Below are 55,507 nucleotides of genomic sequence, written 5' to 3'. Positions count from 1 at the left end.
GCATCGGCTTGCCGGGGGACGGCTTCCTGACCCTGAGCTTCAACAGCCTGAACAACCGTCCCGACGATATCGGCGACAAGTACATTGCCGATGGCCGCGAGCAGGATCCGCGCTGGGGCGGTGCCGGGCGCAACAAATACAATCTGGTGGCGAATGCCGAGGTCGGCCTGAGCGATCAGTGGCGCCTCTACAGCTTCGCCACCTTTGGCCAGGACACCTCGGTCAACAACACGCCGCCACTGCTGGCGGGCAACCCGAACAACGTGGCGGCGATCTACCCCAACGGCACTATTCCCAAATACCGCTATCGCTATGAAGACGGCGCGCTCACCGTCGGCAGCCGTTACGAGGACGCGAGCCTGGGCCGCTTCGACCTGAGCGCCACCTACGGTCGCGATACCCACGACGAACTGGCCTACAACACGGTCAACCCGAGCTTCGGTGCGAACAGCCCGACCAAGTTCGACGTGGCGACGCTGATCAATGAACAGACCAACCTGAGCCTGGATTACGCCAAGGACCTGGATGTCGACTGGTCGAAGCATCCGCTGACGGTCTCCGCCGGCATCGCCTATCGCAATGAACGTTATCGCCTCGAAGCGGGGGATGCCGACTCCTATTCGTTCGGCGGGATCAACGGGGTCCAGGTCGGCGCGGTGCAGGCTTCGGGCCTGACCCCGGACGATGCCGGGACCTATACACGCAATGTCGGCGGGGTGTATTTCGGCCTGGAAAACCAGCTGACCGACAAGTTCCAGTTCGGCCTCGCCGGACGTACCGAGCACTACTCGGACTTCGGTTCGGCCACCACCGGCAAGGTCTCGGCGCGGTATGACTTCACGCCGCAGGTCGGTCTGCGCGCCACCGTCAACAACGCCTACCGGGCGCCGACCCTGGGTCAGATCGGCACCTCGTGGACCACCACGACCAACGTCGATATCAACGGTAACCCGGTGCTGACCCGTATGCTTCCGGCCGACAACCCGGCTGCCCGGGCCCTGGGCGCACAACCATTGAAACCGGAAAAGTCGACCAACTTCTCCCTGGGCCTGGTGCTGCGGCCGACCGACCAGGCTTCGCTGACTATCGATGCCTACCAGATCAGCATTCGTGATCGCCTGCTCTACAGCGGTGGCATTTCCGGGCCGCGGGCCGAGCAGATTCTCCAGGCCGCCGGTTATGGCCAGTACACCTGGGCGCAATTCATGACCAACGCCGCCGACACCCGCACCCGCGGCGTGGACATCGTCGGCAAGTACAACCTCGACCTGCAGCAGTACGGCGGCCTGACCCTGACCGCGGGCTACACCAAGGCCAAGACCATCATCGAGCGCATCAATTCCAACCCCTACGGCTTCGATGTGCTGACCCGCGAGGCACGCGGCTTCCTCGAACACGGCTACCCGGAAGACAAGCTGGTGTTCGGTGCGACCCATCGCTACGGCCCGTGGACCGTGGCCCTGAACGAGACCCGCTATGGCGAGTACCGCAAATACGCGGCCTCGCAAGCCAATGCCCAGTACGACCAGACTTTCTCCGCCCAGTGGACCACCGACCTGGACGTCAACTACGCGTTCAGCAAGCAATTGCGCCTGTCGGTCGGGGCCAACAACCTGTTCAGCAGCACGCCGGATGACTTTAACAAGCAACTGCGTCAGACGCCGGGCCAGCAATACAGCTACCTGTCGCCGGCCGCACCGGAGGGGGCCTTCTACTACACGCGGTTGAGTTACGACTTCTGACGGCTGAATCCCGGAGGGACACCTCTCTCTGGCAGAGCAAAAAACCTGTAGGAGCCGGCTTGCCGGCGATGTGGCCTCTGAGCCGTGCGCCACCCATGCGGCCGCTATCGCCGGCAAGCCGGCTCCTACAGGGGAGGTGTGTTCCAAGGGGAAATCCCTGTGGAGCGCAAAGATCCAACATGAAAACCAAACCACCACGAGGTGACCATGACATCCATCAAGACCCTGCTCGGCGGCTCGCTACTGGCCCTGGGCCTGTTGGCCCAACAGGCGCCCGCCGCCGATAAGCCGGCACCGATCCATTTCGGTGACATCACCTGGGAAAGCGGCAGCCTGATCACCGAGGTCCTGCGGCTGATCGTCGAGAAAGGCTACGGTTACCCGACCGATACCTTGCCCGGCAGCACTGTGAGCCTGGAAGCCGCCCTGGCCAAGAACGATATCCAGGTGATCGGTGAGGAATGGGCCGGCCGCAGTCCCGCCTGGGTCAAGGCCGAAAGCGAAGGCAAGGTGTTCGGCCTAGGCGATACCGTCAAGGGCGCCACCGAAGGCTGGTGGGTTCCTGAATACGTGATCAAGGGCGACCCGGCACGCGGCATCAAGCCACTGGCACCGGACCTCAAGTCGGTGGCCGACCTGCCACGCTACAAGGATGTCTTCGCCGATCCTGAAGATCCGTCCCGTGGCCGTTTCCTCAACAGCCCCACCGGCTGGACCTCGGAAATCGTCAACAGCCAGAAACTCAAGGCCTATGGCCTGACCGACAGCTTTGTCAACTTCCGCACCGGGTCCGGCGCGGCACTGGACGCCGAAGTCAGCTCCTCGGTCAAACGCGGCAAGCCGGTGCTGTTCTACTACTGGTCGCCCACCCCGCTGCTGGGCCGTTTCAACCTGGTGAAACTGGAAGAGCCGCCGTTCGACGCCGAAGCCTGGAAGACCCTGGCCGATGCCAATAACCCGCACCCGCGTGGTACCCGTTCGATGCCGGCGCACCTGGCGATCGGTGTTTCCGCCGCGTTCAAGCAGCAATACCCGGAACTGGTCGGGGTCTTCGAGAAAGTCGACCTGCCCATCGACCTGCTGAACCGGACCCTGGCTCAGATGAGCGAGAAGCGCCTGGAGCCGCGCCTGGTGGCGCAAGCCTTCCTGCGTGAGCAACCGCAGGTCTGGAGCCAGTGGGTACCGGCCGCGGTGGCCGAACGTGTGAAGGCGAACCTGTGATGATCAGGCATCTCTGGCTGTCAGCGATCCTCGGCCTGGTCGCCGGCCTGGCCCAGGCCGGCGATCCCGCGACCTTGCGGGTCGGTTACCAGAAGAGTTCGGTGAGCATGGTCCTGGCTCGCGAACACAAACTGCTGGAGCAGGCGCTGCCTGGCACACAGGTGCAATGGATCGAGTTTCCCGGCGGGCCGCAAATGATCGAGGCCGTCAACGGCGGTAGCGTCGATGTGGGCAATATCGGTGATATCCCGCCGATCTTTGCCCAGGTCGCCGGTATCGACCTGCTGTATATCGGTGTCGAACCGGCCAACGGCAAGACCGACGCGATCATCGTGCCGGCGGCCAGCACGGTGCACAGCGTGGCCGACTTGAAGGGCAAGCGTGTGGCCCTGCTCAAGGGCTCCAGCGCACACAATCTGTTTCTCAAGAGCCTGATCAAGGCAGGGCTGCAACTGAGCGATGTGAGCCTGGCCTACCTGTCACCGGCGGATGCCCGGGCGGCCTTCGAGCAGGGCAAGCTCGATGCCTGGGTGATCTGGGACCCTTACTACTCGGCGGCACTGCTGGACGGCAGCGCGCGTCTGCTCAGCGACGGCCAGGCCCTCAATCCCAGCGGCACGCTGTATATCGCCAGCGGGGCCTTCGCTCGCCAGCACCCGCAGAGCATCGCGCCGGTGCTCAAGGCTCTCGGCCAGGCCCAGCAGTTGTCTTTCGACCAGCCGCAGCAAAGCATCGACCTGATGACCCAGGCCCTTGGCCTGCAACGGGCGGTGGTCGAGCGCTATTTCGAGCATCGATCGCGGGCGCCGTTGCAGACCATCGACCAGGCCACCATCGACACCCAGCAACGCACCGCCGATCTGTTCTTTGCCAATCACCTGATCCCCAAGGCGATCAAGGTGCAGCAGATTGTCTTCAAGGCCGACTGAGCCACGCAGAGGAAACCACCTTCCATGCAACCTGTTTATATCGACTTTCTCAACGGACTGGATATCGCCGCCCTGGACCTGGGCAACGACGAGATCCTCGCCGCCATCGAGGCCAGCCTGGCCATCCAGGGGCGCGGCGAAGCGGTGATCGAGCCGCGCACGCATCTGATTCCCGGTGGCGGGATCAATGGCCACTTCAACGTCCTGCGCGGTGTGCTGGGCGGTGATATCGGCTATGCCGGGGTCAAAGTGGTCGGCGATTTCGTCGACAACTATCGCCAGGGATTGCCGTCGGAACTGGCGATTCTCAACCTGCTGGACCCGGCCACCGGCCTACCGAAGGCGATTCTCGACGCCTCGGCGATCACCGATATGCGCACCGGCGCGGTGACGGCCATCGGCGCCAAGTACCTGGCCCGACCCGACAGCAAGGTCCTCGGGCATATCGGTGCGCGGGGCACCGCCTACTGGAACGTACGGCTGCTCGATCACCTGTTCGACTTCGACGAAATCCGCGTGCATTCGCGCCGCGAGGAAAGCCGCGAGGCCTTCGCCGAGAAGCTGCGTCGTGACCTGGGCAAGCCGGTCACCGTGACCCGTGACTGGGAGAGCACGGTGCGCGGCGCCGATATCGTGGTCGAGGCCTCGCGCCTGGACCAGCCGCAGCCGTTGCTGCGTACCGAGTGGATCAAGCCTGGGGCCTTTGTCGTGCCTTACGGCACCATGAGCGCGGTGGAACTGTCGCTGACCGATATCATGGGCAAGCTGGTGGTCGACGATTGGGGCCAATGCAAAGGCGGGATGTTCGGCTCGCTACGTGCCCATGTGGAAGCGGGCAAGCTCAGCGAGCAGACCCTGCATGCCGAACTGGGGCAGATCGTCGCCGGCTTGAAGAGCGGTCGGCAGAATCCCGAGGAGCGCATTCTGTTCTGGCATCGCGGCTTGAGCCTGAGTGATATCGCCCTGGGCCACGCCTTGTTGCGCAAGGCCGCGCGCCTGGGGATCGGCCAGCGGCTGCGCTTCGCATGACGGCCGTCGAACTCGACGGCCAGGGGCTGTCCCCGGAGGCGTTGTTGCGGGTTGCGCGGGACGGGGCACCGTTGCGGTTCAGTGCCCAGGCACGGCAACGGATCGCTGCGGCCCACGGCTTGCTGCTGGCCCGCGCCGAGGCCGGGGAGGCGATTTATGGCGTCACCACGGGCCTCGGGGCGGCGGTGGATATCCGTCTGCTGGCGGACGATCCGTCGGTGCAGCAGCGTATTCCCCTGGGGCGCGCGGTCGGTGTCGGGCGCCTGGCCAGTCGTGAGGAGGTGCGAGCGATTGCCTGTGCCCGGCTGGCCGGATTGGCTCAGGGGCGTTCGGGGATTTCCCTGGTGACGGCGGATGCCTTGCTGGCGCTGCTCAATGCCGATATCTGCCCGGAGATTCCCTTGACCGGCTCGCTGGGCGAAAGCGACCTTGCGCCGCTGGCGCACTTGAGCCTGGGCCTGCTGGGCGAAGGGTGGGTGAACTGGCAGGGGCAGCGTTTGCCGGCGGCACAAGCCCTGGCGCGCGGTGGTTTGCCGACACCGCGACTGTCCGGCAAGGACGGCCTGGCGCTGGTCTCGGCCAATGCCGCGAGTGTCGGCCTCGGGGCCTTGCTGCTGGCGCAAGCGGACCGGGCGCTGGACTCGCTGCTGGCGGCGCTGGCGCTGTCCTGTGAAGGTTTTCGGGCCAACCTCAGCCCGTTCCAGCCGTGGGCCGCGCAACTGCATCCGGCCAGTGGGCACGCTCGGCAATCCGCCGCGTTGCTGGCGCTGGTCAAGGGCGGCGAACTGGAGCAGTCGCCATCCGCGAGACGTTTGCAGGACCCCTTGAGCTTTCGTTGTGGCAGCGTGGTCCAGGGCGCCGCCCGGCACGCCTGGGAGCAACTGCGCGAGACACTGTCGATGGAGTTGGCGAGCGGCGCCGACAACCCGGCGTTGATTGTCGAAGAAGGACAGGTGCTGGCCAATGCCAACTTCGACAGCACGCACCTGGCGTTGGCGAGCGAGGGCTTGGGGTTGGCGTTCAGCCGGCTGGCGGTGTGTTCCGCGGAGCGCCTGGCCAAGCTGCTGTCGCCAGGTTCCAGCGAACTGCCGCGCTTCCTCATCGATACGCCGGGGCATGTCGGCCTGGCGGCGTTGCAACGGACCTCGGCGGCCCTGGTGGCGCAGATCGGCCATCTGGCCAATCCGATGCCCGCGGTGTGCGTTCCGGTGGCCGACCGGGTGGAAGACTACGCCGGCCAGGCCCTGGCGGTGATCGAGAAAACCCGCGAGCTGACCCGGTTGCTCCAGACCCAGGCGGCGATCGAATTGATTGCCGCTGCCCAGGCGGTTGATTTGCGTGGAGCACTGCACCTGGGGCAAGGCACTGCCTCGATCTACCAGGCGGTGCGCAGCCAGGTGCCGCGGCTGGATCAGGATCGGCCGGGGGCTTGGGACGTGCAGGCGCTGTTGGCGTTGATCGAGACGCGCGGCTGGCCGGAGATCATTGGGTAGCCAGTTCAACCGCCAGCGCGGCCTTCACCGAGGGCCGCGCACCGATCCGGGCCATGAAGCGGCCCAGCGCCGGCCAGGGCTCCAGGTCGATGCCGAAGAAGCGGTTCCAGCGCATCACGGTAAACAGGTAGATGTCCGCCACGCTGAAACCGTCATCGAGCAGATAGTCCCGCCGTGCCAAGGTGTTCTCCATCAGGGCAAAGCGCTGGAACAGGCGTGTACGGAAGATCGTCTTGACCTCGTCCGGGATCGCCGGATTGAACAGCGGGCCCATGGTCCCGTGCACCTCGCTGCCGAGGAAGTTCAGCCACTCCTGCAAGCGCACCCGCTGCCAACTGCCATTGGCCGGCGCCAGCCCGGCGTCGGGCTTGAGGTCGGCGAGGAATTGCACGATGGCACCGCCTTCGGTCAGCACCTGACCGTTATCCAACTGCAATGCCGCGACATAACCCTTGGGATTGATGGCGAGGAAGTCGTCACCGTGTTCGGTGCGCTTGCTGCGATTGTCGACCCGGACCAGTTCGAACGGCAGGTCGAGCTCGCGTAGCACGATATGGGGCGACAGCGAGCAGGTTTCAGGGGCGTAGTACAACTTCATCAGGGCGGACTCCAGGAGAAACAGGGTTGTGTGCCGGTATTCTCGTACTGGCCCTGGCGCCCGGTATAATTAATACTTCATAAACAAGCCATAAGGGCAGCTACTGGCATGATGAACCTGATGCACTGGCGCCTGTTGGTGGCGGTCCTCGATACCGGCACCATCAGTCGTGCCGCCGAGCAGGTCGGCATGACCCAGTCGGCGGCCAGCCAGGCGCTGGCGGCGATGGAGGAAGGGCTGGGCGCGCAACTGTTTGTGCGTGAGGCGCGCCAGGCCGTGCCGACGGCTGTCGGCCTGCAGGTGTTGGAAGAGGCGCGACTGATGCTCGGTTCGCTGCAGAAAATTCGCCAGCAGATCGACACGGCCAAGGGGCTGTCCAGCGGCACCATCCGCCTGGCGAGTTTCCCCATGGTCCTGAGTACGCTGCTACCGCCGCTGCTGCGGCGCTTTCGCCAGCGCCATCCCGGTATCGAACTGGTCGCGCTGGAGGTCAGTGATCATGAGGTCGAGAGCATGCTCGCCAACGAACTGGTGGATGTCGGCGTGGTGCTCAACCCGGAGCCGGGACGGGCTGCTCGCGAGTTGGGTCGCGACAGCTGGGTCGCGGTGGTTTCCGTTGAACATCATCTGGCGGCCCGTGGCGTCGAAGGTCGTGTCAGCCTGGCGGAACTGGTCGCCGAGCCCTTTGTGCTGGCCACCGGCGGTTGCACGGTGAATGCGCGCAGCATTGCCGCGCAAACCGGCCTGCGCCTCGAAGATATCCAGGTTGAAGTCCGTGAGTGGAACAGCGCCTTTGCCCTGGTGCGGGAGAATCTCGGGGTGAGCCTGGTGCCTGAACTGACCTTGCCGAAAGAGCGCAAGGGGCTGCGCATCCTGCGCCTGGAGACACCGGTCGAGCGTTGTTTCGCATTGGTGGCGTCCGCCGCCGGGGCGCGCTCGGCTGCGGTGGCGGCGTTGTTCGATATGCTGGATTAAATCGCACTCTGTAATGTATCGGTACTCTTGAAAGGTAGCGGCTACTGGCGACTGGCTTGCATCCGGCCAATGGCTGTCTATGCTTTTGAGCAGGATTGTATGAGGAATGCAATCATAAGCGTGCAGGACGTTGTTAAACCCAAGTGTCCTTTGACAGTGCTAAAGGGATTTGAGCCATGTTTGATTCTCATCGAAAGTCCGACCTGCTTGAAATACAACGTTTTTCCTGCGCTCTGTCCGAAGCTAATGCCAAGTTGGCCGCGATTGGTCGCTCCATGGCAATGATCGAGTTCACACCCGATGGCCATATCCTCGATGCCAATGAAAACTTCTGCAAAGTCATGGGCTATTCGGCGGATGATATTCGCGGCAAACATCATCGGATCTTTTGCGAGGAGGACTTTGCCAACAGCGAGGACTACGCCCGCTTCTGGCGCGACCTGGCCCGTGGCGAGGCGCTGAGCGGGACTTTCCTGCGGCTCGACAAGAAAGGCCGGGAAGTCTGGCTGGAGGCCAGCTACATGCCGGTGATCAATGCCGACCGGCAGGTACAGAGTGTGATCAAGGTAGCCTCGGATATTACCGAGCGCATTCACTACGAACATGAGAACCAGAGCATCGTCAATGCGCTGGGGCGTTCCATGGCGTTGATCGAGTTCAGTCCGGACGGTCGGGTGATCACTGCCAACGAGAATTTCCTCAAGACCATGCACTACTCGCTCAACGAGGTCGTGGACCAGCATCACAGCATGTTCTGCCATCGCAGCGAGAGCGAATCCCAGGGCTACAAGGCCTTCTGGGCGTCGCTCAATCGCGGGGAATACCATTCACGGCGTTTCGAGCGCGTCGACAAGCACGGGCACACGGTCTATCTGGAAGCCTCCTATAACCCCATCTTCGATTCCAAGGGCCGCTTGTACAAGGTGGTGAAATTCGCCAGCGATATCACCTCCCAGGTGGCCAGCCTGCAATCGGCGGCCGAGTCGGCGCACACCACGTCCGTACAGAACGATGCCTGTGCCCAGAAAGGTTCCCAGGTGGTGCAGCAGACGGTGGAAATCATCCAGGAGATTTCCCGCAACCTGAACGACGCCGCCGAAAGCATCGATGCGGTGAACCGTCAGTCGGACATCATTGGCACCATTGTCCAGACCATTCGCGGCATTGCCGACCAGACCAACCTGCTGGCGCTCAATGCGGCGATCGAGGCGGCGCGAGCCGGCGAGCACGGGCGCGGTTTCGCCGTGGTGGCGGACGAGGTCCGCAGCCTGGCGGCGCGTACCAGCCAGGCGACGCTGGAGATCGTCGCGGTGGTCAGCAAGAACCATGAACTGTCCCACAGCGCGGTGAGCAGCATGCAGTCGAGCCTGAGTCGAACGGGGCGCGGCGTGGAACTGGCAAACGAGGCGGGGGAGGCGATCCTGGAAATCCAGCAGGGCTCCAAGCATGTGGTGGATGCCATCAGCCAGATCAACGCGACGTTGCAGTTGCCCTGAGTACCCACGGAGGAAGGGGGGCGGTCAGAGGGCTGTGCGGATCATTCCCACGCTCTGCGTGGGAATGCCGCCCAGGACGCTCTGCGTCCACCTTTGTGACGCAGAGCGTCACGAGATGCATTCCCACGCGGAGCGTGGGAACGATCGAGGGGTAAGCCCCGTTGTTACTTGTTGGTCGCCAGGAAAGCGCTGGAGGTCTGCTTGTCGACCGGGTTCGGGCTGTTCTTGTCGGTCTGGGCGCTGAACTGTTCCTTGATGCGTTCGGCAATCTTGTTGTTGATCGCCTGCTGCTGTTCCGGCGGCAGGGCCTGGAAGCTTTCCTCGGTCAGCCCCTGGTCCTTGAGCATCTGTTCGCGCAGGCGCTCGGCCGGCGATTTGCTCATGTAGTCCTTGAAGTCCTTCATCGCGTCACTGTCATTACTGGTGGCAGTGGGCGCGGTGCGGGTGGTCGGCGGGGTGGCGGTCATGGTTGCGGCAGCGGCCACATCCGGCACCTTGGCCTGTAGGTGCACGCGGGTCTTGGCGAACGCGGCATTGACGTTGTCGGCTACCTTATCGGCTGCCTTGTTGGCCGCGTTCTGGGCGGCTGGGGCCGAGGTAAGGCCGGCGGCGGCCTGGGCGCTTTGCACAAAACCGCTGGACAGTGCGTTATTGGCGGCGGTGGTCGGATCCAGGTCGGAACGGTTCGACGGCTGGATCGCATGAGTCTGGTTGCGGGCATTGACCAACATGGGATAAACACCTGGGTTTGAGAATACCCTCGACTACCAGCAATTTGTATGCCGATTGCTACAAAGCCTGGTCTACCGTGCTCTGGCCGATACAGACCTGCAGTCCCTGGCCGCCAAGCGGAAAACCCTTGCCGTCGGGCTTGCCGCTGCGGCACGAGAAAATTTCACTTGCACTGCGACCCGATAGTGATTGGAGTGGGCGGTGTTCTGGCGCCATGACCCCTTGAAGCCGCCATCTGATTTGGCCTTCTGATCTGGGCATCTAATCTGGAGAGTACGATGACAAACGCAAGCTACGTAAACACCCAGCTGTTGATCGACGGCGTGTGGTGTGATGCCCGCAGCGGCAAGACCCTCGATGTGCTGAATCCGGCCACGGGCCTGGTGATCGGCCAGGTCGCCCATGCCGATATCGCCGACCTCGACCTGGCCCTGGCTGCGGCCCAGCGTGGTTTTGACACCTGGCGCTGGGTACCGGCCAACGAGCGGGCGCTGATCATGCGCAAGGCCGCGGCGCTGGTGCGCGAGCGGGCGGAAAGCATCGCGCAGTTGATGACCCAGGAGCAGGGCAAGCCGCTCGCCGAAGCGCGGGTGGAAGTGAACTCCGCCGCGGATATCATCGAATGGTTCGCCGACGAGGGACGCCGGGTCTACGGGCGCGTCGTACCGTCGCGCAACCTGGCCGTGCAGCAGACGGTGGTGCGCGAGCCGGTCGGCCCGGTCGCGGCCTTTACGCCGTGGAACTTTCCGGTCAACCAGGTGGTGCGCAAGCTCAGTGCCGCACTGGCCACCGGTTGCTCCTTCCTGGTCAAGGCCCCCGAGGAAACCCCGGCATCGCCGGCGGCCCTGTTGCAGGCTTTTATCGACGCCGGCGTGCCGGCCGGTGTGGTGGGACTGGTGTTCGGCGATCCGGCACAGATCTCCTCCTACCTGATTGCGCACCCGGTGATCCGCAAGGTCACCTTTACCGGTTCGACACCGGTGGGCAAGCACCTGGCGGCGCTCGCCGGCCAGCATATGAAGCGCGCCACGATGGAGCTGGGTGGGCATGCGCCGGTGATCATCGCCGAGGACGCGGATGTGATGGCGGCGGTCAAGGCCATGGCCGGCGCCAAGTTCCGCAATGCCGGGCAGGTGTGCATCTCGCCGACGCGTTTCCTGGTACACAACAGTATCCGCGCCGAATTCACCCGGGAGATGGTCCGGTATGCGCAGGGCCTGAATGTCGGCAACGGTCTCGAGGCCGACACCACCCTGGGTGCGCTCGCCAACGGCCGTCGCCTGACCGCGATGAGCCGCGTGGTCGAGAGTGCCCTGGCCAGTGGCGCGCGCCTTGAAACCGGTGGCGAGCGGATCGGCACCACGGGCAACTTCTTCGCGCCGACCGTGCTGGCGGATGTCCCTCTCGACGCCGACGTGTTCAACAACGAACCTTTCGGCCCGGTTGCCGCCATTCGCGGATTCGATTCGCTCGACGAGGCCATTCTTGAAGCCAACAGGCTGCCGTATGGCCTGGCCGCCTACGCCTTCACACGGTCGTTCGCCAACGTGCATCGCCTGACCCAGCGGGTCGAGTCCGGCATGTTGTGGATCAACCAGGCGATGACGCCCTGGGCCGAAATGCCGTTCGGTGGTGTGAAGGATTCGGGCTATGGCTCCGAAGGCGGACCGGAAGCCCTGGAACCGTACCTGGTGTCCAAGTCGGTATACGTCAACTCCCTCTGAAGGACCAGCCATCCGCCACGGCGGATGGCCGATGTTCTCTTCAGCGATGGAGTGCGTGCACGGGGAGGGGGATATCGAAGGTCTGGAAGCTGTCGTCCAGCGGTTGATAGCCCAGCACCCGGGTGGTCTCGCTCAGGTCCAGGCGTTTGAAGCGGTTGTCGGAAATGCCGTGGGCCACCAGGTGCTGGACGTCTTCCACTTCAATGGCCCGTTGCAGCAATTGCACGGCATCGCGTGGACTGAGCCAGGTGTTCAGGTCGACGTCGTGCAGGTCCTGGCTGTCGGGGAACTCGAAGGCCCCGATGCGCAAGGCAATGGTCGACAGACCACGGCGGCTGGCATAGAACGCGCACAACGCCTCGCCATAACATTTGCTCACCCCATACAGGTTGGCGGGCATCACCGGCATGCCCGCGGTGACCTGGCGGTCCTGCGCATAACCTTCGATGGTCTGCGCGCTGCTGGCGAATACCACGCGCTTGCATCGGGCCCTGGCGGCGGCTTCCAGGAGGTAGGTGGTGGCCATGATGTTGTTCGGCATCAGTTCTTCGAAGGAGGAGTCCGCATAGGGAACTCCCGCCAGATGCACCACCACATCGATACCCTCGACCAGCGCGCTCACCTCATCCTTGTCGTCCAGGTCCAGGCGGACGAAACGATGCTCGCCGATGGCAAAGTCCGGCAGGTGTCGATCAGCGAGGACAAAGTCATAGCGGTGCTGTGCAGCCAGGAAAAAGGTCTTGCCAATACGGCCACAGGCGCCTGTAAGCAGGACTCTGAGCGGATTCATACTGACTTCCTAGTAGGAACTCTGACAGGGAGATGACAGTTCGGTGAATACTCACAGTAGACCATTGTCCGAACCCTGCCCGAAAATCCTCAACTGCTCTCGCGTACCATCAACTCGAAGCCCATGTCGACCACCGGCTGGGGCACGGGATTGCCGGCGATCAGGTTGAGCATCTGCTCGGCCGCGCGTTGGCCGATGGCTTCGCGCGGGGTGCGGATGCTGCTCAGGCGCGGGACCATGAATGCCGAGCCGGGCAGGTCGTTGAAGCCCAGCACCGCCACCCGTTCCGGCACCTTGATACCGCAGCGCATGGCTTCGAGCAAGGCGCCCTGGGCCAGGTCGTCGTTGCCGAAGAATATCGCGTCGACCTGCGGATGGCTGTTCATCAGTTGCAGGAACAACTCGCCACCCAGGCCCACCGATGACGGGCGCGGTGTCAGCAGTTCCAGGTCCGGGTCGTAGAGCCCGGCCGCCTGCAGTGCCCGACGGAAACCTTCACCGCGCAGCAGGGTGCGTTGGTCGAGTTGCGCGCCGATGTAGGCCAGGCGTCGCCGGCCACGGGAAATCAGGTGCTCGGCCGCCGTGGCTCCGGCGCTCTGCTGGGAGAAGCCGACGCAGTTCACGCCGGCGCCAGGGTCGAGGTCCATCATGTATACGCACGGCACATTGCTCGCCTCGATCATCCGCCGGGCGCTTTCCGAGCGGTCGAAGCCGGTCAGCAGCAGGCCACGGGGCTGGTAGGCCATGTAGTTGCGCAGCAGGTTTTCTTCTTCGTCGCGAGAATAGTGGTAGTTGCCGATCAGCACTTCGAAGCCGCGGGGCCGCAGGATCTTGTGGATGGCTTCGAGCGTATCGATGAACAGCAGGTTGGACAGCGACGGCACCAGCACCACCACCGAGTGGCTCTGGGCCGAGGCCAGGGCGCGGGCGGCCGGGTTGACCACGTAGTTCAGCTCATCGGCCGCCCGTCGGACTTTTTCCACCAGTTCCGTGGCCACGCTGCTGATCCCGCGCAGGGCCCGGGAGGCGGTGATCGGGCTGACGCCAGCGAGGTGCGCGACTTCATTGAGGGTAGGGCGTCCCGTCGTACGGGGATTCTTGTCGTTCTTGGTCGAGGTCATCGGACGGCTTGCCAAACAAAATTCGAGGCACTAAGGTAGCGCTGTCTCGACGGGCCTGCAAATGCCCGGGCGCGGTTTGCCTGAACTCGCCTGGTCCTGTTGGAAAGCTTGACCGCGGCAACCCATAAAAATGACAAGAAGGCGTCGGCAACGTGTGATTTGTGCTTTGCTTTTGCAGTAATGGAAGCTCTGGCAAAGACAGCGCTGTCTGCGTGCTGAGGTGTTACATGAGTCAACCCATCACTGCCCTGGTTATCATGGGTGTTTCCGGTTGCGGCAAGTCCAGCGTGGGCGAGGCTATCTGCCAGCTCAGCGCGGCCACCCTGATCGAAGGCGACAGCTTTCACCCCGCCGCGAACATCGCCAAGATGAGCGCCGGCACTCCCCTTACCGATGAAGACCGTGCCGGCTGGCTCGACAGCCTGTGCGACGAACTGCGGCGTGCCGTGGCCGTCGGTCAGCGCCCGGTGCTGACCTGTTCGGCGCTGAAGCTGCGCTACCGCGAACGCCTGCGCGGTGCCGTGCCGGGCCTGGGCTTCGTGTTTCTCGAACTGACACCGACTGTCGCCGCCGAACGGGTCAATCACCGTCCTGGTCATTTCATGCCGGGGACCCTGATCGACAGCCAGTTCGCCGCCCTTGAATCGCCGGTCGGCGAACCGTTGACCCTGACCCTCGATGCGACCCGGGAGGTCGGGCAACTGGCGCAATCGGCCAGTCGCTGGTGGCAGGCCCACGGCCTGGAACGTAGCGCCTGATTCCTGGATAAAAATTGCTGTCTGGAAAAGATAGCGCTGTCCTGAATGCTATTCCCAATTCACGAATACGATAAAAACAACAAGCAGGAGACACCTTATGTTCGGATTGTCCCACGAGACCTATCTGCTACTGGATGCAGTGGTCACCATTATCGGGCTGATCGTGCTGATCACCCGTTTCAAGACCCACCCCTTCATAGCCCTGATCATTGCCTCGGCGTTTCTCGGCCTGACCTCGGGCATGCCGGCGGACAAGATCATCAAGGCGTTCCAGGACGGTTTCGGCGGGGTACTCGGGTTCGTCGGGATCATCCTGGCGCTGGGGACCATGCTCGGCAAGATGATGTCGGACTCGGGAGGCGCCGACCAGATCGCCCAGACCCTGATCCGCGCCTTCGGCAAGGAGCGGGTGCAGTGGGCGATGATGTTCTCGGCGTTCCTGGTGGGGATTCCGCTGTTCTTCGAAATCGGCTTCGTGCTGCTGATCCCGCTGGTGTTCATCGTCGCGCGGCGCACCGGCGTGTCGATGATCAAGATCGGTATCCCGCTGCTGGCCGGCCTGTCCGCGGTGCATGGCCTGGTACCGCCGCATCCGGGCCCGCTGCTGGCGATCGGGGTGTTCAACGCCGATATCGGCAAGACCATCCTCTATGGCCTGATCGTCGCACTGCCGACCGCCATCATTGCCGGTCCGATCTACGGCACCTTTATCGCCAAGTACATTCCGGGCAACCCGAACCAGGAGCTGGTCGACCAACTGGCCCGCGAGCCGGAATCCAAGAGCCTGCCGAGCTTCAGCGTGACCCTGGTCACTGTGCTGCTGCCGGTGTTCCTGATGCTGCTCAAGACCTTCGCCGATATCGCCCTGCCGGACGGGCATTTCTTCCGTATCTGGATGGACATGATCGGCCACCCGATCAGCGCCCTGCTGCTGGCCTTGCTGCTGGCGCTGTACACCTTCGGCAAGCGCCAGGGCATGGACTCCAAGCGCATCCTCAAACTGCTCGACGCGAGCCTCGCGCCCACGGCGGCAATCATCCTGATCATCGGTGCCGGTGGCGGTTTCAAGCAGATGCTGGTGACCAGCGGCGTGGGCGATGTAATCGGCCATATCGCGGTGAATGCGCAGATCTCGCCGATCCTGCTGGCCTGGCTGGTGGCGGCGGTGATTCGCGTGGCGACGGGGTCGGCGACGGTGGCGACCATTACCGGGGCCGGTATCGTGATGCCGGTGGTGGACCTGATTCCCGGGGTCAACCGTGAACTGCTGGTGCTGGCGACGGGGGCGGGGTCGTTGATCCTGTCGCACGTCAACGATGCGGGGTTCTGGCTGGTGAAGCAGTACTTCAACATGACCGTGGCCGAGACCTTCAAGACCTGGACCGCGATGGAGACCATCCTGTCGGTGGTGGGCCTGGTGTTCATCCTGTTGCTGTCGCTGGTGGTCTGAACGAATCGGGCCGGCACCTGCGAAGGTGTCGGCCCGATAGCAAGCCCGAGCGCGATCTTGTGGTGAGCGGGCTTGCCCGCTCGCCACAAGGGTTATTCGGCGGTTTTCTTCAACTGCCCGTCGGCCCGGAACATCGTGCGGATACCGCGCACGGCCTGGCGAATCCGGTCCTGGTTCTCGATCAGGGCAAAGCGCACATGATCATCGCCGTATTCGCCGAAACCGACACCCGGCGAGACGCAGACCTTGGCCTCGGCCAGCAGCTTCTTGGCGAACTCCAGCGATCCCAGGTGTGCATAGGCCTCGGGAATCTTTGCCCAGACATACATCGATGCCTTCGGATTCTCGACCATCCAGCCCAGCTCGTGCAGGCCCTTGACCAGCACATTGCGGCGCTGACGGTACTGCTCGGCGATATCCCGCACACATTGCTGATCGCCTTCCAGCGCGGCGATGGCCGCCACTTGCAACGGAGTGAAGGTGCCGTAGTCGTGGTAGCTCTTGATCCGCGCCAGGGCGCTGACCAGCTCGGGGTTGCCGACCATGAAGCCGATCCGCCAGCCCGCCATGTTGTAGCTCTTGGACAGGGTGAAGAACTCCACCGCGATGTCCTTGGCCCCCGGCACCTGCATGATCGACGGGGCTTTCCAGCCGTCGTAGACGATATCGGCGTAGGCCAGGTCGTGGATCACCAGCACGTCGTACTGCTTGGCCAGGGCGATCACTCGTTCGAAGAAATCCAGTTCCACGCACTGCGCGGTCGGGTTCGACGGGAAGCCGAGAATCATCATCTTCGGCTTGGGGATCGAGCCGCGAATGGCCCGTTCCAGCTCGGCAAAGAAGTCCACGCCCGGTACCAGCGGCACCGAACGCACCTGGGCCCCGGCAATCACCGCGCCGTAGATATGAATCGGATAGCTGGGGTTGGGCACCAGCACGGTGTCACCCTGGTCGAGGGTGGCAAGCATCAAGTGCGCCAGGCCCTCTTTCGAACCGATGGTGACGATGGCTTCGCTTTCCGGGTCGATCTCGACGTCGTAGCGATCCTTGTACCAATGGGAAATTGCCCGGCGCAGCCGTGGGATACCCTTGGAAGTGGAGTAGCCATGGGTGTCTTCGCGCTGTGCGACGGTCACCAGCTTCTCGACGATATGCGGTGGAGTCGCACCGTCGGGGTTGCCCATGCTCAAGTCGATGATGTCTTCGCCGCGACGACGGGCGGCCATCTTCAGCTCGGCAGTGATATTGAATACATACGGGGGGAGTCGATCGATGCGCGAAAAACGGCGCGGCGAAGCTTGGTCTGCCATGGTGGCCTCTGATACGTAAGCGCCCGGAACCGTCCGAGCGACGTCGGCCACTGCGGTGGCCTGCGGCGCTGAAGATAAAGGCGCTGATGGCACTCTGTCCAGCCTATTTTTTGCTTCTATACTGCGATGCGCACCACTTTTTCCTACGGAGCTCTGTACCCATGGACGACGCATCCAGCCACGCCCTGTCACCACCACGCTTCGAGCATGGTCACTTTCAATTGATCGCCGGATTGGGCGGGCGATTTACCGCCGATACGTCCGGGACCATCCCCGATCTGTGGGACGCTTTCATACCGCATATCGGAAATGTGCCTGGTCAGGTGGGCGAGGAGACGTACGGTATCTGCTGCAATCCCGACGGTGAGGGTGGTTTCGAATACATCGCCGGAGTGGCCATCAGCAAGCTGGACGACCTGCCCGAACTGTACCGCTGGGTGGAAGTGCAACCCCAGCATTATGCGGTTTTCGAGCACCAGGGATCGCTCGACACCCTCAAGCAGACCTTCGAGGCGATCTGGCAGCAATGGCTGCCCGCGTCCGGCCACAAGGCCGCCGATGCGCCGGAGTTCGAGCGCTACAGCGCTGACTTCAACCCTGAAAAAGGCACCGGCAAGGTCGAGATCTGGTTGCCGATCAAGCCCTGACTGGATCAGGGAAGCTGACCCGGCACAGCCGCGCTGCCTGACTGGACTGCAGGTGGGCTGTCGCCTGGTCGGCTGGTAACGGTTTATTTGTTGTCTCTTTGCGCCTTGGTGGCGCGCCAGAAATCGAGGTAGAGGGTGATCACACCGAAGGCACTGATGCCCAGCAGCATCAGCAGGCCGATCTGGATATTGGTCATGGCAGCACTCCGCAAAACACCGCACCCGGCGGCGACCTGCAGAGAAATAGTCGAAAAGCGGTGGCAAAGACATCGACTATATGAAAGCTTTACGGGCTGCTCCCACAACAATATGAGCCAGATACGAAGCGGGCTGGAATCGCTTCGCTGATGCCGATTATTTTTCCTGCTACTAGGTTGTCCGAACTGCCATGAGTCCTTCGAATTCCACTGTCCGCCGGGTCCAGGCCACCGACCTGGACCGTTGTTTCGCCATCGAGAGTATCGCCTACGAAGGCGATGAAGCCGCCACCCGGGAAAAGATCGCCACCCGCATTATGACCTGGCCGCAAGGTTTTATCGTGCTTGAGGTCGACGGTGTGGTCGCCGGCTTCGTCAACTCCGGCGCGGCGTTTGAGGTGCAGATGTCCGACGAGGCGTTCAAGGAACTGATTGGCCACGATCCGCAGGGCCCCCATGTGGTGATCATGTCGGTGGTGGTGCATCCGGACTATCAGGGACAAGGTTTTGCCAAGCGCCTGATGAGCGCCTTTATCGAGCAGATGCACGACCTGGGCAAGGCGAGCATTCACCTGATGTGCCAGGAGCGCCTGGTGCCGTTCTATGGGGCGTTCGGTTTTATCTACAGCAAGCCGTCGGAGTCCGATCACGGTGGCATGGTCTGGCACGAGATGATCCTCGACCTGTAGATCGTTGCTGCCAGCCGCCCGGCCTCTTGCAGGCACCCTCCAGGTGCCTGCAAGAGAGTGCCTTCAGCGACCGTGGCAGCGAATGATCGCCGAGTGCGTTGCATAACGCCCGGAGATCAGGATCTTGCCGTCGGGTTGCAGTTCCAGGTGGGAGAGATAGCTGGTATCGCCGGGAATGCTGTTGACGCGGCTCAGTCCTCTCTCGCCAAAGTTGCGGTCCGGCTCGCCGTTGTCCAGATGGCGCATCAACCAGGTATGGCCGCCGTTGTCCTTGTGACCTGCACTGACGATCTTGCCGTCCTCCTGGATGGCGGTCGCGAAACACAGGCCCAGTCCTGGATACGCCCAGGGAGTTCCGCCGTTGAACAGTGGGTCCGGCGTGCCCTCGGGCGTCACGCGAATAAGCAGGGCAACCTGCTGCGCAAGGTCCGCCGAGCCTACGGCAACTATTTTCTGGTCGGCCTGTATGGCGAGATCGAACAGTGCCGCGCTGCCTTCCGTGGCGGGCTCCAGCTCCAGATAACCGGTGCAGCCGAAGGCCTTGTCCGGCAGGCCGGTGGTGCCATAGCGCATCAGAACCGCCCGGCGGCCGCGTCTGCCTGCAATGACCAGCTTGCCGTCCGCCTGCAGGCGAACCGCCTCGAAGGTCAGGCCTGGCTCAGGGGCCGTGACCACGCCACAGGTGCCGAAACCAGGATCGAAGCCTCCGTCGGGCGTCAGGCGGACAATGACGCCCCTGTCCGGCCTGCCCATCTCGTCAGTCCTGAGGAGCAGGACGATATGACCATCCGTTTGCAGGGCGAGTCGGCGTCCATAGCCTGTCCAGGGAGCTTTGTAGGGCAGGATGAATTCGCCCTGTTCACCGAAGGTCGGGTCCGCTTCGCCGGTTGCCGTGAGGCGGGTGCAAAAAGCTTGTTCATCGGCGCGGAAGTTGCCGAGCACAATGAACTTCTCTTCGCTGTCCAATACGGTATTGACCAGTGCCCGACTCGAACCCGGGAGGGGTGAAGTGAAATGGTCGTAATAAAAACCTTCGGCAGCGAAGTCTGCCTGCATCAAACTGGTTGACGAGGATTCATGAACGCCGATGAAGAAGTGACGACCATCGCGTTGCAATACCGAGGGGCCTATAAAACCCGGGCCCGCCTCTGAAAAAATGACCAGGCCATCCCTGTGCTCACCAAACTCGAGGTCATGTGTGCCGGCGGTGTTGGCGACGTCCTGATCGATGCTTATGGCTGCGGAAGGCTTATCATTTGATGTTCTGTTTTGTATGTCCATTTATTATTGAATCCTTTCAAGTTATTAACAAAACGATTCCCTGCCTGATGCCGAAGCAGGGGCGACTTGATTTAATATCCGAAGGGCAAGTTTGCAAAGCGCTCAAGTTTTACCAGTAATGAATAGTTGATCTCATATATATGGCCACCCTGTAATCGCCATCATTGGCCGTCTGTTGTCCGGTCGAGTGCCGCTAAAGTCTGAGTGCCAGGCGCCGCTCGCCCTGATAGGCCTCGCCGGTATCGACCCAGCCCTGCCTGAGGTAAAAACCCATGGCGTGCGGGTTGTCGTTGCCGACCGACAGCACCAGTTCGAGCGCTTCGGGCCAGAGCCGGCGGGCGGTGTCGGGCAGGGCTTGCATGAGGGCCGCACCGAAGCCACGCCCCTGGGCACGCTTGTCCACCTGCACGGCGTGCAGCGCGACGCTGCCGCTGCCGGCCCAGTGCGGGACCAGCGGATGGCGCTTGAGCAGCAGGAAGCCCACCGGGGTTTCCCCGTCGAGCAGTACCAGGCCCTTCACTCCGGCGTGCGGGGCAGGGGGCAGAAAATACAACGCGCACTGGATATCGCCGCAGAAGGGCAGTTGCTCGGGATACACCTGCAGCGTATCGAGCTGTTCGCGTTGCCGGGGTGACAGCTCGTAGTAGCAGGCCAGACGGGTTTGCACGTCGATGCCTGACGTGGATGCCCCGGCAGTTGCCGCGGTCGCCGGGGCGGTATTCATAGCGCCAGGGTCAGCCGGCGTTCTTCGCCGACCCGACCGTAAAAGGTTTCGCCGCTGTCGATGAATCCCTGCTTCAGGTACAGCCCGCGAGCCGCGTGATTGCCAGCATCCACCGCCAGCATCAGATGAGTGGTTTCGGGCCAGGCAGCCCGGGCGACAGCAGGCAGGGCCTCCATGCAGCGTCTTCCAAGGCCGCGTCCCTGTTGGTCTTTATCGACCTGCAAGGCATGCAGCGTACAGGTCGTGCCGGTGGCCCAGGCCGGCGAGGCGGGCGGTCGCTTGAGCAGCAGGAACGCCACCGGCAACGCTTCGTCCAACAGGACAAAACCCTTCACATCGTTGCCCTGATGAGCGTGCAGGACCGCAAGTCCGCCAGCGATATCGCTGGAGAATTCCTTTTGCGCCGCATCAACTTGAATCAGGTCCAGTTGTTCGAGCTGGGCCGGGGTCAGGGTCGTATAGTCGACCAGGGTGGTTCTCACGGCGACGGGTCCTTTTTTCCTGTAGGCATGAACGCAGGATTCTATCGGCTTTCTCGGATGTGCCGTTTTTTTTCCGAAATCCCCGGCAGGTTGTCGATTGGCTCCCTGCCTGTTCGACTAGTCAATGTTCCCGCCTGGAGGTGGGGGGCTTCGCCAAGTGTCGAAGCCAGATTCCCAAACAGCAGCCATAGTTGTCCGACTATCCTGGAGACCTGCGATGAAATACCTGTGCCTGATCTACAGTAACGAAGAGCTGTTGCACTCCCACCCCGACAGCCCCAAGGATCCCGAATGCCTGGCGTACGCGCAGTCGATCCAGGCCAGTGGCCGGATGCTCGCCGCCGAACCGCTGGAGTCGGTGCAGACCGCCACCACGGTGCGCATGCGTGGGGGCAAGCTGTCCATTACCGACGGGCCGTTTGCCGAAACCAAGGAGCAACTCGCGGGGTTCTACCTGGTGGAGGCCAAGGACCTCAACGAGGCCTTGCAGATTGCCGGAAATATTCCGGCTGCCCGTGTCGGCAGTGTTGAAGTCCGTCCGGTTCGGGAGTTGAATCTGTAGAGGCGCCATGACCCGCGCTGAACCTCAAGCAGCGAACAACGCAAGCCCATAACAATAAGAGGAGCCTTCCCATGAGCAATCTATCGTTGGCGCCGGCCGGCGCGGAGTTCGAGTTGTCCATCAGTCGCCTGCTGGGCGCGCCGCGCAACCAGGTGTTCCGCGCCTGGACCGAACCTCGTCTGCTCGCCCGCTGGTGGGGGCACCACGGCATGACCACGCCGGTCTGCGATATGCAGTTGTGGGTCGGCGGCCTGTTCCGTACGGTCATGCGCGCGCCGGATGGCACCGAGTATCCGTATCAAGGGGTGTTCCTGGAGATTGCCGCGCCCGAGCGGATCGTCTTTACCGATGCCTTCAGCCCCGGCTGGATTCCCACCGGCAAGCCGTTCATGACCGCGCGCATCACCCTGGAAGAAGCCGAGGGCGGCACCCTCTATACCGCCAGTGCGATGCATTGGAGCGCGGCGGAGCGAGATGCCCACGAAGAGATGGGCTTTCACCAGGGCTGGGGTGAAAGTCTCGACCGGCTGGCCTTGCTGCTCGAACAGGGGTTGCCGGATTGACGGAGACGCCGCAGGCCATCAAGCAGCAGGTCGAACTCGTCTATCGTCAGGAGTCGCGGCGGATTCTCGCGACCCTGATTCGTCTGCTCGGCGATTTCGATCTGGCGGAGGAGGCCTTGCACGAGGCGTTTTTTATCGCTGTCGAGCGTTGGCAGAGCGATGGTGTGCCGGCCAACCCACGGGCCTGGCTGGTCTCCACCGGACGCTTCAAGGCGATCGATGTGCTGCGCCGGCGGGCGCGTTTCGCTGCCTCCCAGGCGCAGTTGATCGCCCAGGCCGAAGAACTTGAACAAAGCGAGTGGGATGTTGAGGATCTGCAGGATGACCGGCTGCGGCTGATCTTCACCTGTTGTCATCCGGCCCTCTCCGCGGATGCCCAGGTGCCACTGACGTTGCGGGAAGTCTGCGACTTGACCACGGAAGAAATCGCCCGCGCGTTTCTCTCGACGCCGTCGACCATTGCCCAGCGGATCGTCCGCGCCAAGGCGAAGATCCGCGATGCGAAAATTCCCTACCAGGTGCCATCCCTGGCCGAGCTGCCCGAACGCCTGGATAGCGTTCTGCGGGTGATCTACCTGGTGTTCAATGAAGGTTATTCGGCTTCCCTCGGTGGCAGCCTGACCCGCGACGAACTGACCGCGGAGGCGATCCGCCTGGCGCGGTTGCTGCTGGAGTTGCTGCCGGATACGGAAGTCATGGGATTGCTGGCGCTGATGTTGCTGCATGAGTCGCGACGCCAGGCACGGGTGTCGGCGAGTGGTGAGTTGGTGTTGCTCGATGCCCAGGACCGCTCGTTGTGGAATGCCGAACTGATCGCCGAGGGCTGTGGCTGGGTCGAGCGGGCGTTGGGCTCCGGGCGTTTCGGGCCCTATGGCCTGCAAGCGGCGATCGCGGCGGTGCATGCCGAGGCGGCCACTGCCGACGAAACCGACTGGGCGCAGATTGCCGGGCTGTATGACCTGTTGCTGCGCGCCGTGCCGTCCCCGGTGATCGAGTTGAACCGCGCGGTGGCCGTGGCCATGCGCGACGGACCATTGGCCGGGCTGACACTGCTGGAAGAGATTCTGGGGAGGGGCGAGTTGCAGGATTATCACCTGGCCCATTCGGCCCGGGCCGACTTCTGTCGTCGGCTGGGCCGCCTGGACGAGGCACGGGAGGCTTATCGGCGAGCACTGGAGCTGACGCAACAGGCCCCGGAGCAGCGCTTCATCCAGGGCCGGCTGGACGAACTGGAGGAGTAGTGACTGGCAGGGTGGTTCGGGCTGCTCCTGCCGGCGCCTTCGCGGGCAAGCCCGCTCCCACAGTGTCCGCGTCGTGCCCAATCCGTTTGGACGACATCCACCTTGTGGGAGCGGGCTTGCCCGCGAAGGCTGCCGCACCAGCACCGCATCGGTAACGCCTTACGGCTGCTGCCGTGTCGCCGCCAGGACGATTTCCCGGATGCACACATGCTGCGGCTGTTCGTAGGCATAGCGGATAGCCGTCGCGACGTCATCGGCGCTGAGCACCACGCCACCCATGTCCCCGGCCTTCCAGGCTTCATACCCGCTCTTGATCGCGTCGTCGGTGGTGTGGCTCAGCAGTTCGGTTTCCACGGCACCGGGGGCGATGGTGATCACGCGTACATTGTGCGGCGCCAGTTCTTCGCGCAGGTTCTCCGACAGCCCGTGGACCGCGAATTTGGTCCCGACATAGGCGACATGGTTGGGGAAGGTCTTGCGTCCGGCCACCGAGCTGATGTTGATGATGGTGCCGCGCTTGCGCTCGACCATCCCGGCTGTCACCGCATGGACGCCATTGAGCAGGCCCTTGACGTTGACGTCGAACATCCGGTCCCACTGTTCCGGGTCCTGTTCGCTGATGTTGCCCAGCAACATCACCCCGGCATTGTTGATCAGCGCATCCGCCGGTCCGTACAGCGCCTCGGCTTCGGTAACAGCCGCCAGCAGGGCGTTGCGGTCGGTGACGTCGACACCACGACTCAGGGTGTTGGGCAACGCCAGGGCTTCCAGGCGCTCGGTGCGCCGTGCCAGCAGCAACAGCGGATGGCCGGCTGCCGACAGCAGCCGGGCGGTCGCTTCGCCAATACCGGAACTGGCGCCGGTGATAATGATCAGTGGCTTGCTCATGGGACTCTCCTGAAATAATAAAAACCAATGCCTGACAATGGCTGGCAGTATATTCAGGCGGTTCGTTGCTTAAAAATGCCTTATTTCTCTGTCTGCTATCGGAATTCCCTATGGATATTCGCCATCTCAAGGCGTTTCTCGCGGTCTTCGAGGAACGCAATATCACCTCGGCGGCCCAGCGCCTGTTTATCAGCCAGCCGACCTTGTCGGTGACGATCCGTCAGTTGGAAGAGGAACTCGGCGCCGCGCTGTTCGTGCGTCAACCGCGCGGGGTGGAGGTGAGTGACGAAGCGCGGGTGCTGTATCCCCAGGCGCGGCGGATGGTGGCCGAGGCGCAGGCCTTGAGTCGCCTGTTTCGCGGACGTGAGGATCGCGCGCCGCTGGCACTGGGCGTCGAAGGTGATATCGCCGACAGCCAGGTCGAGGCCTTCCTGCGCCAGGCTCGCCAGGCCATGCCGAATCTGCTGCTGACCCTGCATGAGGGCTGCCACGGCGACGCACGGTTGGCGGTGGAGGAGCAATGCTGTGAGGACGAGTTGTTCCTGCCGCTCTGGGAAGAGTCCTACGTGATGGTCCTGCCCGGTGAGCACCCGATGGCGAACGCCGCTGCCGGCCAACCCTGGGTGCCGATCAACGACTGGATCACCTGTCCGGGTCACGACTCCCACCAGCGGTTGATGGCGCTCTACGGGCGCTCGCCGGAAACCGTGGCCGGGCATGCCGACTCGCTCAAGCAGGCCCTGCACATGGTCGCCGCCGGAATCGGTGTGGCGATGCTGCCGCACTCCCTGGCGGCCGGGCATGCCGGCGTGAAGATCCGCCCCCTGCACCTGCCGGCACCGAGTCGCCGGGTTGGTCTGTGTTACGCGACCCAGGCCCTGGAACTGCCAACGTTGCGGGCCCTGCACGAATACTTCCAGGCCAACCGGCCGCCGTCTGCCGCTGTCGCCTGACGCCGATCTATTCGAGCATCTTCGCCAGCAACCAGCTGCCCGCCGGCCCGGGTGGGTGCAGGCGCGACCAGAGGGCATCGACCGATACCGGTTTTGGCCAGCCGCGAACTTGCAGTTCCACCAGCGAACCGCTGTCGAAACGCCCTACCAGCCAGCGCGGCAGCGGCGCCCAGCCAAAGCCGCGTTGGGCCATCTCCAATAGCATCAGGTAACTCGACGCTGACCAGACTCGCCCCGGGGCACGGGTCTCATAGGGATTGACGATGGTCGTCAGGCGCAGTTCGCGGTGTTGCTGCAAGGCCGCCTGGTCGACCTTTTTCAAGCCTGTCAGGGGATGGTCGCGGTGGACGAATACGGCGAATTCGGTGCGCTCGTCGACAGTGGCGCTGCTCAGGTCCGGCGGGTAGCTGTCCTGGGTTTCGGCAAAGGCCAGTTGCGCCCGACCGTGCTGGACCAGTTCCACCAGGTCGGCGCATTCGGCGATCAGGCATTCGAGTTCCAGATCCGGGTAGCGCGCGGCGAAACCGCTGAGCGAAGCCTCGAAGCGATCGGACTGGTAGGTGTCGGAAATCACCACGGTCAACTTCGGCTCCAGCCCCTGGGCCAGTTGGCTGGCGGCCATCTCCAGGCGGTTGCTGGCGGCAAGGATATCCTCGGCCTTTTGCAGCATCACATGGCCGGCGGCGGTAAGGCTCGGCTTGCGGGTGCTGCGGTCGAACAGTGCGAAGCCGAGGTCGATCTCCAGGCCGGCCACGGCGGCACTGATGGTCGATTGGCTTTTACCCAATTTGCGCGCGGCGGCGGAAAACGAGCCGAGGGTCGCGGCCTGGACAAAGGCCTGGAGCATTTCATTGGAGGCCATGAACTATCGTCTTGGTCGATGGTAATCGACTTTTAGTATCTGTGTGGATGGCGATAATCACAACCCTCGACACCTTGGGGGATCCCATCATGAGCACCCGCAAATCCTTTACCGAACGTGTTTTCCAGGCCATCGGCTTCGAGTTTTTCGCGGTGTTGCTGTGCACGCCATTGTTTGCCTGGATGATGGACAAGCCGATGTTGGACATGGGTGTGGTCACGGTTTTCAACTGCTGTATCGCCCTGGGCTGGAACGTGTTGTTCAATGGCCTGTTCGACCGGCTGCGCGAACGCCTGGCCCTGACTCACAATGGTTGGACCCGAGTGTTGCATGCACTGCTGTTCGAAGGCGGGCTGGTCGTGGTGAGCGTGCCGCTGATCGCCTGGTGGCTGGAGTTGAGCCTGCTGAGGGCATTGCTGCTGGACATCGGTGTGCTGCTGTTTTTCCTGCCGTACACCTATGTCTACCACTGGGCGTATGACGTGCTGCGTGAGCGGCTGTTGCAGCATCGCACAGCCTGACACGACGCCCCGTCGGAGCCAGCTTGCTGGCGATCCAGGCCGCGCGGTTTCACGGGACAACGTGTCGATATGATCGCCGGCAAGCCGGCTCCTGCACGGTCAGCGCGAACTCAGTTCGATGACGAAATCCAGAAAGGCCCGGACCTTGGCCGGTGGCAGGTGCCGCGAGGGGTACAGCGCATACAGCGGGAAGCGTTCATCGGGCCAGTCGGGAAACAGTTCCACCAACCGACCGCTGTCGAGCATCGGTTGCACGCCCAGGTCGAGGACCTGGGCAATCGCGTAGCCGTTTTCGCAGATGCTGTGCAAGGTGCCGACATCGTTGAGCACCAGTCGGGCATTGTTACGCACATCGACCCGTTGCCCGCCCCGGTGGAATTCCCAGGGGAACGGTCGGCCGCTCTCCGGGTCGCGGAACGACACGCAGACATGTCGTTCGTCTTCCATGTCCAGCGGGGCCAGTGGCCGGCCGTGGCGCTTCAGGTAGGCCGGCGAGGCGCAGGTCAGCACGCGCACATCCAGCAGCTTGCGCGCCACCAACGACGAAGACGCCGGATGGCCGAAGCGCACCGCGAGGTCGAAGCCGTCGGCCACCACGTCACCCAGGTGATCGCGGGTGTAAAGTTCCAGCTGCAACAGCGGATGGCGACCCATGAACTCGCCGAGGGCAGGGCCGAGGATCAGCCGGGAAAAGTACGGGTCGATATTCACCCGCAGCCGTCCGCGCACGCTGCTGGCACTGCCGCTGGCGGCGTGGGCGGCTTCTTCCAGGCCGGCCAGCAACGGGGCGATTTCTTCGTAGAGCCGCCGGCCTTCGTCGGTCAGCTTGATCGAGCGGGTGGTGCGGTCGAACAGACGGATCCCCAGGCGCTTCTCCAGCCGCGCAATGGCCCGGCTGACCCCGGATGGCGTCATGTCGAGGCTGTCGGCGGCCTTGGCGAAACTGCCGCTGTCGACCACGGCACTGAGGACGCCCATGCCGCTGGCGAGGCTGGAGTCGAAACTCATTGGTGATTCCCTGTCACTTATGCAATGACATCCATGCTATCGGAGAATCCACGACCACGTCGGATAATTCTCTCCATCGCGACAGACGTCGCTTCTCGCTGGAGGAAATTCTATGTACGCAGTCATGGGCATTACCGGGCAAGTCGGTGGCGCTGTCGCCCGTACCTTGTTGGCGGCCCGGCAACCGGTGCGCGCGGTGGTGCGCAGCGCGGAGAAGGGTGCACTGTGGGCCGGTCAGGGTTGCCAGGTGGCGCTGGCGGATGTCGATGATGTCCAGGCGCTGACGCAGGCCTTCAGCGGCGTCGACGCGGTCTTTGTGATGATGCCGTCGAACTTCGATCCGACCCCGGGTTTCCCGGAGGCCCGGCAGGTAGTGGAAACCTTGCGCCTGGCCCTGGAACAGGCGCGGCCTGGGCGGGTGGTGTGCCTGTCGACCATCGGTGCCCAGGCCACCCAGCCGAACCTGCTGAATCAGTTGCAGATCCTTGAGCAGGGGTTGGGCACTCTGGACTTGCCGGTGACCTTCCTGCGTCCGGGCTGGTTTATGGAGAACGCCTTGTGGGATGTGGCTGCGGCCGTTGAAACGGGGGTTGTCCCGAGCTTTCTGCAACCGCTGGACAAGCAGGTGCCGATGATCGCCACGGCAGACGTCGGGCGCCTGGCGGCGCAGCTGTTGCAGCAAAGCTGGAGCGGCAAGCGCATCGTCGAACTGGAAGGGCCGCAACGGGTCACGCCAAATCAGATCGCCGCGGGTTTCGCCCAATTGCTGGGCAAGCCGGTGCGGATGGAAGTGGTCGCGCGTGATACCTGGCAGGCGCTGTTCACCCGCCAGGGCATGAACAACCCGCTGCCGCGCATGCAGATGATCGATGGCTTCAACGAAGGCTGGATCGAGTTTGCCGGCGAGTCGCGCAAGGGCGAGGTGGAGTTGCTCACGGTGCTGAAGGATCTGTTGATTCGCAGTGGTGTGCACGGCTGACGGGCCTCTTCGCCGGCAAGCCGGCTCCCACAGTTGATCACGGGGGGCAGAGCGATACGATCCCCAGTGGGAGCCGGCTTGCCGGCGAAAGCGTCAGCCCGGACAGCGCAATTTACAGGAACATCCCCCCCGAAGCCTCGACCCGCTGCCCGTTGATCCACTGCCCGCCTTCACCCAGCAGCAGCGCAATTGCCCCGCCGATATCATCCGGCAAGCCGGCACGACCCAGCGCCGTGACGCTGGCGACAAAGGCATTCAGCTCTTCGCTGTCACGCACATGGCCGCCGCCGAAATCCGTCTCGATGGCGCCAGGGGCCAGGGAGTTCACGCTGATTCCACGCGCCCCCAGTTCCCTGGCCTGATAACGGGTCAGCACCTCCATCGCCCCCTTCATCGCCGCATAGGTGCCGTAGCCCGGCAGGCTGAAGCGCGCCAGGCCGCTGGAGATATTGATGATGCGGCCACCGTCGGCCATTAGCGGCAAGAGTTGCTGGGTCAGGAAAAACGGTCCCTTGAAGTGAACGTTCAACAGTTGGTCGAACTGCTCTTCCCGGGTGTCGACGAACAGGCCATGCACGCCGACGCCGGCATTGTTGACCAGGAAATCGAAGCGTTCCCGGCCGAAGACCGTAGCCAGCAACCTGGCGACATTTTCGCCGAAAGCCTTGAAACCACCGATGACGCCGACATCCAGCTGGAGCATGGCGGCGCGGCCGCCGAGTCGTTCGATTTCGCTTGCCACGGCCTGGGCATCATCGGCCCGGCTGTTGTAGGTGCCGATGATGTCCACGCCCTGGGCGGCAAGGTGCAGGGCAGCATTTTTGCCCAGGCCGCGGCTGGCGCCAGTGATCAGTGCGATTTTGCGAGTCATGGGGTATTCCTCAAGTGATGGGTGACCTTGGGGGAAAGTGTATTTGTCCGGCATCCAGGCGATAAACTGAGCAAAATCGGAAAGACTGATCGCCTTGTCCGAACAATCAAGGACTGCCTGTGATGAACAAGCTGGAACTGCTGCGCACCTTCATCCGTGTCACCGAACTGTCGAGCTTTACCCTCGCCAGCGAAAGCCTGGGCTTGCCCAGGTCCAGTGTTTCCGAGCATATCCAGGCACTGGAGGAACTGCTGGGGACACGCTTGTTGCAGCGCACCACGCGCAAGGTGCAGGCGACCCAGGACGGCCTGGTGCTGTACGAGCGCAGCAAGGACCTGCTTTCGCACATGGATGAGCTGGAAGGGCTGTTTCGCCAGGATGCGGCGCTGTTCGCCGGGCGGATCCGTTTCGATATGCCCAGTGTCATGGCGCGTCGGGTGATCATGCCGCGCTTGCCGGAGTTCATGGCTCGTCATCCGCGGATCGAGCTGGAGATCAGTAGCACCGATCGCCGGGTCGACCTGTTGAGCGAGGGTTTTGATTGTGTGCTGCGGGTCGGTGCACAACCGGACCAGTCGGTGGTGGCGCGGCATGTGAGTTCGCTGCAGATGGTCAACTGTGCCAGCCCGGCCTATCTGCAACGCCATGGCACGCCACTGAGTCCCGCGGACCTTGCCGAGCATCGGCTGGTGCATTACGTCGGGGTGCTGGGGTCGCGTTCGTCGGGTTTCGAATACCTGCACAACGGCAAGCTGATCCAGGTGCCCATGGCGGGTAGCGTCACGGTGAACAGCACCGATTGCTACGAGTCTGCCTGCCTGGGTGGTTTCGGCCTGATCCAGGCGCCGCGTCATGGCGTGCACAAGCATCTGGACAGCGGCGAGTTGGTGGCCGTGTTGCCCGACTACTTGCCGGCGCCGATGGAAGTGTCCCTGCTGTATGCCCAGCAGCGGAATTTGCCGCGGCGGGTGCGGGTATTCATGGAGTGGTTGGTCGAGGTCCTGCAGGCTCTGGCCTGAAACGAAAAACCCCACCGGGCGGCGGGGTTGGTCGGTATTGCACTGGCGTTGAATCAGAAAAGCTTGGTAAACAACCAGTACAGGCTGCCCGACAGCAGGATCGCCGACGGCAGGGTCAGGACCCAGGCCATCGCCAGGTTGCGGATGGTCTTCATCTGCAGGCCGCCGCCATTGGCGACCATGGTCCCGGCCACGCCGGAGGACAAGACGTGGGTGGTCGATACCGGCAGGCCGTACATGTCCGCCGCGCCGATGGTCAGCATCGCCACCATTTCCGCCGAGGCGCCCTGGGCGTAGGTCAGGTGGGTCTTGCCGATTTTCTCGCCGACGGTGACGACGATGCGCTTCCAGCCGACCATGGTGCCCAGGCCGAGTGCGATCGCCACGGCGATCTTCACCCACAGCGGGATAAAGCGCGTGGCGTTGTCGATCTGTTGCTTGAACAACTGCAACTTGCCCTGGGTGTCGGCGTCGAAGTTGCCGACCTTTTCCTTCTCCATCATGCGGATGGTTTCGGAACTCAGGTACATGTCGTTACGTACGTTGCCCATGGCCTCGGCCGGCACCTTGGCCAGCGAACCGTAACCCTTCACTTCGTCACCGATATGACCGGCCAGGGAAGCCAGGGACGGGATCAGCTCCGGGGTTATCTGCTTGGTGCGGATGTACAGGGTCAGTACCGGGCGCGGGTCGGCGGGTGCCGGCAACGGCGCAGCCTTGACCAGCGCGGCCTGGGTGACTTCGGCCACGGCGGCGAACTGCAGGGCCTGTTCGGCCGGCATGGTGCGGTTCAGCGCATAGGCCATCGGCAGGGTGCCGACCAGGATCAGCATGATCAGGCCCATGCCTTTCTGGCCGTCGTTGGAGCCGTGGGCAAAGGACACGCCGGTGCAGGTCAGGATCAACAGGCCGCGGATCCACCAGGGTGGCGGCTCCTTGCCCTTGGGGGCCTTGTACAGCGCACGGTTTTTCACGAACAGGCGCAGCGCCACCAGCAGCAGGGCGGCGAAGGCGAAACCGACGATCGGCGAGAGCAGCAACGCGTAGCCGATCTTGGTCACCTGGCTCCAGTCCACGCCGCTGGTACCGTCACGGCCGTGCATCAGGGCGTTGGCCACGCCGACACCGATGATCGAACCGATCAGGGTGTGGGACGACGAGGCCGGCAGCCCCAGCCACCAGGTGCCGAGGTTCCACAGGATGGCGGCGATCAGCAAGGCGAAGATCATCGCGAAGCCGGATGACGAACCCACTTGCAGGATCAGTTCCACCGGCAGCAGCGCGATGATGCCGAAGGCCACCGCGCCGCTGGAGAGCAGCACGCCGAGGAAGTTGAAGCAGCCGGACCAGACCACAGCGAAATGTGGTGGCAGCGAGTGGGTGTAGATCACGGTGGCAACGGCGTTGGCGGTGTCGTGGAAACCGTTGACGAACTCGAAGCCCAGGGCGATCAGCAAGGCTACCCCCAACAGCAGGAAGGGCGTCCAGGTGGTAACGGTGGTGCCCAGGTCGTGCATGTCATGCACCAGGCTGTAGGCCGTGAACAACAGGCCGATGGCCAGCACCGCGAAGAAGATCACGGCGGTAAAGACGCGGGGTTTGCTTTCGAGATGCGGTCTGCCGTCGCCGATAGCGGGCGAAGCGGCAGTCAGTGAAGGGGTGGCCATGCCTGAAATCCTGTTTGGGAACGGATAACCGTCATGATCATTGCGAAATGTTACAGAGAGACTGCCGCACATCAGTGTTCAGGCATTTTGCCCTGCCGCCGGTCCGGCCAGCCCTATGAAAGTTTCGATCCAGAAGCCGGTGACTGTGGCGAGCGGGCAAGCCCGCGCTGGGACGCGAAGCGCCCCCAAAATCAGATGTCGCGATCTGTCTGGAAGGACAAAGTGTCCGATTTTACGACTGCTTCGCAGCCGAGCGCGGGCAAGCCCGCTCGCCACAAAGAAGTCTGCTGGCTGCGAGGCTGTCAGTAATCCTGGCGCTTGCGAAAGGCCCAGCGTCCGGCCAGCACGGTGAAGGTCGCCACCAGTGCCACCAGGATCCAGAACCCCTCGGGGTCGCCGGCGAGGGGAATCCCGCCGACGTTCATGCCGAAGAAGCCGGCGATGATATTGATCGGCAGCGCCAGCACCGTCACCACCGTCAGGGTGAACAGGGTCCGGTTGCTCTGTTCGTTGAGGTTGGCGGCGATCTCTTCCTGCAGCAGCTTGATCCGCTCGCCGAGGGCTTCGAGGTCGCTGAGGATCAGCGAGAACTCCTCGGTGGACTTGCGCAACTCCTTGACGTCCTCCTTCTGCAGCCATTGCGGCGGCCGGTTGAGCAAGCGCAGCAGCGAGCCCGGTTCGAGGGCCAGCAATCGTTGCAGGCGTACCAGCACCCGGCGCATGGCGCCGAGCTCCGCGCGGTTGTTGCTCAGGCGCAGGGCCAGCAACTGGTCTTCGATCTGGTCGACGCTGATGCTGGTCTTGCGCACGATCTGGGTCAGCACTTCACCCTGGTCGCGCAGCAGGTGCACCAGCAGTTCCAGCGGCGAGCGAAAACGTTCGCCGGCCTTGACCGAAGAGCGCAGCTTGTCCACCGAGTGCAGCGGTTGCAGGCGGGCGCTGATCAACAGCTTGCTGCGGGCACAGACCCACAGTGTGGAAATATCCGACGAGACCATGCTGCTGAGGTTGAACACCACGTCGTTGACCACCGCCAGCAAGGCGTTGTCGACGTGTTCGATACGGGTCGAGCGTGAGCCTTCGTGCAGCGCTTCGAAGAACTCTTCAGGCAATGACAGGTGCGTCTTCATCCAGCGTTCGCAGGCCGCGTGGGCCAGGTTCAGGTGCAGCCAGAGAAACTGCTCGGGGTCTTCGGGTTCTTGCAGGCATTGCAGGGCGGTGGCCGAATCGATTTCCTCGCCGCGTTCGCCGGCGCGAAAGCGAAAGCCATAAAGAAGGCCGAACAGGTCCGAGTCGCGGTGGCTTTGGTCAAGGCTGTGGTTCATGGAGGCTCGCAGGAGTGAAACGCCCGAAACATTTTTTTACAGGTTCGCTTGAGCCGCATCATCTCAAGGCTTTTTGACAGTTTTGTTACGGGTTGGCGTGCCAGGCTCTGTGTCTCGACCTGAAAGGTTCCGGCGGCGAATTGAACGCGATTGCCGGCCTGGTGGTACGCATGATCGGGTGCTTGTGTATCGGGCTGCTGACCAAGGGGATACAGGATAGGTCTCAAGCACGCACTGTTGTTGTCGATGATTGACACAGACATCACCAGAACAGGGAGACTCCCCATGGTCAGCATCACCTCGGTTACCATCACCCCAAGCCTGTCTACCAGCACCGCCACCAAGGCGGCCAGCGCCGACGCGACCACCACCGGTACCGCCGCCACGGCCACCGACACCACCAAGGCCGCAGGCGGCCAGCCGGCGGGTGCCGGTGGTGCGTCGGGCAGCAGCGACAGCTCCAGCTCGGAATCCGATACCGTGAAAGAGCTGCGCAAGCAACTGGCCGAACTGCAGAAGCAGTTGCAGGAACAGGAGCAGGCGATGCAGAAGGCGCAGTCGAGCAATGAAAGCCCTGACGCCAAGGCCGCCGCCGTGGCAAGCGCCGAATCCCAGGTAGCGACGATTTCCGCTTCGTTGCAGACCGTCAGCGCGGCCTTGACCCAGGCCCTGCAGGAGTCCGGTGGCAGCACTTCGGGCGGCACCGTCAACACCACGGCCTGATTACAGGGTGTGATTGTGCAGGTCGGTCACCAGCATGCAGCCCGGCGCATGGGTGATGCACAGCGGCGGGCGTGAGGCCTGTACCACCGATTGCGGGGTCACGCCGCAGGCCCAGAATACCGGGATCTCGTCCTCGGCCACCGGCACGGCATCACCGTAGTCCGGTGTGGCGAGGTCGCGGATGCCGATCAGTGCCGGATCGCCGATATGCACCGGGGCTCCGTGGACATTGGGCATGCGCCCGGTGATCTGGATCGCCCGGATCGCCGCCGCGGCTTTCAGCGGGCGCATGCTGACCACCAGCTTGCCTTGCAGGCGTGCGGTCGGACGGGTGTCGATATCAGTCTGGTACATCGCCACGTTGAGGCCCCGTTCGATATGCCGCAGGCCGATTCCGGCATCCAGCAGCGGTTGCTCGAAGGAGAACGAGCAGCCGATGGCAAAGGCCACCAGGTCGTCCTGCCAGAGCGCGGCAATATCCAGCGGTTCTGCGCTCAACACGCCCTCGCGGTAGACCCGATAACGCGGCACGTCATGGCGGATATCCACGGCCTGCCCGAGGTTGCGCAAGATCGGATCGCCCGGCTCGGTGACGTCCAGCAGCGGGCAGGCCTGGCGATTGAGGGTACAGAAACGCAGGAACTCATCGGCCCAGTCACCCGGCAGGATGACGATATTGGCCTGCACCCGGCCCTGGCCGAGGCCGCTGGTATGGCCCTGATAGCGTCCGGCGGCAATCTGCTGGCGCAGCTCGAACGGCGTGCTGTGGCGCAACTGCTCGAAGGGCAGGACGGGCTGATTCATCGGTACGTCTCCAAGGAACGGGGAGCCCTTTGTAGAAAACCCGGGCAAGGCTGTCCAACCAGAAAATCTGGTGTTGTGAACAAGAAAAGTTGATGACGCAGCTCATCAATTTTTCTTATGCATTGACCAGCTTTTTTCCCGTTTGACGCTGATGCGGCCGGGCGCGAAGAATCCGCTCCACGACGCAGCGCATGGCGTCGGCTCCCCCACGACAACGCCTTCACAACAAAACAACGAGGCGTGTCCGTCACTTTCCTTTGCTGCCGCAGGAACCTCCATGGACAACACCATGACTGACCACGTGCCTTCAGGGACGCGCCGTGCCGGCCCGTTCAGTTGGTACGGCCCACTGAGCAAGAATGAGAAACGCACATTCTGGAGCTGCAAGATCGGCTATGGCCTCGATGGCATGGACACGCAGATGCTCAGCTTCGTGATTCCCACCCTGATCGCCACCTGGGGCATTTCCAAGGGCGAGGCCGGGTTGATCGGTACCAGTACGTTGCTCGCCTCGGCGGCCGGTGGCTGGATCGCCGGGATTCTCTCCGACCGCATCGGCCGGGTGCGTACCCTGCAACTGACGGTACTCTGGTTTGCCTTCTTCACCTTTCTCTGCGGACTGGCGCAGAGCTATGAACAATTGCTGGTGGCGCGAACCCTGATGGGCTTCGGTTTCGGCGGCGAGTGGACGGCCGGTGCGGTGCTGATCGGCGAGGTGATCCGCTCGCAGGATCGCGGCAAGGCGGTGGGCATGGTGCAGGCCGGTTGGGCCCTGGGCTGGGGGCTGACAGCGCTGCTCTATGCCGGATTGTTCAGTTTCCTGCCTCCGGAACAGGCCTGGCGGGCGTTGTTCATGATCGGCCTGGTACCAGCCTTGTTCGTGCTGGTGATCCGTCGGCTGGTCAAGGAATCCGACACCTTCGAGCAGGCCCGCCAGGGGCGCCCGGCCAAGGCTTCACCCTGGGCCTTCTTCGAGATATTCGCCCCGCGGATGCTCAGCACCACTCTGCGTGCCTCGCTGCTGACCACCGGAGCATTGGGCGGCTACTACGCGATCACCACCTGGTTGCCGACCTACCTGAAGACCGAACGCGGCCTGAGTGTGCTGGGCACAGGCGGCTACCTGGCAATGGTGATCGTCGGCTCCTATGTCGGTTACGTGACCAGCGCGCTGCTGACCGATGCCATCGGCCGCAAGAAGAACTTCATCCTCTTTGCCGTGGGTTCGATGGCGATTGTCCTGGCCTATACCCAGTTGCCCATCGACAACACCTGGATGCTCTGGCTCGGCTTTCCCCTGGGTTTCTTCGCCTCGGGCATCTTCGCCGGCATGGGCGCGTTCCTCACCGAGCTGTTTCCCACCCGCATGCGCGGTTCGGGCCAGGGCTTCTGCTACAACGCCGGTCGCTCCATCGCCGCGTTGTTTCCGCTGTTCATCGGTGCCCTGAGTGAAACCTTGCCCATCGGCACCGGTATCGGCGTGTTCGCCGCCGGGGCTTACGGGGTGGTGATTCTGGCGGCCCTGAGCCTGCCGGAAACCCGCGGCCGCCAACTCGAGTCCTGAGCCCCGGCACGCCCGGGCTGCCATGGCCCGGGCCATGACGATCCATCCGTTTTTCACCACATCGGTCGCGAGCCCAACGCCCCCGAGAGGGTCGGCTCGTGCCCGCAAAACAGGAGCACACCATGAAGCACTTCGACGCGTTGTCACGTTCACCACTTTCTATCGGCACTTTGCTCGGCCTCGGGCTGCTCTGCGCGCCAGGCGCCCGTGCGGACTTTATCGCCGACAGCAAGGGCAGCCTGGAGGCGCGCAATTTCTATTTCAATCGTGACTTCCGCCAGACCGGCTCGCGGGAAAAGGCCGATGAATGGGCCCAGGGTTTCATGTTGCGCCTGGAGTCCGGCTTCACCGCCGGGACTCTCGGCTTCGGCATCGATGCCCTGGGCATGACCGGCTTCAAGCTCGACTCGGGACGCGGCACCGCCGGTACCGGCCTGCTGCCGGCCGATCTGTCGAAGGGCGGTTCCCAGGACAGCTACGGCGAACTGGGGTTGACCGCCAAGGTCCGTCTGTCCAACAGCGTGCTGAAAGTCGGAACCCTGCAGCTCAAGGACCCGGTGGTGATTTCCAACGACACCCGGCTGCTGCCCGGTACCTTCAAGGGCGGCTTGTTGAATGTGCAGGAGATCGATCGGCTGAAGCTGACGGCGGGGCAGTTGAGTCAGATCAACTATGTCGACTCCACCGACTACCAGGACATGAGCGCCAACCGTATTGGCGGCGTCAGCGACAAGTTCCAGTTCGCCGGGGCCGACTACCAGTGGTTGCCCAACCTGCTCACCCAGTACCGCTATGGCAAGTTGCAGGACATCTACCAGCAGAACTTCGTCGGCCTGGTACATAACTGGGACCTGGGTTCCGGGCAAGGCCTGAAGACCGACCTGCGTTATGCCCGCAGCAGCGAGGACGGCAACTTTCGGCCACTGGACAACCGCGCCCTGGGGGCGATGTTCACCTATAGCCTCAAGGGCCATGCGCTGGGCCTGGGTTATCAACGCATGAGCGGTGACGATCCGTTCCCTTATATCGGCCACAGCGACCCGTACCTGGTGAACTTCGTGCAGATCGGCGACTTCGCCAATATCAACGAGCGTTCCTGGCAGTTGCGTTATGACTACAACTTCGCCGCCCTCGGCTTGCCTGGCCTGAGCTTCATGACCCGCTACGTCTCCGGCGACAATGTACAACGCACGGTGCCGGGCGAAGGGCGGGAATGGGAGCGCAACACCGATATCGGCTATGTGGTGCAGGACGGGACGTTCAAGGGCGTGGGGGTGAAGTGGCGCAATGCGACGGTGCGTTCGAACTTCGGCAACGACCTGGATGAGAACCGCCTGATTCTCAGCTACACCCTGGCGCTCTGGTAGTCCCCGGGATAACGCTTTTTCATTCGGTTGAACGCAAGCAAAAAAACCGCGCCCTCAGGGTTGAGGGCGCGGTTTTTGCGTAGGCGGGTGGATCACGTGTCTTTCTTTTCACTCTGGAAAGCGGCGGTCTTGGCGTCGAGCTTGACTTCCCATTTCACGCTGTCGGTGCCAGTCAGTTCGACCTCATAGACATAACCGCCGCCGGCGGCGTGGTCCAGTTCGGTGTCGGTGATGGTGGCACCGGGATGCTTGGCCAGGGCGGCCTGGTTGAGCTTCTCGAAATCGGCGATGGCGCCGGACTTGAGCAGCCCGGGAATGTGGTCCGGACGAACGTCGGCCTGGGCGAAACCGGCGGCGAGGGTCAGGGCGGTGGCGGTCAGCAGTGTGGTAAATGGTTTCATCTGGAAGATCCCTTGAGTGAATGACTTCAGTGGGATCAGCTTAGGTGCTGCAACTTAATTCATCCTTAATCCTGGAAACCGGCGCCCAGGGCACCGGTCCATGCGTTGCGCTGGCTCAGTAGCCGTTGGCCTCGAGGATTTGCGGCACGCTCTTCGGTGACGCGCGCTTGAAGTACTTCAGCAGCTCCGAAGCGCGGTTGGTGAAGATGCCGTCGACGCCGGCGTCGAGGACCTTCTTGAAATCCTGCGGCTCGTCGACGGTATAGACGTGCACCAGCAGGCCTTTGTCGTGGGTGTACTTGTTCATCCACGGCTTGACCAGGTCCGAATAGCTCTGGTCGCCACCCTGGGTCAACTCCGCCGACGGGCCGGTACCGATGGCGCCCTGGGCCTTGGCGTAGTCGATCCAGTGCTCGAACTCGGCCTTGTCCTTGGGTTCCTGCCTGGCGTAGTAGGCGGCCTTGGTCTTCTCGCCGGAGTCGGCGAAACTGACCTTCGACTTCGGTTCGATGCTGCCTTCACCGACCCAAAGCAGGAGGATTTTCGGCGTGTCCGGCATTTCCTTCTGCAGCAGTTCCAGGCTGCTCTTCTCGAAGGTCTGCAGGATCACCTTGCCTTTGCCCTGGCCGACCTGGGGCTGTTCCTTGGAGACCACCTTGCTTGCGCTGAGCAGGCCGCGTTCCTGCAGCTTGTTCTTCAGATCATGTTCGATACCGGGGAACTGCTTGGGCTCCTTGGTCTCGATGTACAGACCCGGCTGGTGTTTCGGGTTGGCCTGGGCGATATCGATGATCTGGTCCAGGCTGAGGATCTTCAGGCCGACATAGGCCGGGCGGGCACGCTCCGGATAGGCCTTGTTGAACCAGCTGCCGGCGTCCAGCGTCTGCAACTCGGCCCAGGTGAACTCGTTGGCCGGGCTGTCCTTGCGCTCGGGAAACTTGCTGGCGACGTCGGTGGTACGCGACAGGTTGTTGTCGTGCAAGGCGAAGATCACGCCGTCCTTGCTGCGTTGCAGGTCCATTTCCAGGTAGTCGGCACCCAGGTCGCGAGCCAGGGTGTAGGACGCTGCGGTGGACTCGGGAGCATCGAACGAGGCGCCACGGTGGGCGATCACGGCCGGATGCGGGATACCGTGGGCGGCGGCGACGTTGGCCGAAGCCGTGTTGGCCTGCGCGGTGCTCAGGCCCATGGCCAGCAACAGGCTCACGATCAGGGTGCTTTTGCTGAAGGTAACGGGCATTTCGAATTCCTTTCGTGGAGACGGGGGAACTCCTTTTAACAACTGAATGCTTCAAGTGCTATCGCGAAACCGACATAAAGCTGACATGTGTCGTTTTTTTCGGGCGCAATCGTGATGGAATCTGCAGTACGCTTGAGTCGCAGTTTCCCCGGCAGAGGGAAACGCGCTGCCTGCCTTGTGTGTAAACCACCGACCCATGAGCCTTCCGGCTCGCCAGTGAGGTTTACCATGCGCATCACCTCTGAACTCATCTGCCAGGCCGCCGACCAGCTCCAGGGTTTTGTCGGCCTGAATCGCAAGACCGGCCAGTACCTCGTACGTTTCAGTGAAGATGCCTTCGGCATGGATGTGGCGGATGACGCCATCATCCCGGCCTGCGAATTCGTCTGGCTGCCGGCCGGGGAGAAGACGATGTGCCTTGCCCGGGAAAGGATCCAACTGCTGCTGGACCAGAATATCGACGACCGGATTCAGATCACCGAGCCGCTGCGGGTATATATGCGGCGGGTGGAGATTCCGCAGATTGTCGCGTTGCGCCGGGTGTTGAATACCTGACGCAGCGCCACGCCGGCTATTGCCGCTGGTTGATGCAGGCCGTGAGGAAGGCGCTGACCAGCGGCGGGACCTTGCCTTGCAGCGCTGCCCGTTCCGGTTGGAACAGCGTCGCGACAAAAAACGGATGACGCTTGAGCTCGACCGCGCGCAGATCGCCCTGATCGTCGTGACCGCTGGCCTGCAAATCACCGTCGAGCAGGGCGGTCTCGAAGGCGGGGTTGATGCCGTAGCGGCAGTGGTAACCCTCATGGGTTCGCGGGCTGCCGTAGGCCTTGGCGATACGTGTAGCTTCGAGCAAATTGATGCTGCCGTTGGCTTCCACCAGCGAGCAGCTCAGCGGTGAGATGACCGTACACGGCGAGTCCGGTGCTTCTTCGCCATGTTCTGCGTCGGCCCAGCCAAGTACATGGCGGGCATATTCGAGAATTGCATACTGGAAACCGGCACAGGTGCCGAGGTAGGGGTGTTGCTGTTCGCGGGCATGGCGGATCACCCGCAATGCACCTTCGAGGCTGCGGTACGGGCTGGCCGGGACGCACCAGAAACCGTCGAAGGCCGAGAGATCGGTCTGCGCATCGATACTGTCGGTTGCCAGCCAGTGCGCTTGCACCGTCAAGTCGACGGCTTCGGCGGCCAGTTGCAGCGCTATGGGTATGGCCTGGTGGGCCGTGACCTGCGGATCGTGATCGCCGACCAGGGCAATGCGCAGACGAGGTTGAACGGACATGAGCGTCCCTCTGGCTTGTTGATTCCTGAAGGTGACTATAAGGTGGCGTCAGCGCATTCAATATAGGCATTTACCCAAATGAACAATGCACCGATGCACTATCGATTGGAGCATGCCGACCTGTCCCTGATTCTCGCGCTGGTGCGGGGCCGTTCCCTGGCGCGGGCAGCCGGGTTGCTCAAGGTTGACGTGTCGACGGTGTTCCGTTCGGTGCGGCGGTTGGAAGCGGCCCTGGGCCAGACCCTGTTCGAGAAGAGTCGGGCCGGTTATCTGCCCGGCAGCCTGGCGCAATCCCTCGCGGAGCAGGCGGAGCGTGCCGAACAGGCGCTGGAGGCGGCGTGTATCAGTATCGAGCAGGGCGGCGAGGTGATCAGCGGGACGGTGCGCCTGACCTGTACCGATTCGGTGTTGCAGAGCCTGCTGCTGCCGGCATTGGCGCGGTTCATGCCGGCTTACCCGGCGCTGACCCTGGAACTGAGCACGTCCAACGATTTCGCCAACCTGAGCCGACGTGACGCGGATATCGCCGTGCGCCTGACGACTTCCCCGCCGGAGCATCTGGTGGGACGCTGCCTCGGGCCGGTGAGCTATCGCGTGTGTGGCAGCGCCGCCTATCTACAGGCCGCCGGCCATGAGGATCTGCAGCGGCTGGCGTGGATCGCGCCGGATGACTCACTGCCCGATCATCCGACCGTCACCTGGCGTCGCCAGCACTTGCCCGGCGTGCGCCCGGCTTACCGCTGCAACAGCATATTGTCGGTGGCCGAACTGGCACGGGCCGGATTGGGGGTCGCGGTGTTGCCGGGCTTCATGATCAACGAAGCGCAGGGCATGCGTGTGTTGGACGGGTCCGTATCCTGTCACGAATCGGCCTTGTGGCTGCTGACCCGCCCGGATTGCCGCGCCTTGCGCTCGGTGGTCACGCTGTTCGACGAACTGGCCCGGTCAATCAGTCTCTAACCGTCTGTCCTCAGGGCTTGCGCACGAAATGCTCGTGCATTTCCGAGGTCAGGTTCTCGATGCGCTCGGTCAGTTGCTTGGTCATTTCCGTCAGGCGGGTGTTCTGCTCCAGCAGTTCCATCAGTTGCGCAGTGTTTTGCGCGGCAGCCGCCTGGCGCTCGGTGTTGGCGATGGCCAGGGCTTCGCGGTGCTGGGCGTCGGCATCGGACTGGGCCTTGTCGCGGGCGGCCTGGCGCGTCTGGGCCAGCAGGATCAGCGGCGCGGCATAGGCCGATTGCAGGCTGAAGGCGAGGTTCAGGAGGATGAACGGGTAGACGTCGAAGTGGGTGATGCCGGTGATGTTGAGCACCACCCAGAGCACCACGATCAGGGTCTGGGCGCCGAGAAAGGTCGGTGTGCCGAAGAAGCGCGCAAAGGCTTCGGCCTTCAACGCAAAGCTGTCATTGCCAAAGGTCGGGCCCAGGTGTGCGTGGGGGCGATGGAAGCGCAGGTGATCGACTTTTTCTTCAGCTTTTACTTCGACTGTATCGGCGGTCATGGGGCACTCTTCAAGGCATGGAATCAGGGCTCACTATAGACCTGTCGCACCGTGGCAAGTGCCCACCCTGGCGTTTCTTCATCAATGTCCCTTGTCGTTGGCGAACATGCTGACCGCCTGCACGGCATTGCTGGCACCGTCGCGGATCTGCAGGATCACCGTGCCGGCCTCGTCCGCCAGGCCGACGCCCTTGGCCGCCCGGTCACGGGTGCCGTTCATGCTGTGGATGGCCTGCTGGGTTTCGTTCTGGATCATGTCGATCATGCTGGAAATCTCGGCGGTCGAACCGCTGGTGCGGGCCGCCAGCAAGCGCACTTCATCGGCGACCACGGCAAACCCACGCCCCTGCTCGCCGGCCCGTGCCGCTTCGATCGCGGCATTCAGGGCCAGCAGGTTGGTCTGGTCGGCAATCCCGCGAATGGTGTTGACGATGGCGGTAATCTGCTCCGAGCGCTCGCCCAGCTTGGCGATCAGCGCGGAGGAAGCCTCGATGTTCGAGGCGATCTCGCGCATCTCGGTGGCGGCCTGCTGGATCACCCCGGTGCCTTGTTCGGCGACTTTGCGGGTCTCGACCGAGATGTGATAAGCCTCGCTCGCGCTCATGGCGTCCTGAGCGTGCTTTTCGACCCGCTGGGTCACGTCAGAGGCGAACTTGACCACTTTGCACAACCTGCCGCTGGCGTCGTACACCGGGTTGTAGCTGGCCTCCAGCCACACGGTCTGGCCGCGCTTGGTCACGCGTTCGAACTGGCCGCTGAAGAATTCACCCTGGTTCAGACGACGCCAGAAGTCCTGGTAGTCGCTGCTGCCGACGGTGGCCGGCGTACAGAAGACCCGGTGGTTCTTGCCCTGGATTTCGGCCTGGCTGTAGCCCATCAGGTTGAGGAAGTTCTGGTTGGCGCAGATCACCGTGCCGTCGGGGGTGAACTCGATGGCGGCCATGGCCCGGTCGATGGCCTGCAACTTGCCGTTGGCTTCGCTTTCCTGCTGCATCTTGATGGTCACGTCCAGCGCGTACTTGACGATTTTCACCACACTGCCGTTTTCATCGCGAATCGGGTTGTAGCTGGCTTCCAGCCAGATATTGCGGCCATCGGCCGCGACGCGCTCGAAAGTACCAGCCTCGAACTGCCCGGCTTTCAGGCGCGACCAGAGCTGGTTGTATTCGGTGCCGCGGGCGTAGGCCGGTGTGCAGAACAGGCGATGGGGTTGGCCAAGGACCTGCTCCTGGCGATAGCCGGTGGTCTTGAGGAAATTATCGTTGACCCGCAGGACCGTGCCGTTGAGGTCGAATTCGATGACGGCCATGGAACGGTCGATGGCGGCGAGCAGGTGGGCTTGTTGATCGATGGTCTGTTGCAGGGTCTGCAGGGCTTTCTTGTGCGCGGCAAAAAACATGGCGTTCGCTCGGAGAAGGGATAACGTTGGGGTCGATCCCTGTCGAGGCCCGATTCACCCTGTGGGAAAGGGGACCGGTTGCCAGCGTTCCGTAGGTGGCACTTTGCCCCTATCGTTATACAAAACGGCCTGGAGTTGTACAAAAATCCGCCGTACGGCTTTTTGTCCAAGGTGAACGGGCGTCAGGCGGAGTTGGCGAGGAACTCGCTGGAGGGCTCGGCGCTCGCGTCGTCGGCACTGCTGACCTTGTTGCGCCCGGTGTTCTTGGCCATGTAGAGCGCCTTGTCGGCTTCGTTCAGCCACGCGCCGGCATCCTTGAAGTCCGCGCGGCAGGGCGCCAGGCCGATACTCAGGGTGACCCGCAGCTCCGGCACTTCTTCGCTGCGATAGTTGCTGAACACCTCGCGCAGGCGATTCATGACCTCGTCGGCCTGGTCCAGTGAGATGTCCGGCAGGATCACGCAAAACTCGTCACCGCCATAACGCCCGGCCAGGTCGTGTTCACGCAGGTTGGCGCGCAGGTCCCGGCTCAACTGGCGCAGCACGCTGTCGCCGATCAGGTGGCCGTAGGTGTCGTTGATGTTCTTGAAGTGGTCGATGTCGATCACGGCGATCGTTGCCCGACATTGCGCTTGCCGGCATTTGTGGAACTTGACGTGCAGCAGGTCTTTCCAGGAGCCGTGATTGAGCAGGCCGGTCAGGCTGTCGGTACGGCTCAGGGCGCTCAGGGCGCGTTTGTGCTCGGCCAGCTTGATCGCGAGCTTGAAGCAACCCATGCCGATGACCATCGGGTACAGGACCAGCACTGGCAGGCAGGCATAGATCTGCAGTTGAGTGGTCACCGGGTTGAACGCAGGTGTGAAGATCAGCCAGGACACCAGGATCCCCAGCGCTTGCGCGGCCACGCCCTGGGCCATCAGTCGCGGGCCACCGGCGGCGACGTTGTGCATGGTCATCAGCGAGAGCATGTTGACGGTGACCAGCGGATTGAACTGCATGGTCGCCGCCCAGAACCCGCCCATCAGTGAATCGATCAGGATATTGCGTCGTTCGGTGCGGTAGGGGTAGCTGGAGTGGCGGGCCACCCGATAAGCCAGGTGCGGCCAGGCCACGGCATTGATGATCAGCAGGACCCAGATCCAGGCTGGCATCGACAGGGGAGCGATTGCGGCGATCACGCTGAAACAACCGATGCCAACGCCTACCGTACGGGGTAGGTAAATGCGTCTGGCAAACGACTGGCCTTTGCCACGTTGGATTTCCATAGGTCTATGCGCCACTTTTTCTTTATCTGAACACAAAAGCTGTGTTCTGCACGGAACGGCCGTTCATCGGATAAGCAAGATGAATATTGTCGAGCATTCCGTAAAGAATAATCAGTGTCCTTCCAAGCCATTTCTAAGGTCTGGAAGGTGATTCAGGCGTCTGCGCCGGCTATTTGACGATTTCGTAGCCAGCGAGGAACAGATCCAGCGCCGATTCTATGACGCGGGTCTGGGTGGGGATATCCAGCGGTGGCTGGCCAAGGGTGATCTGCGGCCAGAAGGCGAAGGCCTTGAGTAACCCGTGAAGCTGTTGGGCGGCAAATTCCGGATCGACTGCCTTGAAGGTGCCGTCGGCCTGGGCATCGCGGATCCACTGTTTGAAACCTTCTTCCCGTTCGGCCAGACGCGAGACCATATCCTGCGCGCGCTCGGGTGCATGAATGGTGGCGGCGATCGCCACCCGGGCCAGATCGAGGAAGTTGCCGTCATTGAGCAAGCGCATTTTCAGTGTCAGCAAGTCGCGCAACTGGTCACGCAGCGGCCGCTGCGGGTGATAGGACATATCCAGTTGCGCGGCACTGCTGGCCCACAGTCGGTGGAGGATTTCCGCGAACAGCTCTTCCTTGCTCGGGAAGTGGTTGTATACCGTGCGTTTGGAAACCCCGGCGATGGCGGCAATCCGGTCCATGCTGGTGACCTCGAAACCGTCGGCGCGAAAGGCCTCGATGGCGGCCTGGATAATGGCTTCGCGTTTACGATCGGTCAGGCGCAGGGGAGCAGTCATGGGCAGGCTTCAAAAGGGTTGATAAAAATTACACTCGGCAGTTTACTTGTCGGGCGCTTTGTTGCAAGCTAGAAACTACACTGTGTAGTGTAGTTTGTTTTTTGCAACATCACCGGATCAAGGCTTGCGTGCGGCGGCCATCGATCACTCCGTACTGAACATGGGAACTGCGCTGGGTTCCCGGGAGTCACCCTGACATGGCTATTCGTTCGCGCACTTCCGACAAATCCTCGTCCTTGCGAGAGCAGGGGCAGTTTCGCAACCTCGCTCCGACGCCCCAGGGCGGCCTGGGCAAGACCTTGGGCATCTTCTGGAAAATGCTCTTCCAGAAGCCGCGCAATACCCGTCCGGCGAGTCGCGTTCCGGTGGCTGCGCTGAGCCGTGAGCAACTGTTGGCCGCGCCCGACTTCAGCGTATTTCGCCTCGGCCATTCGACCTTGCTGCTCAAGTTGCACGGCAAGTTCTGGTTGACCGACCCGGTGTTCGTCGAGCGCGCCTCGCCGGTACAGTGGGCCGGACCGAAGCGTTTCCATCAGCCGCCGATCAGCCTGGAAGAACTGCCGCCTATCGAGGCGGTGATTCTATCCCACAATCACTACGACCATCTGGACTACAAGACGGTCCTGCAACTGGCCGAGAAGACCGAGCATTTCCTCGCGCCGCTGGGCGTGGGTGATCAGTTGGTCAAGTGGGGCATTCCCGCCGGGAAGGTGCAGCAGTTGGACTGGTGGGAGGAAACCACGGTCGACGGCATCCGTTTCGCGGCCACGCCGTCGCAGCATTTTTCCGGACGCACGCTGTTCGACAACAACCAGACCCTGTGGGCGTCCTGGGTGATGATCGTCGATGATGTGCGGATCTTCTTCAGCGGTGACAGCGGCTATTTCGATGGCTTCAAGCAGATCGGCGAGCACTATGGGCCGTTCGACCTGACCCTGATGGAAACCGGTGCCTACAACGTCGACTGGCCCCATGTGCACATGCAGCCTGAACAGAGCCTGCAGGCTCACCTGGATCTGAAGGGCCGCTGGTTGCTGCCGATCCACAACGGTACGTTCGACCTGGCATTCCATGCCTGGCATGAGCCGTTCGACCGGATTCTGGCCTTGGCCTGGGAGCGGAATGTCGCGATCACCACGCCGCAGATGGGCGAGGGATTCAACCTGCTGCAACCCCATCGTGGCCGTGCCTGGTGGCTGGATGTCGAGCAAACGCTGAACGCCGAATTACCAGCCGACGTTCGTCAAGGCGTCTGACTTCCACCGTCGACTTTTGGCTCGACCCGCAATGACCTGTGTCCGGCGCTTCTTACGGAAGCGCCCATTAGGATGACCGGCGCCAGTGAAATGGATCACTGGCATCTGGTTTGATCAGGACACGATTCATGTCTTTACCGTTCAAAAAATGTGCTTTGGCGCTGGCTCAGATCGCCTTGTCGAATGCGCTGTACCTGATTCCGGCAACCAGCCTGGCTGGCCTTTGCGAGGCGGATGTTGCCGCTCCGTTATCGTCGACTCGGGACGGTGCCTTACAGGGTGCCGAATATTTGAGTGCCGGTGAGGTTGCCGACAGGTTGGCGCAAGGCTGTTTCACCTCGGTGGCGCTGGTTCAGCACCTGAATGAGCGTATCCGCCGTCTCGATAAAAAGATGATTGAAGAGCGCGCGATCAACGCTGTCCTTGAACTGGACCTCGAGGTGTTGAGCGTTGCCCAGGGACTGGATGAAGAGCGTCGGCAGGGCAAGGTCCGTGGTCCGTTGCATGGTGTACCGGTGCTGCTCAAGGACAATATCGAAACCGCCGATGGCCTGCAGACCGCTGCCGGCTCACCGGCCATGATCGGCCAACCGGCGCCACGTGATGCTTTTATCGTCGCCAGGTTGCGCGAAGCCGGGGCGATCATCCTGGGCAAGACCAACATGAGTGAGTGGTCGAACTTTCGCGGCGACGACCTGCCCGACGGTTGGAGTGGCAGGGGTGGGCAGACGCACAATCCCCACAAACTCGACGGTGAGGTCTGTGGCTCCAGTTCGGGTTCGGCCGCCGCCGTTGCCGCCGGTTTTGCGCCACTGTCGCTGGGCACCGAAACCATGGGTTCGATCATCTGCCCGTCTTCGAAAAACGGTGTCGTAGGGCTGAAGCCTTCGGTGGGCCTGTTGAGTCGCACGGGTATTGTTCCGGCATCTCGCGAACTCGACAGCGCCGGCCCGATCACCCGTTCGGTGCGTGATGCCGCCTTGATGCTCAATGCCATGGTCGGTCTTGATCCGCAGGACCCGGCCACCGCCCAGGTTCCGGTAGCGAAGGACTACAGCGCGCTGCTGAAAGAGGATGCGCTAAAGGGCAAGGTCATCGGTTATCCGAGTCGTTTCCAGCCAGGTAGCGAGGGTCTGGCGGAGCATCCGCGGTTTGCCGGGGCGATGGCTGCCATGAGGGCGGCGGGTGCGCAACTGGTGCCGGTGGATTTGCAGCCCACCGACTGGAGTGAGGGGCAAATGACGCGTGTGAATCGGTTGTTCGACATGTCGATCAAGCGCGTCCTGCCGGATTATCTCGCCAGTCGGCCGGGCCTGCCGGTTCTCACGTTGCAGGCGTTGATCGATTACAACGAAAACCATCCGGCAGAGGAAAACCATAATCAGGATCTGTTGAAACGGGCCAATGCGTTGGAGTTGGATGAGGACGAATACCTGAAACTTGTCGCGGAGCTGGGTGGGGAAGCCCGAGCAAATATCGATGGCCTGTTGGCCACGCATCGTCTGGATGCGTTCCTTGGCGACCCACACCCATGGGCATTTCTGGAGTTCGCCAGCGCGGCGCTGGCCGGATACCCGAATATTACCGTGCCTTCGGGGCTGGATGCCGAGGGCATGCCTACCTGGGTGCACTTCTTCGCCGGTCGCTGGAGCGAAGCCGAGTTGCTGGCGATCGCCTATGGCTATGAGCAGGTTTCCGCCAATCTGGTTCACCCGGTTCTGCCCTGACCTTGCGCAGGGAAGTGAGCAAGCCCGTTGGCGGGCTTGCTCCTGGGGCTCAGGCTCCGGTCAGGTAACGTTGTGCCGGCCGGCTATGGGACAGGTTCGGTGCCAGCGCCAGTCGGGCCTGCTCATAGGCTTGCCAGTCGGCGATATCCGGCAGCGACGGAATGGTCACCAGTTCTCCCAGGGCCAGGCCGGCGAGGGCGGCATCGACCATCTGCTCGGTGCTCATGACGATTTCTGTCGGCAGGTGCTGGATCGAAATACCGGCGACATCCCAGAACTCGGTACTGGTGGCGCCGGGCAGGACGGCCTGGAGCTTGATGCCCTTGTCGCTCAATTCATGGTGCAGGGACTGGGTGAAGGCCAGCACATAGGCCTTGGTCCCGCCATACACCCCGTTGAGCAGTTGCGGCGCGAGGGCGACGATGGAGGCGATATTGACGATCGTCCCTTCACCACGGGCCACGAAGCTGGCAGCGGCGGATTTTGCCAGGCGGGTGAGGGCGACGACGTTCAGTTGAATCATCGCATCCATCTTGGCCTGGTCGGACTCCAGCAGTGGCGATGCAGCACCCACCCCGGCGTTGTTGATCAGGACACGAATGCGGCTGTCGGTCTCCAGGATATGAGCGACGCGGGCCAGGTCGCGGTTGTCATTCAAGTCGGCCTGGACCACTTCGATGTTGCGCTGGGTTTCCTGGCCGAGGCGCAAGGCCAGTTTTTCCAGGCGCTCACGATTGCGGGCGACGAGGATCAGGTCATGGCCGCTGCGAGCCAGACGATCGGCATACAGGGCGCCGATGCCGGAGGAGGCGCCAGTAATCAGGGCTACGCCCGGGTGGGATGCTTGAGTCATGAGGAGTCTCCAGAATGGCCGGCGAGATGTCGGCGTTGCTGGAAGCAAGATTATGGTGGTAATTTATTGTCAGCAATGTCAGATATCCCACCTTTCAGGACATGCTGGAGAGCCCTTCCATGATCAGCGTCGGCATTATTCTATTTCCTGGCTTCCAGTCGCTGACGCTGGCGACCGGCGCTGTCTTCGAACATGCCAACCTGCAAGTGGAGCGTGAGGTCTACCAGGTCGACCTGATTTCCGAGCACGGTGGCGTGGTCAGGAGCTCCATGGGTTTTGGCGTCGAGACCAAGCCGTTCGGTGCGCAGGCGTACGACACCTTGCTGGTGGTGGGCGATAACGATCTGGTGCCCGGGGCATGTGGCTTGATTGACTATCTGCGTGATGCGCCGGCCTTTGCCCGGCGCATCACTTCGGCCTGCACCGGCTCTTTTCATCTGGCCGCGGCCGGTCTGCTGGAGGGGCGACGGGCGACGACCCACTGGTATCACGCACGGATTTTCCGGCAGCGTTATCCCGGTGTCCGGCTTGAAGAAGACCGAATCTTCACCGTGGACGGGCCGATCTGGACCTCGGCCGGGATGACCGCCAGTATCGACCTGGCCTTGGCCCTGGTAGAACAGGACCTGGGTGTGGAGGTGACTCGGGAGCTGGCCCGTACGCTGGTGGTCTATCACCGCCGGGCGGGTGGGCAGTCGCAGTTTTCCGCGCTGCTGGCCCTGGATGCCAAGTCAGATCGTGTGCAGAGCGCCCTGGCTTTCGCCCAGGAGAACCTGCGCGAGGACTTGTCCGTCGAGCAGTTGGCGCAGGTGGCGCATCTCAGCCCCCGGCAGTTCAGCCGCCTGTTTCGTGCGGAAACCGGCCAGTCCCCGGCCAAGGCCATTGAACACCTGCGCCTGGAGGCAGCCCGGCTGATGATGGAGTCGGGCTGGCACTCCATCGATATCGTCGCCCGTGACACCGGATTCGGCGATGCCGAGCGCATGCGCCGGGCTTTCCTGCGGGCTTACGGACAGCCGCCGCAGGTCATACGCCGGTCGCTGCAATTGCAGCTCTAGAAAGCAACCGGTCTATGCTGATGTTTGAGACAGGATGTGCTCAGGAATCCGCATGGCCTACAGAATCCACCTCTTCGGGGCCTCGGGCTCCGGCACCACGACTCTCGGCCAGGCGCTGGCCGGGCGCCTGGGCATCGCGCATTTCGACTCGGACAACTTCTACTGGCAGCCCAGCGAACAGCCTTTCAGTTGCAGGCGTCCACGGGACGAACGGATACGCCTGTTACGCGAGCAACTGAGCGAGCACAACAGCTGGACGCTTTCCGGTTCGCTGTGTGGGTGGGGTGACGCACTGATCCCGGTGTTTACCCACGCCATTTTCGTCCGGCTGGACCCCGAGGTCCGTCTGCAACGCCTGCGATGGCGAGAGTTCCAGCGCTACGGTGCGCGAATCTATCCGGGTGGTGAGCGTTTTCTTGCCACGCAGACCTTTCTGGAATGGGCCGCCGGTTATGACGCGGGTGACCACGGCACCCGCAGCCTGAAACGTCATGAGACCTGGATCAAGGAGCTGAGGTGTCCGCTGTTACGGGTGGACTCCACGCATTATCCGGTAGACGCCCTGGTCGAACGTGTGATCGAAGAGCTTGAACGGGCACCTATAGCCCGCTGACGTCAGCGATCTGCTCAAGCCATCCTTGGTCCCTCTGCCGTTCAGGTGAGCATGCCTCGCTTATTCGATCATCTCGAAATCTTCGCGTTTGATCGGGTCCGGTGTGCAGCCGCGAATATTCATCCCGCGACCTGGCGCAAAGCCCGGGAAAAACACCAGGCCCTCGGCTTCCAGGCGAAAGGCCAGGGCCAGGCGGGTGACATCCTTGAGAGGCTCACCAGCTTCGAAACGCTGGATGGCGGCCACCGAAACCCCGGACTCCTGGGACAACTGCTCATGACTCCAGCCCAGCATGACGCGGGCCTGGGCGCAGTGCCTCGGCGTGAATTGATGAAGCACGATGCGTTCGGCGGTGGTCCTTGGCACTGAAAGGCTGGCTGGGCAGGACATGCTGTTCTCCGGTATCGATCAGGATGAAATGTACTGTGTTTTTGTACAGTTGTTTGCGCGCCTGATCAAACGGTTTTTCGGGATTCCGATTATCGGTAGGGGAGTCGAGATGATTCGGGATCCCCCTCCTGCGCTGCCGTCGATGCTTGTTCCGTGGTGTTAGTCTTCTACCGCTGCTTCCCGGCAGCCTTCAAACATAGTCCGGATGTTCGGCCCCCAGGCACAACAGGCATTGTCGTTGTGCGTGGCCGTGATCGGAGCCCATCAGCGCTGATGGGCTCTATCGCTATAGCAATCATCCGGGAGATGTATGAACCAGGTCTTTATTCCGGCACCAGGCGTCGGGCGTGCCCAAGCCCTGCCTGAGCTGCCAGCCAATGCGCAACTGGACCGCTTTGTCCGCGAGCGCGGCATGTTGTTGCCCGACCCCTCCGAGCTGGCCGCCAGCTTGATTCGCCAGCATGCCAAGTCTCAGTGGCGCCTGGATCTCGATCCCGATCAGACGGTGCTGGTCAATCTGCATTATCGCCGTCAGGGTAATGCCGGAACCATCGGCCAGGTGATGTACCAGCAGACGCTGACCCAGGCCATGCTCTCCAATTATCAGGAGGGCAATCATTTCGTTCAGCGTCAGTTCCCGGCGACCTTCCAACTGGCCCCCGAGATCACACCGGTCGCAAAACTGCCGGAAGTTCATCCCAATCCGCTGGATGTCGACTACCTGAAGACGCACTACCACGACTATCACGGTATTTATCGGCGTGTGGTGCCACAGCGCTATGGCCCTGACACGCAGCTCGACATCGACCCACGGGACTTCCAGCAGTTTGTCTGGGATACGGATTTCTACAAGCGCTACACGTCCCGGCAAGACGCCTACTGGCGCACGCATTGTCAGGATTATCGCGATTTGCTCAAGTGCGCACTGCTCAAGGCCGCGGACTTGCAGTGGCTCGAAGGCACACTGAAGTGGGAGGACCGCAGCCTGGTCTGGCGAGCCGCCGGGCTCAATCCCCAGCAGCGCTGGCACGAACTGAGTGTCGCGCAGATACAGGCATTGGCGGCGCCCGGGGCTGATTGCAATGTTGCCCTGCTGACGATCTACGGATACAGCGCAACCGACCTGGCGGTGTTTTGCGACCAGGCCTTTGGCCGGGTGGTGCTGTATATCCCGGGCAATGCTTCGCCCCTGCACGGTTTCGCCGAGATCGACTTGATGAGGGCATGGCTGGCGCGCCAGGCCGGGGTTGTGGCATTGCGACAGATGTTGGCCAGTCATTTCGAGCTGCGCGATCGCCCCGACGGTTCCACCTATCGCGGCCTGATGGGCGCCTTGCTTGGTGTGTCCAGATACCCGCAGGAGCAAGCGGTTTTTGCCGACGCCGGCTGGAACCCCCAGCGCCATATCGGTACCGACCAGGTTATTTCCGGGGATGTGTTTGTCCATCTGCGCGATTTGCAGCGGCGTCGCGCGGTGCGTGATATCGACCTGATCATCCGCAGTGATGCCAGTGTGATCAGGGCCTTCTGGCGTGACTGTATCGAGTCCGCGGCAAATGCCGCGGGGGCGCTGGCGCTGGCCTTTCCCGAATTCGAGCTGGTGGCCGGGTTGCTCGGTTTGGCCGAGTCGGCAATCGGCGTTGAGCAACTGGTTGAAGCCGACTCCACGGACGAGCGGGTGGCTGGGGCGGGGCGGGTCTTCTTCGGTTTGCTCAATGCGGTGCCATTGGTTGCCCGAGGTGTTCCGGGAGGAGAGGCGAAGGTGCCCGAAGCGCCCGCCCGGGCCTTGCCGGATCAGTTGGCCGTGTCACCGACAACACCTGCCGAATCGGTGTCGCCGCTGGAGTCGACACTGCCCGTTGCGGCTGGCGTGCCCAGTAGCGATCGTCTGAGTCTGGGGCAGGAACGCATTATCCGTTCGCATGCCGTCAGCGGAGTCTCGCTCGAGGGGCTCAAGCCCAATGCCCTGGGGATTTACCAGGTCGGTGAGCACAGCTTCTATGTGCGCTATACCGATCCTGAGGGGTATGCGGGGATCTATGAGATACGTAGCGATTTCAAGTTGCGCGACGACACTGTGCGGTTGATCGATCCGATGACGCGCAAGACCCTCGGGATCAGCCTGCGCCGTGGAAAACCCCTTAGGCTGCCAGGCGCGGGGCTCAATCCACAGTGGGATCCGGAATGGGAAATCTACCTGCGCGGGTCGGCTCACGAAACAGGGGGCGCCCAGGGCGATCAGTTGCCAGCGCACTCAGGTGCCGGCTCATCGGAGGCCGCGCCGCTCGAGCCGCCGTCGCCACAAAGCCCGGTGGACTCGTCGGCCTCCGATTCGGACAGCGTCAGTTCCGCTGACGATTACACCCCCTATGACGACAGCGAACTGCTGCTCGATAACCCGTTCAAGTCCGGCATCACCCTTCCGCCAGGGGCTCACTTCAACAGTCGCGGCATGATCGAGAGAACGGATTTCGACGAATTGTTTCGCGTCGAGAAAGCGCAGCGTGTCGAACGCCGTGGCGACCCGCTGGAGTATGGGTTCAGATCCTCGAACTTCTTTGGTGGGGTACCGAAGATGCTCGATGGCGAGGTCCTGATCGTCTCCCGGACCCGCGCCGGGGCCGAGGCTTACGGCAGTTCCGAGTTTGGCCATGGGGAATATCAGTGCTACCGGATCGACGCCAAGGGCTTGCCCGCCGTCTCCTATACGGAAAACCTGCAGTACAACGCGGACTTCACCCGTCTGCGTCAATCAGCCGACGACGACCCCCAAGGTGCCTTGAACTTTGATGAGGTGCATGTAGCCAACGCTGCCCTGGGCCATAGGCGTATTACTTACGCGGGTTGAAGGTCTGCCCCCGTCACCAGCGTGGGCATGCAGCCGGTGATGCTCTGCGTCACAGAAGCGGACGCAGAGCGTCCATAGCGGCGTTCCCACGCGGAGCGTGGGAACGATCGGACTATTCGTGCAGGACGAAGATCAATCCCAGCTCAACGCGCCGCCAGTCTGGTACTCGATCACGCGGGTCTCGAAGAAGTTCTTCTCTTTCTTCAGGTCCATGATCTCGCTCATCCACGGGAACGGGTTGGTGGTGCCCGGGTATTCTTCCTTCAGGCCGATCTGCGACAGGCGACGGTTGGCGATGAACTTGAGGTAGTCCTCCATCATCGCCGCGTTCATGCCCAGCACGCCGCGGGGCATGGTGTCGCGGGCGTATTCGATTTCCAGCTGGGTGCCCTGCAGGATCATCTGCGTGGCTTCTTCCTTCATCTCGGCATCCCACAGGTGCGGGTTTTCGATCTTGATCTGGTTGATCACGTCGATACCGAAGTTCAGGTGCATGGATTCGTCGCGCAGGATGTACTGGAACTGCTCGGCAACGCCGGTCATCTTGTTGCGCCGGCCCATGGACAGGATCTGGGTGAAGCCGCAGTAG

54 protein-coding genes and 1 pseudogene (1 of these 55 cut by a window edge) are annotated in these 55,507 nt (G+C 62.6%); 30 read left to right on the top strand and 25 right to left on the bottom strand.

Annotated features, from left to right (window positions below):
- The 5 genes from HX851_RS38980 to HX851_RS38960 all read left to right on the top strand — a co-directional run.
- Positions 1 to 1,742, top strand: the 3' portion of a protein-coding gene (locus HX851_RS38980) for a TonB-dependent receptor plug domain-containing protein (RefSeq protein WP_256262759.1). Its footprint begins 934 nt before the window's first position; 1,742 of the gene's 2,676 nt are visible here — the last part of the coding sequence; its start codon lies off the left edge, out of view; the stop codon is at positions 1,740 to 1,742.
- A gap of 207 nt (positions 1,743 to 1,949) precedes the next feature.
- Positions 1,950 to 2,963 (top strand): ABC transporter substrate-binding protein, encoded by a 1,014-nt coding sequence (locus tag HX851_RS38975; protein ID WP_177059005.1) that lies wholly within the window; start codon positions 1,950 to 1,952, stop codon positions 2,961 to 2,963.
- Entirely contained in the window at positions 2,963 to 3,892 is a 930-nt protein-coding gene (locus HX851_RS38970; protein ID WP_177065289.1) for an aliphatic sulfonate ABC transporter substrate-binding protein, read from the top strand. The genes HX851_RS38975 and HX851_RS38970 overlap by 1 nt, the downstream gene beginning before the upstream one ends.
- Before the next feature lie 24 nt (positions 3,893 to 3,916).
- Entirely contained in the window at positions 3,917 to 4,921 is a 1,005-nt protein-coding gene (locus tag HX851_RS38965; RefSeq protein ID WP_177065290.1) for an ornithine cyclodeaminase family protein, read from the top strand.
- Positions 4,918 to 6,414, top strand: coding sequence for an HAL/PAL/TAL family ammonia-lyase (locus HX851_RS38960; protein WP_177065292.1), 1,497 nt, complete (start codon positions 4,918 to 4,920; stop codon positions 6,412 to 6,414). Before HX851_RS38965 ends, HX851_RS38960 begins: the two co-directional genes overlap by 4 nt.
- Here the strand turns inward: HX851_RS38960 and gstA are convergent.
- Entirely contained in the window at positions 6,404 to 7,012 is a 609-nt protein-coding gene (gstA, locus tag HX851_RS38955; protein ID WP_177065293.1) for a glutathione transferase GstA, read from the bottom strand. The two genes, HX851_RS38960 and gstA, sit on opposite strands and share 11 nt — an antisense overlap.
- Positions 7,013 to 7,120: 108 nt before the next feature.
- Here gstA and HX851_RS38950 point away from each other — a divergent pair, with 108 nt between their 5' ends.
- The 3 genes and pseudogenes from HX851_RS38950 to HX851_RS45470 all read left to right on the top strand — a co-directional run bounded on the left by HX851_RS38950 (position 7,121) and on the right by HX851_RS45470 (position 9,483).
- Positions 7,121 to 7,987 (top strand): LysR family transcriptional regulator, encoded by an 867-nt coding sequence (locus HX851_RS38950; RefSeq protein WP_177059011.1) that lies wholly within the window; start codon positions 7,121 to 7,123, stop codon positions 7,985 to 7,987.
- Positions 7,988 to 8,163: 176 nt separating this feature from the next.
- Positions 8,164 to 8,934, top strand: a pseudogene (locus tag HX851_RS45475) (PAS domain-containing protein); the annotation flags it as partial.
- Positions 8,911 to 9,483, top strand: coding sequence for a methyl-accepting chemotaxis protein (locus tag HX851_RS45470; protein WP_370590651.1), 573 nt, complete (start codon positions 8,911 to 8,913; stop codon positions 9,481 to 9,483). The pseudogene HX851_RS45475 and the gene HX851_RS45470, both read left to right, overlap by 24 nt.
- Before the next feature lie 164 nt (positions 9,484 to 9,647).
- On the opposite strand, the gene HX851_RS38940 is transcribed toward HX851_RS45470, so the two are convergent.
- Complete coding sequence (locus HX851_RS38940; RefSeq protein ID WP_177059013.1) at positions 9,648 to 10,214, bottom strand: hypothetical protein; 567 nt, start codon at positions 10,212 to 10,214, stop codon at positions 9,648 to 9,650.
- 279 nt (positions 10,215 to 10,493) lie between these two features.
- Here HX851_RS38940 and HX851_RS38935 point away from each other — a divergent pair, with 279 nt between their 5' ends.
- A complete protein-coding gene (locus HX851_RS38935) occupies positions 10,494 to 11,939 on the top strand; it encodes an NAD-dependent succinate-semialdehyde dehydrogenase (RefSeq protein ID WP_177059014.1) in 1,446 nt (481 codons plus the stop codon).
- A gap of 40 nt (positions 11,940 to 11,979) precedes the next feature.
- Here HX851_RS38935 and HX851_RS38930 read toward each other — a convergent pair whose 3' ends face one another.
- Together HX851_RS38930 and gntR are read right to left on the bottom strand one after the other, a co-directional pair.
- Positions 11,980 to 12,729 (bottom strand): NAD-dependent epimerase/dehydratase family protein, encoded by a 750-nt coding sequence (locus HX851_RS38930; RefSeq protein ID WP_177059015.1) that lies wholly within the window; start codon positions 12,727 to 12,729, stop codon positions 11,980 to 11,982.
- An 89-nt stretch (positions 12,730 to 12,818) separates the two neighbouring features.
- Positions 12,819 to 13,850: an HTH-type transcriptional regulator GntR gene (gntR, locus tag HX851_RS38925; RefSeq protein WP_177065294.1), complete on the bottom strand. Its 1,032-nt coding sequence runs from the start codon at positions 13,848 to 13,850 to the stop codon at positions 12,819 to 12,821.
- A gap of 227 nt (positions 13,851 to 14,077) precedes the next feature.
- Between gntR and HX851_RS38920 the strand changes: the two genes are divergently transcribed.
- On the top strand, positions 14,078 to 14,608 hold the full coding sequence (locus tag HX851_RS38920) for a gluconokinase (RefSeq protein ID WP_177065295.1): 531 nt from the start codon (positions 14,078 to 14,080) through the stop codon (positions 14,606 to 14,608).
- Positions 14,609 to 14,705: 97 nt separating this feature from the next.
- On the top strand, positions 14,706 to 16,058 hold the full coding sequence (locus HX851_RS38915) for a GntP family permease (RefSeq protein WP_177059020.1): 1,353 nt from the start codon (positions 14,706 to 14,708) through the stop codon (positions 16,056 to 16,058).
- Between the two features lie 92 nt (positions 16,059 to 16,150).
- On the opposite strand, the gene alaC is transcribed toward HX851_RS38915, so the two are convergent.
- The gene (gene alaC, locus HX851_RS38910; RefSeq protein ID WP_177059022.1) at positions 16,151 to 17,368 is read right to left on the bottom strand and encodes an alanine transaminase; all 1,218 of its coding nucleotides are present in this window, start codon (positions 17,366 to 17,368) and stop codon (positions 16,151 to 16,153) included.
- A gap of 161 nt (positions 17,369 to 17,529) precedes the next feature.
- On the opposite strand from alaC, the gene HX851_RS38905 reads away from it, so the two are divergent.
- Together HX851_RS38905 and HX851_RS38900 are read left to right on the top strand one after the other, a co-directional pair.
- Positions 17,530 to 18,015 carry a GyrI-like domain-containing protein gene (locus HX851_RS38905; RefSeq protein ID WP_177059023.1) on the top strand — a complete coding sequence of 162 codons (486 nt, stop codon included), beginning with the start codon at positions 17,530 to 17,532 and terminating at the stop codon, positions 18,013 to 18,015.
- 388 nt (positions 18,016 to 18,403) lie between these two features.
- Entirely contained in the window at positions 18,404 to 18,901 is a 498-nt protein-coding gene (locus HX851_RS38900; protein ID WP_177059025.1) for a GNAT family N-acetyltransferase, read from the top strand.
- 63 nt (positions 18,902 to 18,964) lie between these two features.
- On the opposite strand, the gene HX851_RS38895 is transcribed toward HX851_RS38900, so the two are convergent.
- The 3 genes from HX851_RS38895 to HX851_RS38885 all read right to left on the bottom strand — a co-directional run bounded on the left by HX851_RS38895 (position 18,965) and on the right by HX851_RS38885 (position 21,388).
- Complete coding sequence (locus tag HX851_RS38895; protein ID WP_177065296.1) at positions 18,965 to 20,182, bottom strand: NHL repeat-containing protein; 1,218 nt, start codon at positions 20,180 to 20,182, stop codon at positions 18,965 to 18,967.
- A 193-nt stretch (positions 20,183 to 20,375) separates the two neighbouring features.
- The gene (locus HX851_RS38890; RefSeq protein WP_177059029.1) at positions 20,376 to 20,849 is read right to left on the bottom strand and encodes a GNAT family N-acetyltransferase; all 474 of its coding nucleotides are present in this window, start codon (positions 20,847 to 20,849) and stop codon (positions 20,376 to 20,378) included.
- 53 nt (positions 20,850 to 20,902) lie between these two features.
- Entirely contained in the window at positions 20,903 to 21,388 is a 486-nt protein-coding gene (locus HX851_RS38885) for a GNAT family N-acetyltransferase (protein WP_177059032.1), read from the bottom strand.
- A 217-nt stretch (positions 21,389 to 21,605) separates the two neighbouring features.
- Here HX851_RS38885 and HX851_RS38880 point away from each other — a divergent pair, with 217 nt between their 5' ends.
- From HX851_RS38880 to HX851_RS38870, 3 genes are all read left to right on the top strand, one after another.
- Positions 21,606 to 21,950: a YciI family protein gene (locus HX851_RS38880; RefSeq protein WP_017126179.1), complete on the top strand. Its 345-nt coding sequence runs from the start codon at positions 21,606 to 21,608 to the stop codon at positions 21,948 to 21,950.
- Between the two features lie 71 nt (positions 21,951 to 22,021).
- Positions 22,022 to 22,513 (top strand): SRPBCC family protein, encoded by a 492-nt coding sequence (locus HX851_RS38875; RefSeq protein ID WP_177065297.1) that lies wholly within the window; start codon positions 22,022 to 22,024, stop codon positions 22,511 to 22,513.
- Positions 22,510 to 23,754 carry an RNA polymerase sigma factor gene (locus HX851_RS38870; protein ID WP_177059035.1) on the top strand — a complete coding sequence of 415 codons (1,245 nt, stop codon included), beginning with the start codon at positions 22,510 to 22,512 and terminating at the stop codon, positions 23,752 to 23,754. Before HX851_RS38875 ends, HX851_RS38870 begins: the two co-directional genes overlap by 4 nt.
- Before the next feature lie 159 nt (positions 23,755 to 23,913).
- On the opposite strand, the gene HX851_RS38865 is transcribed toward HX851_RS38870, so the two are convergent.
- The gene (locus HX851_RS38865; RefSeq protein WP_177059037.1) at positions 23,914 to 24,642 is read right to left on the bottom strand and encodes an SDR family oxidoreductase; all 729 of its coding nucleotides are present in this window, start codon (positions 24,640 to 24,642) and stop codon (positions 23,914 to 23,916) included.
- 110 nt (positions 24,643 to 24,752) lie between these two features.
- Here HX851_RS38865 and HX851_RS38860 point away from each other — a divergent pair, with 110 nt between their 5' ends.
- Entirely contained in the window at positions 24,753 to 25,595 is an 843-nt protein-coding gene (locus tag HX851_RS38860) for a LysR family transcriptional regulator (RefSeq protein WP_177065298.1), read from the top strand.
- 7 nt (positions 25,596 to 25,602) lie between these two features.
- Here the strand turns inward: HX851_RS38860 and HX851_RS38855 are convergent, their stop codons facing one another.
- A complete protein-coding gene (locus tag HX851_RS38855) occupies positions 25,603 to 26,457 on the bottom strand; it encodes a LysR family transcriptional regulator (protein ID WP_177065299.1) in 855 nt (284 codons plus the stop codon).
- 89 nt (positions 26,458 to 26,546) lie between these two features.
- Between HX851_RS38855 and HX851_RS38850 the strand changes: the two genes are divergently transcribed.
- Positions 26,547 to 26,978 (top strand): multidrug/biocide efflux PACE transporter, encoded by a 432-nt coding sequence (locus tag HX851_RS38850; protein WP_177065300.1) that lies wholly within the window; start codon positions 26,547 to 26,549, stop codon positions 26,976 to 26,978.
- A gap of 99 nt (positions 26,979 to 27,077) precedes the next feature.
- Here the strand turns inward: HX851_RS38850 and HX851_RS38845 are convergent, their stop codons facing one another.
- Entirely contained in the window at positions 27,078 to 27,986 is a 909-nt protein-coding gene (locus HX851_RS38845; protein WP_177059045.1) for a LysR family transcriptional regulator, read from the bottom strand.
- A 112-nt stretch (positions 27,987 to 28,098) separates the two neighbouring features.
- Between HX851_RS38845 and HX851_RS38840 the strand changes: the two genes are divergently transcribed.
- The gene (locus HX851_RS38840; RefSeq protein WP_177059047.1) at positions 28,099 to 28,965 is read left to right on the top strand and encodes an NmrA family NAD(P)-binding protein; all 867 of its coding nucleotides are present in this window, start codon (positions 28,099 to 28,101) and stop codon (positions 28,963 to 28,965) included.
- Between the two features lie 112 nt (positions 28,966 to 29,077).
- Here HX851_RS38840 and HX851_RS38835 read toward each other — a convergent pair whose 3' ends face one another.
- Positions 29,078 to 29,836 carry an SDR family NAD(P)-dependent oxidoreductase gene (locus tag HX851_RS38835; RefSeq protein ID WP_177065301.1) on the bottom strand — a complete coding sequence of 253 codons (759 nt, stop codon included), beginning with the start codon at positions 29,834 to 29,836 and terminating at the stop codon, positions 29,078 to 29,080.
- A gap of 122 nt (positions 29,837 to 29,958) precedes the next feature.
- Between HX851_RS38835 and HX851_RS38830 the strand changes: the two genes are divergently transcribed.
- The gene (locus tag HX851_RS38830; RefSeq protein ID WP_177065302.1) at positions 29,959 to 30,855 is read left to right on the top strand and encodes a LysR family transcriptional regulator; all 897 of its coding nucleotides are present in this window, start codon (positions 29,959 to 29,961) and stop codon (positions 30,853 to 30,855) included.
- A gap of 53 nt (positions 30,856 to 30,908) precedes the next feature.
- Here HX851_RS38830 and HX851_RS38825 read toward each other — a convergent pair whose 3' ends face one another.
- The gene (locus HX851_RS38825) at positions 30,909 to 32,522 is read right to left on the bottom strand and encodes an inorganic phosphate transporter (RefSeq protein WP_177059053.1); all 1,614 of its coding nucleotides are present in this window, start codon (positions 32,520 to 32,522) and stop codon (positions 30,909 to 30,911) included.
- Between the two features lie 302 nt (positions 32,523 to 32,824).
- Positions 32,825 to 33,847: a transporter gene (locus HX851_RS38820; protein ID WP_177059055.1), complete on the bottom strand. Its 1,023-nt coding sequence runs from the start codon at positions 33,845 to 33,847 to the stop codon at positions 32,825 to 32,827.
- Between the two features lie 285 nt (positions 33,848 to 34,132).
- On the opposite strand from HX851_RS38820, the gene HX851_RS38815 reads away from it, so the two are divergent.
- Positions 34,133 to 34,570, top strand: coding sequence for a hypothetical protein (locus HX851_RS38815; RefSeq protein ID WP_177059057.1), 438 nt, complete (start codon positions 34,133 to 34,135; stop codon positions 34,568 to 34,570).
- Here the strand turns inward: HX851_RS38815 and HX851_RS38810 are convergent, their stop codons facing one another.
- Positions 34,571 to 35,374, bottom strand: a complete 804-nt coding sequence (locus tag HX851_RS38810; RefSeq protein WP_177065304.1) for a putative hydro-lyase — start codon at positions 35,372 to 35,374, stop codon at positions 34,571 to 34,573.
- A gap of 289 nt (positions 35,375 to 35,663) precedes the next feature.
- On the opposite strand from HX851_RS38810, the gene HX851_RS38805 reads away from it, so the two are divergent.
- On the top strand, positions 35,664 to 36,938 hold the full coding sequence (locus HX851_RS38805; RefSeq protein ID WP_177059061.1) for an MFS transporter: 1,275 nt from the start codon (positions 35,664 to 35,666) through the stop codon (positions 36,936 to 36,938).
- 122 nt (positions 36,939 to 37,060) lie between these two features.
- Positions 37,061 to 38,305 carry an OprD family porin gene (locus tag HX851_RS38800; RefSeq protein ID WP_177065306.1) on the top strand — a complete coding sequence of 415 codons (1,245 nt, stop codon included), beginning with the start codon at positions 37,061 to 37,063 and terminating at the stop codon, positions 38,303 to 38,305.
- Positions 38,306 to 38,397: 92 nt separating this feature from the next.
- Here the strand turns inward: HX851_RS38800 and HX851_RS38795 are convergent, their stop codons facing one another.
- Both HX851_RS38795 and HX851_RS38790 read right to left on the bottom strand, forming a co-directional pair.
- Positions 38,398 to 38,706: a PepSY domain-containing protein gene (locus HX851_RS38795; protein ID WP_177065308.1), complete on the bottom strand. Its 309-nt coding sequence runs from the start codon at positions 38,704 to 38,706 to the stop codon at positions 38,398 to 38,400.
- 115 nt (positions 38,707 to 38,821) lie between these two features.
- Positions 38,822 to 39,946, bottom strand: coding sequence for a glycerophosphodiester phosphodiesterase (locus HX851_RS38790; protein WP_177059066.1), 1,125 nt, complete (start codon positions 39,944 to 39,946; stop codon positions 38,822 to 38,824).
- Between the two features lie 228 nt (positions 39,947 to 40,174).
- Between HX851_RS38790 and HX851_RS38785 the strand changes: the two genes are divergently transcribed.
- On the top strand, positions 40,175 to 40,501 hold the full coding sequence (locus tag HX851_RS38785) for a DUF2025 family protein (protein ID WP_177065310.1): 327 nt from the start codon (positions 40,175 to 40,177) through the stop codon (positions 40,499 to 40,501).
- 16 nt (positions 40,502 to 40,517) lie between these two features.
- Here HX851_RS38785 and HX851_RS38780 read toward each other — a convergent pair whose 3' ends face one another.
- Complete coding sequence (locus tag HX851_RS38780) at positions 40,518 to 41,228, bottom strand: CTP synthase C-terminal region-related (seleno)protein (RefSeq protein WP_177065312.1); 711 nt, start codon at positions 41,226 to 41,228, stop codon at positions 40,518 to 40,520.
- Between the two features lie 78 nt (positions 41,229 to 41,306).
- Between HX851_RS38780 and HX851_RS38775 the strand changes: the two genes are divergently transcribed.
- Positions 41,307 to 42,188, top strand: a complete 882-nt coding sequence (locus HX851_RS38775) for a LysR family transcriptional regulator (protein ID WP_177065314.1) — start codon at positions 41,307 to 41,309, stop codon at positions 42,186 to 42,188.
- Between the two features lie 10 nt (positions 42,189 to 42,198).
- Here HX851_RS38775 and HX851_RS38770 read toward each other — a convergent pair whose 3' ends face one another.
- The 4 genes from HX851_RS38770 to HX851_RS38755 form a co-directional block, all read right to left on the bottom strand.
- Entirely contained in the window at positions 42,199 to 42,726 is a 528-nt protein-coding gene (locus HX851_RS38770) for a DUF1003 domain-containing protein (RefSeq protein ID WP_177059074.1), read from the bottom strand.
- A gap of 81 nt (positions 42,727 to 42,807) precedes the next feature.
- On the bottom strand, positions 42,808 to 44,124 hold the full coding sequence (locus HX851_RS38765) for a methyl-accepting chemotaxis protein (RefSeq protein ID WP_177065316.1): 1,317 nt from the start codon (positions 44,122 to 44,124) through the stop codon (positions 42,808 to 42,810).
- Between the two features lie 182 nt (positions 44,125 to 44,306).
- Positions 44,307 to 45,389: a diguanylate cyclase gene (locus tag HX851_RS38760; protein WP_177065318.1), complete on the bottom strand. Its 1,083-nt coding sequence runs from the start codon at positions 45,387 to 45,389 to the stop codon at positions 44,307 to 44,309.
- A gap of 169 nt (positions 45,390 to 45,558) precedes the next feature.
- Positions 45,559 to 46,173, bottom strand: coding sequence for a TetR/AcrR family transcriptional regulator (locus tag HX851_RS38755; protein ID WP_177059080.1), 615 nt, complete (start codon positions 46,171 to 46,173; stop codon positions 45,559 to 45,561).
- Between the two features lie 197 nt (positions 46,174 to 46,370).
- On the opposite strand from HX851_RS38755, the gene HX851_RS38750 reads away from it, so the two are divergent.
- Positions 46,371 to 47,429 (top strand): MBL fold metallo-hydrolase, encoded by a 1,059-nt coding sequence (locus HX851_RS38750; protein ID WP_177065320.1) that lies wholly within the window; start codon positions 46,371 to 46,373, stop codon positions 47,427 to 47,429.
- A 128-nt stretch (positions 47,430 to 47,557) separates the two neighbouring features.
- Positions 47,558 to 49,156, top strand: a complete 1,599-nt coding sequence (locus tag HX851_RS38745) for an amidase family protein (RefSeq protein WP_177059084.1) — start codon at positions 47,558 to 47,560, stop codon at positions 49,154 to 49,156.
- Between the two features lie 49 nt (positions 49,157 to 49,205).
- Here the strand turns inward: HX851_RS38745 and HX851_RS38740 are convergent, their stop codons facing one another.
- Positions 49,206 to 50,009, bottom strand: coding sequence for an SDR family NAD(P)-dependent oxidoreductase (locus HX851_RS38740; protein WP_177059086.1), 804 nt, complete (start codon positions 50,007 to 50,009; stop codon positions 49,206 to 49,208).
- 119 nt (positions 50,010 to 50,128) lie between these two features.
- Between HX851_RS38740 and HX851_RS38735 the strand changes: the two genes are divergently transcribed.
- Complete coding sequence (locus tag HX851_RS38735; protein WP_177059088.1) at positions 50,129 to 51,067, top strand: GlxA family transcriptional regulator; 939 nt, start codon at positions 50,129 to 50,131, stop codon at positions 51,065 to 51,067.
- A 52-nt stretch (positions 51,068 to 51,119) separates the two neighbouring features.
- Positions 51,120 to 51,680, top strand: coding sequence for an AAA family ATPase (locus HX851_RS38730; protein WP_177059089.1), 561 nt, complete (start codon positions 51,120 to 51,122; stop codon positions 51,678 to 51,680).
- A gap of 60 nt (positions 51,681 to 51,740) precedes the next feature.
- Here the strand turns inward: HX851_RS38730 and HX851_RS38725 are convergent, their stop codons facing one another.
- Positions 51,741 to 52,070: a helix-turn-helix domain-containing protein gene (locus tag HX851_RS38725; protein WP_177059091.1), complete on the bottom strand. Its 330-nt coding sequence runs from the start codon at positions 52,068 to 52,070 to the stop codon at positions 51,741 to 51,743.
- A gap of 310 nt (positions 52,071 to 52,380) precedes the next feature.
- On the opposite strand from HX851_RS38725, the gene HX851_RS38720 reads away from it, so the two are divergent.
- Complete coding sequence (locus HX851_RS38720; protein ID WP_177065322.1) at positions 52,381 to 54,918, top strand: dermonecrotic toxin domain-containing protein; 2,538 nt, start codon at positions 52,381 to 52,383, stop codon at positions 54,916 to 54,918.
- Positions 54,919 to 55,050: 132 nt separating this feature from the next.
- On the opposite strand, the gene HX851_RS38715 is transcribed toward HX851_RS38720, so the two are convergent.
- Positions 55,051 to 55,507: ribonucleotide-diphosphate reductase subunit beta (locus HX851_RS38715; protein WP_177004854.1), on the bottom strand; the 457-nt coding region annotated here is incomplete at its 5' end.

Source organism: Pseudomonas gingeri, assembly GCF_013385635.1.
GTDB lineage: Bacteria > Pseudomonadota > Gammaproteobacteria > Pseudomonadales > Pseudomonadaceae > Aquipseudomonas > Aquipseudomonas gingeri_A.
This window is presented reverse-complemented; position numbering and strand designations above follow the sequence as displayed.

Excerpts from the sequence above, each read along its gene's own strand:
- HX851_RS38975 (WP_177059005.1), top strand. The coding sequence starts at position 1,950 with ATGACATCCATCAAGACCCTGCTCGGCGGCTCGCTACTGGCCCTGGGC.
- HX851_RS38970 (WP_177065289.1), top strand. The coding sequence starts at position 2,963 with ATGATCAGGCATCTCTGGCTGTCAGCGATCCTCGGCCTGGTCGCCGGC.
- HX851_RS38965 (WP_177065290.1), top strand. The coding sequence starts at position 3,917 with ATGCAACCTGTTTATATCGACTTTCTCAACGGACTGGATATCGCCGCC.
- HX851_RS38960 (WP_177065292.1), top strand. The coding sequence starts at position 4,918 with ATGACGGCCGTCGAACTCGACGGCCAGGGGCTGTCCCCGGAGGCGTTG.
- gstA (WP_177065293.1), bottom strand. The coding sequence starts at position 7,012 with ATGAAGTTGTACTACGCCCCTGAAACCTGCTCGCTGTCGCCCCATATC.
- HX851_RS38950 (WP_177059011.1), top strand. The coding sequence starts at position 7,121 with ATGATGAACCTGATGCACTGGCGCCTGTTGGTGGCGGTCCTCGATACC.
- HX851_RS38940 (WP_177059013.1), bottom strand. The coding sequence starts at position 10,214 with ATGTTGGTCAATGCCCGCAACCAGACTCATGCGATCCAGCCGTCGAAC.
- HX851_RS38935 (WP_177059014.1), top strand. The coding sequence starts at position 10,494 with ATGACAAACGCAAGCTACGTAAACACCCAGCTGTTGATCGACGGCGTG.
- HX851_RS38930 (WP_177059015.1), bottom strand. The coding sequence starts at position 12,729 with ATGAATCCGCTCAGAGTCCTGCTTACAGGCGCCTGTGGCCGTATTGGC.
- gntR (WP_177065294.1), bottom strand. The coding sequence starts at position 13,850 with ATGACCTCGACCAAGAACGACAAGAATCCCCGTACGACGGGACGCCCT.
- HX851_RS38920 (WP_177065295.1), top strand. The coding sequence starts at position 14,078 with ATGAGTCAACCCATCACTGCCCTGGTTATCATGGGTGTTTCCGGTTGC.
- HX851_RS38915 (WP_177059020.1), top strand. The coding sequence starts at position 14,706 with ATGTTCGGATTGTCCCACGAGACCTATCTGCTACTGGATGCAGTGGTC.
- alaC (WP_177059022.1), bottom strand. The coding sequence starts at position 17,368 with ATGGCAGACCAAGCTTCGCCGCGCCGTTTTTCGCGCATCGATCGACTC.
- HX851_RS38905 (WP_177059023.1), top strand. The coding sequence starts at position 17,530 with ATGGACGACGCATCCAGCCACGCCCTGTCACCACCACGCTTCGAGCAT.
- HX851_RS38900 (WP_177059025.1), top strand. The coding sequence starts at position 18,404 with ATGAGTCCTTCGAATTCCACTGTCCGCCGGGTCCAGGCCACCGACCTG.
- HX851_RS38895 (WP_177065296.1), bottom strand. The coding sequence starts at position 20,182 with ATGGACATACAAAACAGAACATCAAATGATAAGCCTTCCGCAGCCATA.
- HX851_RS38880 (WP_017126179.1), top strand. The coding sequence starts at position 21,606 with ATGAAATACCTGTGCCTGATCTACAGTAACGAAGAGCTGTTGCACTCC.
- HX851_RS38875 (WP_177065297.1), top strand. The coding sequence starts at position 22,022 with ATGAGCAATCTATCGTTGGCGCCGGCCGGCGCGGAGTTCGAGTTGTCC.
- HX851_RS38865 (WP_177059037.1), bottom strand. The coding sequence starts at position 24,642 with ATGAGCAAGCCACTGATCATTATCACCGGCGCCAGTTCCGGTATTGGC.
- HX851_RS38860 (WP_177065298.1), top strand. The coding sequence starts at position 24,753 with ATGGATATTCGCCATCTCAAGGCGTTTCTCGCGGTCTTCGAGGAACGC.
- HX851_RS38855 (WP_177065299.1), bottom strand. The coding sequence starts at position 26,457 with ATGGCCTCCAATGAAATGCTCCAGGCCTTTGTCCAGGCCGCGACCCTC.
- HX851_RS38850 (WP_177065300.1), top strand. The coding sequence starts at position 26,547 with ATGAGCACCCGCAAATCCTTTACCGAACGTGTTTTCCAGGCCATCGGC.
- HX851_RS38845 (WP_177059045.1), bottom strand. The coding sequence starts at position 27,986 with ATGAGTTTCGACTCCAGCCTCGCCAGCGGCATGGGCGTCCTCAGTGCC.
- HX851_RS38840 (WP_177059047.1), top strand. The coding sequence starts at position 28,099 with ATGTACGCAGTCATGGGCATTACCGGGCAAGTCGGTGGCGCTGTCGCC.
- HX851_RS38835 (WP_177065301.1), bottom strand. The coding sequence starts at position 29,836 with ATGACTCGCAAAATCGCACTGATCACTGGCGCCAGCCGCGGCCTGGGC.
- HX851_RS38830 (WP_177065302.1), top strand. The coding sequence starts at position 29,959 with ATGAACAAGCTGGAACTGCTGCGCACCTTCATCCGTGTCACCGAACTG.
- HX851_RS38825 (WP_177059053.1), bottom strand. The coding sequence starts at position 32,522 with ATGGCCACCCCTTCACTGACTGCCGCTTCGCCCGCTATCGGCGACGGC.
- HX851_RS38820 (WP_177059055.1), bottom strand. The coding sequence starts at position 33,847 with ATGAACCACAGCCTTGACCAAAGCCACCGCGACTCGGACCTGTTCGGC.
- HX851_RS38815 (WP_177059057.1), top strand. The coding sequence starts at position 34,133 with ATGGTCAGCATCACCTCGGTTACCATCACCCCAAGCCTGTCTACCAGC.
- HX851_RS38810 (WP_177065304.1), bottom strand. The coding sequence starts at position 35,374 with ATGAATCAGCCCGTCCTGCCCTTCGAGCAGTTGCGCCACAGCACGCCG.
- HX851_RS38805 (WP_177059061.1), top strand. The coding sequence starts at position 35,664 with ATGACTGACCACGTGCCTTCAGGGACGCGCCGTGCCGGCCCGTTCAGT.
- HX851_RS38800 (WP_177065306.1), top strand. The coding sequence starts at position 37,061 with ATGAAGCACTTCGACGCGTTGTCACGTTCACCACTTTCTATCGGCACT.
- HX851_RS38795 (WP_177065308.1), bottom strand. The coding sequence starts at position 38,706 with ATGAAACCATTTACCACACTGCTGACCGCCACCGCCCTGACCCTCGCC.
- HX851_RS38790 (WP_177059066.1), bottom strand. The coding sequence starts at position 39,946 with ATGCCCGTTACCTTCAGCAAAAGCACCCTGATCGTGAGCCTGTTGCTG.
- HX851_RS38785 (WP_177065310.1), top strand. The coding sequence starts at position 40,175 with ATGCGCATCACCTCTGAACTCATCTGCCAGGCCGCCGACCAGCTCCAG.
- HX851_RS38780 (WP_177065312.1), bottom strand. The coding sequence starts at position 41,228 with ATGTCCGTTCAACCTCGTCTGCGCATTGCCCTGGTCGGCGATCACGAT.
- HX851_RS38775 (WP_177065314.1), top strand. The coding sequence starts at position 41,307 with ATGAACAATGCACCGATGCACTATCGATTGGAGCATGCCGACCTGTCC.
- HX851_RS38770 (WP_177059074.1), bottom strand. The coding sequence starts at position 42,726 with ATGACCGCCGATACAGTCGAAGTAAAAGCTGAAGAAAAAGTCGATCAC.
- HX851_RS38765 (WP_177065316.1), bottom strand. The coding sequence starts at position 44,124 with ATGTTTTTTGCCGCGCACAAGAAAGCCCTGCAGACCCTGCAACAGACC.
- HX851_RS38760 (WP_177065318.1), bottom strand. The coding sequence starts at position 45,389 with ATGGAAATCCAACGTGGCAAAGGCCAGTCGTTTGCCAGACGCATTTAC.
- HX851_RS38755 (WP_177059080.1), bottom strand. The coding sequence starts at position 46,173 with ATGACTGCTCCCCTGCGCCTGACCGATCGTAAACGCGAAGCCATTATC.
- HX851_RS38750 (WP_177065320.1), top strand. The coding sequence starts at position 46,371 with ATGGCTATTCGTTCGCGCACTTCCGACAAATCCTCGTCCTTGCGAGAG.
- HX851_RS38745 (WP_177059084.1), top strand. The coding sequence starts at position 47,558 with ATGTCTTTACCGTTCAAAAAATGTGCTTTGGCGCTGGCTCAGATCGCC.
- HX851_RS38740 (WP_177059086.1), bottom strand. The coding sequence starts at position 50,009 with ATGACTCAAGCATCCCACCCGGGCGTAGCCCTGATTACTGGCGCCTCC.
- HX851_RS38735 (WP_177059088.1), top strand. The coding sequence starts at position 50,129 with ATGATCAGCGTCGGCATTATTCTATTTCCTGGCTTCCAGTCGCTGACG.
- HX851_RS38730 (WP_177059089.1), top strand. The coding sequence starts at position 51,120 with ATGGCCTACAGAATCCACCTCTTCGGGGCCTCGGGCTCCGGCACCACG.
- HX851_RS38725 (WP_177059091.1), bottom strand. The coding sequence starts at position 52,070 with ATGTCCTGCCCAGCCAGCCTTTCAGTGCCAAGGACCACCGCCGAACGC.
- HX851_RS38720 (WP_177065322.1), top strand. The coding sequence starts at position 52,381 with ATGAACCAGGTCTTTATTCCGGCACCAGGCGTCGGGCGTGCCCAAGCC.